Origin of the sequence: Alkalimonas sp. (assembly GCF_020831925.1) — a bacterium.
Taxonomy (GTDB): domain Bacteria; phylum Pseudomonadota; class Gammaproteobacteria; order Enterobacterales; family Alteromonadaceae; genus Alkalimonas.
Map to the genome: position 1 here is coordinate 1 of NZ_JAFIFQ010000012.1, position 57671 is coordinate 57671.

50 protein-coding genes and 1 tRNA gene (1 of these 51 running past the window's edge) are annotated in these 57671 nt (G+C 52.9%); 20 read left to right on the forward strand and 31 right to left on the reverse strand.

The genetic code is table 11. The features are described 5' to 3' along the window. On the reverse strand, positions 1 to 292 hold a 292-nt coding region (locus JJU14_RS05725; RefSeq protein WP_300976172.1), incomplete at its 3' end, for a S4 domain-containing protein. A 139-nt stretch (positions 293 to 431) separates the two neighbouring features. Here JJU14_RS05725 and JJU14_RS05730 point away from each other — a divergent pair. Beyond that, on the forward strand, positions 432 to 1073 hold the full coding sequence (locus tag JJU14_RS05730) for a hypothetical protein (protein ID WP_228611640.1): 642 nt from the start codon (positions 432 to 434) through the stop codon (positions 1071 to 1073). Positions 1074 to 1097: 24 nt separating this feature from the next. Here JJU14_RS05730 and cysQ read toward each other — a convergent pair whose 3' ends face one another. The 6 genes from cysQ to cysG are packed head-to-tail and all read right to left on the reverse strand — an operon-like array spanning position 1098 to position 8008. Next, the gene (cysQ, locus tag JJU14_RS05735) at positions 1098 to 1862 is read right to left on the reverse strand and encodes a 3'(2'),5'-bisphosphate nucleotidase CysQ (protein ID WP_228611641.1); all 765 of its coding nucleotides are present in this window, start codon (positions 1860 to 1862) and stop codon (positions 1098 to 1100) included. 13 nt (positions 1863 to 1875) lie between these two features. Then, positions 1876 to 2493 carry an adenylyl-sulfate kinase gene (gene cysC / locus JJU14_RS05740; protein ID WP_228611642.1) on the reverse strand — a complete coding sequence of 206 codons (618 nt, stop codon included), beginning with the start codon at positions 2491 to 2493 and terminating at the stop codon, positions 1876 to 1878. 18 nt (positions 2494 to 2511) lie between these two features. After that, positions 2512 to 4236, reverse strand: coding sequence for an SLC13 family permease (locus tag JJU14_RS05745; RefSeq protein WP_228611643.1), 1725 nt, complete (start codon positions 4234 to 4236; stop codon positions 2512 to 2514). Then, complete coding sequence (gene cysN, locus JJU14_RS05750; protein WP_228611644.1) at positions 4233 to 5696, reverse strand: sulfate adenylyltransferase subunit CysN; 1464 nt, start codon at positions 5694 to 5696, stop codon at positions 4233 to 4235. The genes JJU14_RS05745 and cysN overlap by 4 nt, the downstream gene beginning before the upstream one ends. Then, entirely contained in the window at positions 5696 to 6592 is an 897-nt protein-coding gene (gene cysD / locus JJU14_RS05755; RefSeq protein ID WP_228611645.1) for a sulfate adenylyltransferase subunit CysD, read from the reverse strand. Before cysD ends, cysN begins: the two co-directional genes overlap by 1 nt. 9 nt (positions 6593 to 6601) lie before the next feature. Continuing rightward, the gene (gene cysG, locus JJU14_RS05760; RefSeq protein ID WP_228611646.1) at positions 6602 to 8008 is read right to left on the reverse strand and encodes a siroheme synthase CysG; all 1407 of its coding nucleotides are present in this window, start codon (positions 8006 to 8008) and stop codon (positions 6602 to 6604) included. A 264-nt stretch (positions 8009 to 8272) separates the two neighbouring features. On the opposite strand from cysG, the gene JJU14_RS05765 reads away from it, so the two are divergent. Together JJU14_RS05765 and JJU14_RS05770 are read left to right on the forward strand one after the other, a co-directional pair. After that, on the forward strand, positions 8273 to 9562 hold the full coding sequence (locus tag JJU14_RS05765) for a DEAD/DEAH box helicase (protein WP_228611647.1): 1290 nt from the start codon (positions 8273 to 8275) through the stop codon (positions 9560 to 9562). 75 nt (positions 9563 to 9637) lie between these two features. After that, positions 9638 to 11221: a serine hydrolase gene (locus JJU14_RS05770; RefSeq protein WP_228611648.1), complete on the forward strand. Its 1584-nt coding sequence runs from the start codon at positions 9638 to 9640 to the stop codon at positions 11219 to 11221. Here the strand turns inward: JJU14_RS05770 and JJU14_RS05775 are convergent. The 4 genes from JJU14_RS05775 to ahpC form a co-directional block, all read right to left on the reverse strand. Then, positions 11218 to 11712 carry a GNAT family N-acetyltransferase gene (locus JJU14_RS05775; RefSeq protein WP_228611689.1) on the reverse strand — a complete coding sequence of 165 codons (495 nt, stop codon included), beginning with the start codon at positions 11710 to 11712 and terminating at the stop codon, positions 11218 to 11220. The genes JJU14_RS05770 and JJU14_RS05775 overlap by 4 nt on opposite strands. Further along, entirely contained in the window at positions 11709 to 11975 is a 267-nt protein-coding gene (locus tag JJU14_RS05780; protein WP_228611649.1) for a DUF1778 domain-containing protein, read from the reverse strand. The genes JJU14_RS05775 and JJU14_RS05780 overlap by 4 nt, the downstream gene beginning before the upstream one ends. A gap of 131 nt (positions 11976 to 12106) precedes the next feature. Then, entirely contained in the window at positions 12107 to 13651 is a 1545-nt protein-coding gene (gene ahpF, locus JJU14_RS05785) for an alkyl hydroperoxide reductase subunit F (protein WP_228611650.1), read from the reverse strand. A gap of 198 nt (positions 13652 to 13849) precedes the next feature. Then, a complete protein-coding gene (ahpC, locus tag JJU14_RS05790; protein WP_228594308.1) occupies positions 13850 to 14416 on the reverse strand; it encodes an alkyl hydroperoxide reductase subunit C in 567 nt (188 codons plus the stop codon). A 293-nt stretch (positions 14417 to 14709) separates the two neighbouring features. Between ahpC and JJU14_RS05795 the strand changes: the two genes are divergently transcribed. Together JJU14_RS05795 and JJU14_RS05800 are read left to right on the forward strand one after the other, a co-directional pair. Next, entirely contained in the window at positions 14710 to 15777 is a 1068-nt protein-coding gene (locus JJU14_RS05795) for a DUF2868 domain-containing protein (protein ID WP_228611651.1), read from the forward strand. Next, on the forward strand, positions 15774 to 17177 hold the full coding sequence (locus JJU14_RS05800) for a GTPase/DUF3482 domain-containing protein (RefSeq protein WP_228611652.1): 1404 nt from the start codon (positions 15774 to 15776) through the stop codon (positions 17175 to 17177). The genes JJU14_RS05795 and JJU14_RS05800 overlap by 4 nt, the downstream gene beginning before the upstream one ends. A gap of 5 nt (positions 17178 to 17182) precedes the next feature. Here the strand turns inward: JJU14_RS05800 and JJU14_RS05805 are convergent, their stop codons facing one another. From JJU14_RS05805 to JJU14_RS05820, 4 genes are all read right to left on the reverse strand, one after another. Next, the gene (locus JJU14_RS05805) at positions 17183 to 18439 is read right to left on the reverse strand and encodes a mechanosensitive ion channel family protein (protein ID WP_228611653.1); all 1257 of its coding nucleotides are present in this window, start codon (positions 18437 to 18439) and stop codon (positions 17183 to 17185) included. Positions 18440 to 18530: 91 nt separating this feature from the next. Continuing rightward, positions 18531 to 19268, reverse strand: coding sequence for a phosphoadenylyl-sulfate reductase (locus JJU14_RS05810; protein WP_228611654.1), 738 nt, complete (start codon positions 19266 to 19268; stop codon positions 18531 to 18533). Positions 19269 to 19279: 11 nt separating this feature from the next. Beyond that, the gene (cysI, locus tag JJU14_RS05815; RefSeq protein WP_228611655.1) at positions 19280 to 20998 is read right to left on the reverse strand and encodes an assimilatory sulfite reductase (NADPH) hemoprotein subunit; all 1719 of its coding nucleotides are present in this window, start codon (positions 20996 to 20998) and stop codon (positions 19280 to 19282) included. Then, entirely contained in the window at positions 20998 to 22812 is a 1815-nt protein-coding gene (locus JJU14_RS05820; protein ID WP_228611656.1) for an assimilatory sulfite reductase (NADPH) flavoprotein subunit, read from the reverse strand. The genes cysI and JJU14_RS05820 overlap by 1 nt, the downstream gene beginning before the upstream one ends. A gap of 44 nt (positions 22813 to 22856) precedes the next feature. On the opposite strand from JJU14_RS05820, the gene JJU14_RS05825 reads away from it, so the two are divergent. From JJU14_RS05825 to JJU14_RS05840, 4 genes are all read left to right on the forward strand, one after another. Continuing rightward, positions 22857 to 23057 carry a hypothetical protein gene (locus tag JJU14_RS05825; protein ID WP_228611657.1) on the forward strand — a complete coding sequence of 67 codons (201 nt, stop codon included), beginning with the start codon at positions 22857 to 22859 and terminating at the stop codon, positions 23055 to 23057. A 73-nt stretch (positions 23058 to 23130) separates the two neighbouring features. After that, positions 23131 to 23919 (forward strand): DUF2884 family protein, encoded by a 789-nt coding sequence (locus tag JJU14_RS05830; RefSeq protein WP_228611658.1) that lies wholly within the window; start codon positions 23131 to 23133, stop codon positions 23917 to 23919. Positions 23920 to 24061: 142 nt separating this feature from the next. Continuing rightward, positions 24062 to 25135 carry a M28 family peptidase gene (locus tag JJU14_RS05835; protein WP_228611659.1) on the forward strand — a complete coding sequence of 358 codons (1074 nt, stop codon included), beginning with the start codon at positions 24062 to 24064 and terminating at the stop codon, positions 25133 to 25135. 71 nt (positions 25136 to 25206) lie between these two features. Beyond that, positions 25207 to 25935, forward strand: a complete 729-nt coding sequence (locus tag JJU14_RS05840; protein WP_228611660.1) for a VC0807 family protein — start codon at positions 25207 to 25209, stop codon at positions 25933 to 25935. 4 nt (positions 25936 to 25939) lie between these two features. Here the strand turns inward: JJU14_RS05840 and JJU14_RS05845 are convergent, their stop codons facing one another. Then, the gene (locus JJU14_RS05845; protein ID WP_228611661.1) at positions 25940 to 27253 is read right to left on the reverse strand and encodes an MFS transporter; all 1314 of its coding nucleotides are present in this window, start codon (positions 27251 to 27253) and stop codon (positions 25940 to 25942) included. A gap of 154 nt (positions 27254 to 27407) precedes the next feature. Between JJU14_RS05845 and JJU14_RS05850 the strand changes: the two genes are divergently transcribed. From JJU14_RS05850 to JJU14_RS05860, 3 genes are all read left to right on the forward strand, one after another. Next, positions 27408 to 28229, forward strand: coding sequence for an ABC transporter permease subunit (locus JJU14_RS05850; RefSeq protein WP_228611662.1), 822 nt, complete (start codon positions 27408 to 27410; stop codon positions 28227 to 28229). Then, positions 28226 to 29131 carry an ABC transporter ATP-binding protein gene (locus JJU14_RS05855; RefSeq protein WP_228611663.1) on the forward strand — a complete coding sequence of 302 codons (906 nt, stop codon included), beginning with the start codon at positions 28226 to 28228 and terminating at the stop codon, positions 29129 to 29131. Before JJU14_RS05850 ends, JJU14_RS05855 begins: the two co-directional genes overlap by 4 nt. A gap of 226 nt (positions 29132 to 29357) precedes the next feature. Continuing rightward, entirely contained in the window at positions 29358 to 29981 is a 624-nt protein-coding gene (locus JJU14_RS05860) for a PEP-CTERM sorting domain-containing protein (protein ID WP_228611664.1), read from the forward strand. 58 nt (positions 29982 to 30039) lie between these two features. Here the strand turns inward: JJU14_RS05860 and JJU14_RS05865 are convergent, their stop codons facing one another. Both JJU14_RS05865 and JJU14_RS05870 read right to left on the reverse strand, forming a co-directional pair. Further along, positions 30040 to 31326: an amidohydrolase family protein gene (locus tag JJU14_RS05865; RefSeq protein ID WP_228611665.1), complete on the reverse strand. Its 1287-nt coding sequence runs from the start codon at positions 31324 to 31326 to the stop codon at positions 30040 to 30042. Between the two features lie 4 nt (positions 31327 to 31330). Beyond that, positions 31331 to 31618 (reverse strand): accessory factor UbiK family protein, encoded by a 288-nt coding sequence (locus JJU14_RS05870; RefSeq protein WP_228611666.1) that lies wholly within the window; start codon positions 31616 to 31618, stop codon positions 31331 to 31333. Between the two features lie 134 nt (positions 31619 to 31752). On the opposite strand from JJU14_RS05870, the gene rep reads away from it, so the two are divergent. Then, positions 31753 to 33771, forward strand: coding sequence for a DNA helicase Rep (gene rep / locus JJU14_RS05875; protein WP_228611667.1), 2019 nt, complete (start codon positions 31753 to 31755; stop codon positions 33769 to 33771). Between the two features lie 38 nt (positions 33772 to 33809). Here rep and JJU14_RS05880 read toward each other — a convergent pair whose 3' ends face one another. The 3 genes from JJU14_RS05880 to elbB form a co-directional block, all read right to left on the reverse strand. Beyond that, on the reverse strand, positions 33810 to 35714 hold the full coding sequence (locus JJU14_RS05880) for a diguanylate cyclase (protein WP_228611668.1): 1905 nt from the start codon (positions 35712 to 35714) through the stop codon (positions 33810 to 33812). A 206-nt stretch (positions 35715 to 35920) separates the two neighbouring features. After that, the gene (locus tag JJU14_RS05885; RefSeq protein WP_228611669.1) at positions 35921 to 36322 is read right to left on the reverse strand and encodes a c-type cytochrome; all 402 of its coding nucleotides are present in this window, start codon (positions 36320 to 36322) and stop codon (positions 35921 to 35923) included. A gap of 96 nt (positions 36323 to 36418) precedes the next feature. Then, complete coding sequence (elbB, locus tag JJU14_RS05890) at positions 36419 to 37069, reverse strand: isoprenoid biosynthesis glyoxalase ElbB (RefSeq protein WP_228611670.1); 651 nt, start codon at positions 37067 to 37069, stop codon at positions 36419 to 36421. A gap of 459 nt (positions 37070 to 37528) precedes the next feature. Here elbB and polA point away from each other — a divergent pair, with 459 nt between their 5' ends. Continuing rightward, the gene (polA, locus tag JJU14_RS05895) at positions 37529 to 40306 is read left to right on the forward strand and encodes a DNA polymerase I (protein WP_228611671.1); all 2778 of its coding nucleotides are present in this window, start codon (positions 37529 to 37531) and stop codon (positions 40304 to 40306) included. Positions 40307 to 40732: 426 nt separating this feature from the next. Here the strand turns inward: polA and yihA are convergent, their stop codons facing one another. Continuing rightward, the gene (gene yihA / locus JJU14_RS05900; protein WP_228611672.1) at positions 40733 to 41353 is read right to left on the reverse strand and encodes a ribosome biogenesis GTP-binding protein YihA/YsxC; all 621 of its coding nucleotides are present in this window, start codon (positions 41351 to 41353) and stop codon (positions 40733 to 40735) included. A gap of 260 nt (positions 41354 to 41613) precedes the next feature. Between yihA and JJU14_RS05905 the strand changes: the two genes are divergently transcribed. The 3 genes from JJU14_RS05905 to JJU14_RS05915 all read left to right on the forward strand — a co-directional run bounded on the left by JJU14_RS05905 (position 41614) and on the right by JJU14_RS05915 (position 43926). Then, the gene (locus tag JJU14_RS05905) at positions 41614 to 42240 is read left to right on the forward strand and encodes a c-type cytochrome (protein ID WP_091342994.1); all 627 of its coding nucleotides are present in this window, start codon (positions 41614 to 41616) and stop codon (positions 42238 to 42240) included. A gap of 658 nt (positions 42241 to 42898) precedes the next feature. Then, positions 42899 to 43465, forward strand: a complete 567-nt coding sequence (yihI, locus tag JJU14_RS05910; RefSeq protein ID WP_228611673.1) for a Der GTPase-activating protein YihI — start codon at positions 42899 to 42901, stop codon at positions 43463 to 43465. Further along, positions 43462 to 43926 (forward strand): DUF2489 domain-containing protein, encoded by a 465-nt coding sequence (locus JJU14_RS05915; RefSeq protein WP_228611674.1) that lies wholly within the window; start codon positions 43462 to 43464, stop codon positions 43924 to 43926. The genes yihI and JJU14_RS05915 overlap by 4 nt, the downstream gene beginning before the upstream one ends. Positions 43927 to 43970: 44 nt before the next feature. On the opposite strand, the gene JJU14_RS05920 is transcribed toward JJU14_RS05915, so the two are convergent. The 4 genes from JJU14_RS05920 to JJU14_RS05935 form a co-directional block, all read right to left on the reverse strand. Next, positions 43971 to 44879, reverse strand: a complete 909-nt coding sequence (locus JJU14_RS05920) for a hypothetical protein (RefSeq protein ID WP_228611675.1) — start codon at positions 44877 to 44879, stop codon at positions 43971 to 43973. A 193-nt stretch (positions 44880 to 45072) separates the two neighbouring features. Then, a complete protein-coding gene (locus JJU14_RS05925) occupies positions 45073 to 46353 on the reverse strand; it encodes an amidohydrolase family protein (RefSeq protein WP_228611676.1) in 1281 nt (426 codons plus the stop codon). A 155-nt stretch (positions 46354 to 46508) separates the two neighbouring features. After that, positions 46509 to 47045 carry a DUF1285 domain-containing protein gene (locus JJU14_RS05930; protein ID WP_228611677.1) on the reverse strand — a complete coding sequence of 179 codons (537 nt, stop codon included), beginning with the start codon at positions 47043 to 47045 and terminating at the stop codon, positions 46509 to 46511. A 69-nt stretch (positions 47046 to 47114) separates the two neighbouring features. Then, positions 47115 to 47190 (reverse strand) — tRNA-His (locus tag JJU14_RS05935). Between the two features lie 159 nt (positions 47191 to 47349). On the opposite strand from JJU14_RS05935, the gene JJU14_RS05940 reads away from it, so the two are divergent. The 3 genes from JJU14_RS05940 to JJU14_RS05950 all read left to right on the forward strand — a co-directional run bounded on the left by JJU14_RS05940 (position 47350) and on the right by JJU14_RS05950 (position 51433). After that, positions 47350 to 48177 (forward strand): mechanosensitive ion channel domain-containing protein, encoded by an 828-nt coding sequence (locus JJU14_RS05940; protein WP_228611678.1) that lies wholly within the window; start codon positions 47350 to 47352, stop codon positions 48175 to 48177. Next, a complete protein-coding gene (locus JJU14_RS05945) occupies positions 48177 to 48914 on the forward strand; it encodes a YdiY family protein (RefSeq protein ID WP_228611679.1) in 738 nt (245 codons plus the stop codon). Before JJU14_RS05940 ends, JJU14_RS05945 begins: the two co-directional genes overlap by 1 nt. Before the next feature lie 188 nt (positions 48915 to 49102). Then, positions 49103 to 51433: an EAL domain-containing protein gene (locus JJU14_RS05950; protein ID WP_228611680.1), complete on the forward strand. Its 2331-nt coding sequence runs from the start codon at positions 49103 to 49105 to the stop codon at positions 51431 to 51433. 2 nt (positions 51434 to 51435) lie between these two features. Here JJU14_RS05950 and JJU14_RS05955 read toward each other — a convergent pair whose 3' ends face one another. From JJU14_RS05955 to JJU14_RS05975, 5 genes are all read right to left on the reverse strand, one after another. After that, positions 51436 to 54459, reverse strand: coding sequence for a ligand-binding sensor domain-containing diguanylate cyclase (locus JJU14_RS05955; RefSeq protein ID WP_228611681.1), 3024 nt, complete (start codon positions 54457 to 54459; stop codon positions 51436 to 51438). After that, entirely contained in the window at positions 54440 to 55021 is a 582-nt protein-coding gene (ssb, locus tag JJU14_RS05960; protein ID WP_228611682.1) for a single-stranded DNA-binding protein, read from the reverse strand. Before ssb ends, JJU14_RS05955 begins: the two co-directional genes overlap by 20 nt. Before the next feature lie 165 nt (positions 55022 to 55186). Then, entirely contained in the window at positions 55187 to 56032 is an 846-nt protein-coding gene (locus JJU14_RS05965) for a THxN family PEP-CTERM protein (protein WP_228611683.1), read from the reverse strand. 145 nt (positions 56033 to 56177) lie between these two features. Continuing rightward, on the reverse strand, positions 56178 to 57587 hold the full coding sequence (locus JJU14_RS05970) for an MFS transporter (protein ID WP_228611690.1): 1410 nt from the start codon (positions 57585 to 57587) through the stop codon (positions 56178 to 56180). Between the two features lie 35 nt (positions 57588 to 57622). Continuing rightward, positions 57623 to 57671 carry the final stretch of an MFS transporter gene (locus JJU14_RS05975; RefSeq protein WP_228611684.1) on the reverse strand. The gene runs 1190 nt beyond the window's last position, so 49 of the gene's 1239 nt are visible here — the last part of the coding sequence; its start codon lies beyond the right edge, outside the window; the stop codon is at positions 57623 to 57625.

Genomic DNA, 57671 nt, shown 5'->3' on the forward strand with positions numbered 1-57671 from the left:
CCACCGGGTTGAGTTTATCCAGTGCCGGCTCATCCAGCAACATCATCACCGTTGGGTGCTCCGGATCATCGCTGGAACAAACATAACCAGCTGGCTTATGCAGCACCAGATAACGTAGGCCGGGCAAGCTTAGCTCATCGTCATCCAGTGCAACACGGTCTGCTGCCGCCAGTTGCACCGCCCCTTGCTTGCACAGCTCGCCATTGACCAGAACCCTACCCTGGCGAATGACTTTGGTGGCCTGTGAGCGGGTGAGGCCGGTGCAGTTGCTGATAAATTTATCCAGACGCATAGTCAGTTTGTTCTGTATGGCAAAAGAAGCCTAGTTTACTGAAGTGAGGCATACAAAGCAGCCGGAAAATGCTTGTTCAGGTTCAATTAAGCTCAAATCAGCCAGGCTAGAAGCTGATTATTCATCCGGAGGATGCAGCATGCGTTTCACCTTATTGGTATCAGCAGTGGCTACTGCTTTAAGTTTTTCATCGGTCGCCGGCGACTGGCCGGGACATCGTTTTGTTGAAGCCAGCTTTTTATCCTTTGAAGATAAGTTTGAAGGCGATCGCAATGATTTTAGTGGTTATGGCTTAAAAGGTTCCTTCTTAATTAACCAGCATTTGTTTATTGCCGGCCAGTACAGCCGGGTGGAAGATACGGTGCGCTTTTCTGATGGCTATGACAATTACCGGATCTACAACCGAGCCATAGGCCTTGGCGTGATTACTCCGGTGGCGCCAAATACAGTGTTGGATTTGGCGGGTTACTTCGGTAATTACCGGCTGGAAGATAAAATAGTCGAAGGCAATGTGATTTTCCTGGACCGGGATAAGTACGACTACCTGAAAGCCGAAGCAACGTTACGCAGCATGATCACGCCGCAAGTGGAGCTTTATGGCCGTTTAGGGTATGAATATCTGGACGAACCCAGATTGGTGGATAAAAACCAGTTTACCCAGGCCATTGGCTTGCACTACTTTTTAAGCCGCAACCTGTCTTTTCTGGCGGAGTTTGAGCGCGGTGATTTTCTTGGTGGCAGCTACACCCAGGGTCGCTTAGGCGCACGTTTCAGCTTTTAACGCCTGAAACGCGCGCTTTCACAGCTAAAGCGCCGATACCAGAAAGTTAGGGTTGAGCAGTTGCTCGCGCTGATAAGGGGCATCGCCAAGCCCCTCAAACTGCACGCTAGCGCCGGCTTCTTCGGCTACGATATGGCCGGCGCCGGTGTCCCATAGCATGGTGGGGCCAAAGCGCGGATAGACATGGGCGCTGCCTTCGGCCACCAGGCAAAACTTCAGTGAGCTGCCGACCGGCACCATCTCGAAGCTGGCAAACTGCTTCAGGTAATCGGCCAAATCCGGGCTTGGGTGGCTACGACTGCCGACTACCCGGATGGGCTCATCCGGCCTTGGCTGGCTCACATGAATCGAATACTGCTCCCCCTGGTATTGCACCAAAGCGCCTTCGCCTTTGAGCGCCGCCCAGGTTTTTTGCAGTACCGGTGCATGCACTACCCCAAGTACGGGTTTGCCCTGCTCAATCAGGGCAATATTGACCGTGAACTCGCCATTGCGCTTAATAAATTCCTTGGTACCATCCAACGGATCAACCAGCCAGAAACGCTGCCAATGCTGACGCTCTGGCCAGGGGGTGGCGGCCGCTTCTTCCGACAGCACCGGAATGTCCGGGGTCAGCTGTGCCAGCCGCTGGCTGATCACCTGCTGGGCGGCTAAATCCGCATCGGTTAGTGGTGAGTCGTCTTGCTTGGCCTGAATGCCCTGAGCTGACCTATCGCGCTGATAGACGTCTAAAATGGCTTCGCCCGCCTGTTCGGCCAGCTGGATAATTTGTTGCAGCAGTAGTTTCATTCACCCAATCCTATCAAACCGCAGTTGTTGGTGTTGGTTTGATCCAACCACGCTCTGCTAAGAGTTGCAACAGTTGGTTGATGCTGTCGGCCAAGGCGCTGGCCGAGGTGTCAATCACCAGATCCGGTGCTTCTGGTGGCTCGTAAGGGTCGGAGATGCCGGTAAAGTGGCTGATCTCCCCCTTACGGGCCTTTTGATACAGGCCTTTGACATCGCGCTGCTCGCACACTGCCAGCGGGGTGGCGATGTAAACTTCCAAAAAGGAATCCGCCGGGACCAGGCTGCGTACCAATTGGCGCTGACTGCGGTAAGGCGAGATAAAAGCACTGAGTACCAGCAGGCCGGCATCCACCATCAGACCGGATACTGCCCCGACCCGGCGCAGGTTTTCGGTGCGATCTTCGGCACTAAAGCCCAAATCGGCGCAAAGGCCGTGGCGCACATTGTCGCCGTCCAGCAAATAGGTGTGAAAACCGCGCGCGGCCAGCGCCTGCTCCAGCGCATTGGCCACGGTCGACTTGCCGGAGCCACTTAAGCCGGTAAACCAGATCACACCACTGCGGTGGCCAAAGAGTTCGGCACGTTGCTCACGGTTGGTGTGGTGTTGTTGCCATACGATATTGTCAGTCATGGGGTGTCCAATCCGGGGTTAAAACGAGTAAATGCGTGGCAGGCACAGCAGCACTACCGTACTGTACACCAGCGCCATCGGAATGCCGATACGGGCGTAATCTTTCAGCTGGTAGTTGCCGGCGCTGTACACCATCAGGTTGGTTTGATAACCAAAAGGCGAAATAAAGCTGGCCGAGGCGCCAAAAGCCACCGCCATAAAAAACGGCGTTGGGCTGACGCCAAGTTCCAGCGCCATGGCATAGGCAATGGGGAAGGTCAGCGCGGCAGCGGCATTGTTGGTGACCACTTCGGTAAAGAGCCAGGTGGCGATAAAAATGGCAATCAAAGCACCATAAGCACCGTAGCCTGCCACCAATTGATTCAGGCCAGCGGCTATCATGCCGGCGACGCCGGACTGGATCATCAGTTGGGACAGGCCAATGGCAGAGCCGACAATAATAAACAGCTCCAGCGGAAAGCGGCGCTTTAGCTCGTTCAGCTGGATCACTTTGGTGGCGATATAAAGCACCAGCAGCAGTGGCAGGCTTTTTACCAGCGGCACCAGATCCAGGATAGATAGCGTCAGGGTGGCGGCAAAACTGGCCAGCACCCAGTGACTGCGCTTTGCGGTGAGTGGTTGACTGATAGCCAGGCCATTGACGTAAATAAAATCCTGCCCCAATTCATTCTGGCCGGGAAAGTCTTTGCCGGTTGCCAGGATCAGCACATCACCGGCATGCAGCTCTAAATCACCTAAGCCACCATTTAAGCGTTCATGGCCGCGGCGCACCGCGATCACGGCCGCATCGTACTGCTCACGAAAGCGCAGCTGCTTTAAGGTTTTGCCCACCAGCTTGGAGCTGTAGCTGATCACCGCTTCCATCAGCTCGCCCTGATGCTCGGCTTCACCTGGCACCAGCTGCAGGCCTGGGAAGTTTTGCAGGCGCGAGACTGCCTGCAGGTCGCCGACAAAGCGCAGTTCATCGCCTGCCTGAATAAGCGTATCGGGCTTGACCGGGCACAGCAACTTATCACCGCGTTGAATTTCAGCCAGAAACAGCGCCTGCAATTCGCGTAGACCATTGTCACTGACGGTTTTACCAATAAGTTGGCTGTCGGCATCGACGTGGGCGCTTAAATAATAAGGGGCAGCGGCCTGCTCGGTTTTGCGGGTATCCGGCAGCCAGTGAGCACCTACCATCAGCACCACCAGGCCAGCCGCAAAAGCAATCAGGCCAAGCAGGGTGAAGTCAAAAAAGCCCAGACTGGCGTGGCCGGCTTCTTCGACAAAGCCATTGACAATCAGATTGGTCGAGGTGCCAATCAGCGTCAGCATGCCGCCTAAGATGGCGCTGTACGACAGTGGGATCAGCAACTTGGAAGCAGCAAAGTGCGGGTGCTGCCGTAGTGAGGCCATCAGGGTCGACACCACGGCGGTGTTGTTGACAAAGGAGGACAAGAAGCCGCTGGCCAAACTTAAGCGTGCCACCACCAGGCTGAGGTTGCTGCCCGAAAAGCTGCGGCTTAACCAGCTGACCAGTTGCGATTTTTCAATGGCCAGTGAAATCAACAAGAGTAACACTAGCGTGATCAGCGAGGGGTTGCTGAAATTGGTCAACGCTTTGTCCAGCTCCAGCCAGCCGACCAGATAGCTGGCCAGCAGGGCGCCGCCAAACCAAAAGGCTGGCGAGCGCTTGCTAAAGACCAGGCCGGCGACCAGCGCCAGCAACAGGGCAATGACCCCAAGCTGCTGCAGTGTCACTTGTTGGTCACACCATGCAGTGCATCGGTTAAGGCCGAAAGATCCGCCGCCTGCCAGTGCGGGAAGTGTTTGCGGATCAAGGCATTCAGCTCCAGCTCAAAGGCAGAGAAGTTGGCTGGCGCACTGACCTGCTCTTTCGCCAGTACCGTCTGGATTAAGCCGGCAGCCACCGTCGCATTGCTCAGCCGATCCACCAGAATAAAGTTGCCGGTGCCGGGATGTTCGCTGGCGGTATCCAGTGGCAGCACTTCGGTCAGCTCCAGCTCAACCAGCGCGATGTCATTCATCTGCACTGTTTCGGCGTCGATTTTTTGCAAGGTATTGATATTGACCTTGTGATCCAGTTTGCTGATGCTGACCGAGCTTTTGCGGCTGGCCAGTTTCAGATCGTACAGCCGGCCGGGCTGCAGTGGCAGTTCATTGAACCAGACCAGGTAGGCCAGTGCCCGGTTGCTCAGAGTCACGGTCTCTTCCACCGGCACCAGCCAGTCACCACGGCTGACATCGACTTCATCCTGCAGCGTAATAGTCACCGCCTCACCGGCTTCGGCTGCCGGCTGGCTGCCGGCAAAGGTCTCAATGCTGCGAATGGTGCTTTGCTGGCCGGAAGGGTAGACCTTGACGGTCTGACCGACCGCCAGCCGACCACCGGTGACGGTGCCGGCAAAACCACGGAAATTCAGATCCGGTCGAATGACATACTGCACCGGGAAGCGACTGTGCTGGCCGCTACGATCCGGTAGCGGCAATGTTTCCAACAAAGGCAGCAGCGGCTGGCCCTGGTACCAGGGCATGTTGGCGGACGGTGCCATGATATTTTCGCCTTTTAATGCGCTTAAAGGCACTACGTCCACTTTAGGTACCTGCAACTGACTGGTAATGGCCAGGATGTCTTTTTTGATGCGGCTGAACTCGGTTTCGGCATAACCAATCAGGTCCATCTTATTCACCGCCACCACAAAGTGCTTGATGCCGAGCAGGGCGCAGATAAAGCTGTGCCGCTTGGTTTGAGTCAGCACACCATGACGTGCGTCGACCAGCAAAATAGCGACATCGGCATTGGAGGCGCCGGTTGCCATATTGCGGGTGTACTGTTCATGGCCCGGCGTGTCGGCCAAGATAAATTTACGCAAGGTGGTGGAGAAATAGCGGTAGGCCACATCAATGGTAATGCCTTGTTCCCGCTCGGCCTGCAGGCCATCCACCAGCATGGCCAGCTCCAGCTCGCCTTCACTGTTGCGGCCTTTGTGATCGCGTTTCAGCGCATCCAGCTGATCATCATACAGCTGTTGGCTGTCGTGCAGCAGCCGGCCGATCAGGGTGCTTTTGCCATCATCGACGCTGCCACAGGTCAGTACCCGCAGCAGGCTTTTGTCCTGATGCTGCTGCAGATAACCACGAATACCCAGCTCGTTCAGCTGTTGCTCCAGGCTGGTGCTTTCCAGTACGGTGCTGCTCATCAAAAGTACCCCTCACGTTTTTTCAGTTCCATACCCGACTGATCCTGATCAATCACCCGTCCCTGCCGCTCGGACGTGCGGGCGCGCAGCATTTCTTCGACAATGCCTTCCAGTGTATCGGCGGTCGACTCGATGGCGCCGGTCAGTGGGTAACAGCCGAGGGTGCGAAAACGCACGGATTTTTGTTCGATCACCTCACCCGGCTCAATCGGCATGCGGTTGTCATCCACCATGATCAGGGTGCCATCGCGTTTGACCACCGGGCGCTCTTTCGCCAGATACAGCGGTACGATGTCGATTTTTTCCTGCAGGATATAAAGCCAGATATCCAGCTCGGTCCAGTTGGAGAGCGGGAACACCCGGATGCTTTCGCCTTCGTTGATGGCGCTGTTGTAGATATTCCACAGCTCAGGCCGCTGGTTTTTCGGGTCCCAGCGGTGGTGTTTATCGCGGAAGGAAAACACCCGCTCCTTGGCGCGGGATTTCTCTTCATCACGGCGGGCGCCACCAAAGGCGGCATCAAAACCATACTGGTTCAGCGCTTGTTTTAAGCCCTGAGTTTTCATAATGTCGGTGTGTTTGGCGCTGCCATGCACAAAGGGATTGATGCCCATCGCCAGTCCTTCCGGGTTTTTGTGCACCCGCAAGTCCAGTTGGTAGTCCTTGGCGATGCGGTCGCGAAATTCAATCATCTCGCGAAACTTCCAGTCGGTGTCGACATGCAGCAAAGGGAAAGGGATCTTGCCCGGTGCGAAGGCCTTGCGGGCCAGGTGCAGCAGCACCGACGAGTCCTTGCCAATCGAATACAGCATCACCGGTTTTTTAAACTCGGCGGCGACTTCGCGGAAAATATGGATGCTCTCGGCTTCCAGTTGTTGTAAATGCGATAAAGCCATCTGTTGCTCCTAGGCTGCCTGGCTGGCGCTTGGCTCAGCCACGAAAGTTTGAAACCAGTGTAAGTTCGGCGCCAGTGCCACCACTTCGCCAATAATAATCAAGGCCGGGCTTTGCAGCTGGTGGTCGGTAATCAGCTGTGGCAACTGCGCCAGAGTGCCGGTGATGCTGCGCTGCTCGGGCCGGGTGCCGTTTTCAATAATGGCGACCGGGGTATCGCTGCTGCGGCCATGAGCGATCAACTGCTGGCTTAAAGTACCACTATTGATCAGGCCCATATAAACCACCAGGGTTTGCCGTGCTTTGGCCAGCGATGGCCAGTCGGGCTCATCGCCATTGGCCCGGCAGTGGCCGGTGACCAGTTGCACGGTTTGGGCGTAATCGCGGTGCGTTAGCGGAATGCCGGCATAGGCCGCACAGCCAGCAGCGGCAGTTACACCTGGCACCACACTGTAGCGAATACCAGCTGCGACTAAGGCTTCGCATTCTTCGCCACCACGGCCATAAATAAAGGGGTCGCCACCTTTTAACCGGCAGACCCGTTTACCCTCTTGCGCCAGTCGCACAATCAGGGCATTGATTTCGTCTTGTGGCAGGCTATGAAAACCGGCCTGTTTGGCGACACTGATGCGTTCAGCATCGCGTCTGGCCAGTGCCAGCACATCCGCACTGACCAGACCATCGTGTACGATGACATCAGCCTGCTGCATGCACTGCATGGCTTTGATGGTTAACAGCTCCGGATCACCCGGGCCGGCACCGACCAACCAGACTTCGCCCTGATTCGGCACAAATTGCTGCAGTTGCTGTTGAAACAACTGTTCGGTATCTGCCGTTTTACCAGCCGCCAGCAATTGCTGGGCCGGGCCGGCAAACCAACGCTCCCAGAAGTCACGGCGCTCGGCAATGGATGGCAAGGCTGCTTTGACCTGGTCACGGCAGCGGGCTGCGAACTGGCCCAGCAAGCTAATCGACTGTGGCAGCAACTGCTCAATGCGTTCGCGCAAACGACGTGCCAACACCGGGGCATTTCCACCGGACGAAATCGCTACTACGATGGGACTGCGATCAACGATGGCCGGAAAAATAAAGTTGCCATGTTCTGGGTCATCGACGGCGTTGACCCAGATATTGGCGGCGTTGGCGGCCCGAAAGATCTCGGCATTGATCGCTGGCTTATCGGTGGCGGCAATAATCAGTTTGTAGTGATTGATCTTATGTTCACCAAACATGGCTTCGATGCACTGCAGTTGGTTTCCTGCCAGCGCCTGCACTTCCGGGCTGATCTTTTTGGCCAGCACCGTAACCTTGGCGCCGGCGGCGAGCAGCAACTGGATCTTGCGGTACGCGACCTGGCCGCCACCGACCACCAGCACGGGCTGTTGCTGCAATTGGGTAAAAATCGGTAAATAATCCATCGCTCACTCCAGCCCATGGCTGCGTTCATTGATGTCATCGCAGGTGATGGCATCGACTTAGCTTGCAGAATAGCCGTCTGTATGGCTTTAATAAAATAATGGATCGCGCTCAGATATAACCAAAAGGAATTAGTATCGCTTCATCTATGCTTTAAACATGAGCTTTAGCCAGCCATGGTATGGTTTCGATAGCGTTAGCATGCTATTTCAGGTATGCTGCCCGGCTGCCATTCTGGCGGTATTTTGCACAACAAGTGAGAATCTATGAGTTTTGCCTCCCTGGGCTTATCGGCCCCATTGCTTGCAGCCATTCAGGCTGAAGGCTACGACACCCCTTCCCCGATCCAGGCTCAGGCGATCCCCGCCGTACTGGCTGGTCGCGATTTAATGGCTGCGGCCCAGACGGGGACCGGCAAAACGGCGGGTTTTACCCTGCCTTTATTGCAGCGTCTGGCAGAGGGCAAGCCTGCCTCAGCCAATCAGGCGCGTGCTTTGATCCTGACCCCAACCCGCGAGCTGGCGGCTCAGGTCGGCGAGAGCGTGGTGCGTTATGGCAGTCGTTTGCCGCTGCGTTCGACCATTGTATTTGGTGGCGTAAAAATCAATCCGCAGATGCAAAAGCTGCGCAAGGGCGTCGATATTCTGATTGCCACCCCGGGCCGGTTGCTGGATTTGTACCAGCAAAATGCGGTGCGCTTTTCGGATTTGGAAATCCTGGTACTGGATGAAGCCGACCGCATGCTGGATATGGGCTTTATCCGCGATATCCGTAAAATTTTGACGTTGCTGCCAAAGCAGCGGCAAAATCTGCTGTTTTCGGCCACCTTTTCTGATGAGATCCGGGCGCTGGCTAAAACCATGGTCAATAACCCGCTGGAAGTCTCGGTTAGCCCGGCTAACAGTACCGCTGAGCGGGTTGAGCAACTGGTGTATCCGGTGGATAAAAACCGCAAAGCTCAGTTGCTGATTGATTTAATTGTTGATCAAAACTGGCAGCAGGTGCTGGTATTTACCAAAACCAAGCATGGCGCCAACAAACTAACCAAGCAGTTGGAAACCGTCGGCATTCAGGCGGCGGCTATTCATGGCAACAAAAGCCAGGGTGCCCGTACCAAGGCGTTGGCTGGCTTTAAAAGTGGTGAAGTGCGGGTCTTGGTTGCCACCGACATCGCTGCCCGCGGCCTGGATATTGATCAGTTGCCACAAGTGGTCAATTATGACTTGCCCAATGTACCGGAAGATTATGTGCATCGTATTGGCCGTACCGGCCGGGCTGGTGCCAGTGGTCACGCCGTCTCGTTGGTCTGTGCCGACGACACCAAATTGCTGCGCGATATTGAGCGGGTTATTCGCCAAGCCATACCTCGTCATCAGCAACCAGGTTATGAGCCGGTGCATACACTGCCAACAACCAACCTGTCGCAGCCTGCACACCGGCCGAAAAAGCCGAAGAAGCCGACCGAGCACCGCGATGGTCAGCGTGCCCAGGGCTCTGCCCAGGCCAAAGCTCGCAGCCAGCGCAGCCGCCCGGCCAGAGCGCCAAACGCGAACTAGCTGCGCTGACCGATTTGGCCTAAGCGGCCAGATCGGCTAGTATGCTGGCCTTGAATTGTCTATTTCGAGGCCTGCATGCATCCAACGCTCCCATCTTATCGCTTCGTTCGTCATTTAGTACTCACTGGTTTTGCGGCCCTGTTGCTGGCAGGCTGCGCGCTTGGCGATGCCAAGCCAGAGCCGCTGGCTGGCCTGGATCACTGGATTGAGCAAGGGCGTAAGGACTGGCAACTGCCTGGCCTGGCAGTGGCCGTGGTGCATCAGGACCAGCTGATTTATGCCCGGGGTTTTGGTCAGCTGGGCTTAAACTCAGAGCTGGCGGTCAATGAGCATACGCTGTTTGGCGTTGCGTCCACCTCCAAAGCGATGACAGCGACAGCACTGGGCCTGCTGGTGGATGAAGGCAAGCTCAGCTGGGACGATAAAGTCATCGATCACCTGCCGTATTTTCAACTGGCTGATGACTGGGTGACGCAGGAAGTGCGCATTCGTGATTTACTGACCCACCGCGTTGGTTTGGGCCGTATTACCGGCAACCGCATTCAGTTTATGCCGTCGGCCAGCCGTGAGCAGGTGATTCGGCAGATGCGCTATCACGACTTTGAACAGCCATTTCGCTCCGGTTTTGTTTACCACAATGTGATGTATTCGGTGGCTGGTGAAGTGGTGGCAGCGGTCAGTGGCCAAAGCTGGGATGATTTTGTGCGTGAGCGCTTGTTCCAGCCACTTGGCATGCAGCGCAGCAACACCTCCATTACTCAGTATGCACTGGATGATACCAATATCGCCATACCGCATCAGTACATAGAGGGCGCTGTTGTGGAAATAGCCCGGCGTAACTTCGACAACGTCGGTCCTTCGGCATCGGTGAATAGTAGTGTGTATGAGATGGCGCAGTGGCTGCGACTGAACCTGGGTGAGCCTGGCGTCTATCAGGACCAGCGATTGCTAAGTGAGGAGGTGATGGCGGAGATTTTCACGCCTCAGGTGGTGGTAAGCAGGGCCAACCGGCTTGAGCCAGTGCGGGCCTATGGCCTGGGCTGGTATCTGGAGGATTACCGCGGCTACGCCACCGCCAGCCATGGTGGCGCGACCGATGGTTTTAATACCTTGGTAACTTTGGTGCCTGAGCTGGAGCTGGGTATTATCGTGGTGGGCAATACCTTCGAAAATTTCCGCCCGGCGCTAACCCATACTATCATTGATCGTATTGCTGCTTTGCCGGAGTTCGATTGGCATGGTCATTATCTGGCGCAGTATCAGCAGAATTTTGCTGAAGCCAGCAGTGCCCGGCAGCAGATTGAACAACAACGTCAGCCGGATTTGGCTGCCAGCCTGAACACACAGCAGATCATTGGCCATTACCAACATCCGCTCTATGGCAGCGCCGACGTCTCCTTGGACGACAACGGCGACTTGCTGCTGCAGTTTTGGGACGATGGTGTCTCCTGGCTGACGCTGGAGCATTGGCAGAGTGATACTTACCGGGCGCATTGGCACAACAGAGCACAGCGCGAGAAATTTGTGCACTTCGCAAAAAATGACGATGGCAGCATCGAGCTCAGCGTGGAATGGACACTCAGGCCACAACTGTTGCAGGTCGGCATTTATCCGGCACCTTATAAGCGCACCGCTGTTTTTCAGCAATTACGGCATTAGGGCTTGAGATTAGCCAACCGCAGCATCAGCACCATGGGATCGACCGGGGAAACCTGAAAGCCATAGTGCAGGTAAAATGATTTGGCGCGCTCATGCAACGCATGCACCAGCAGGGCACGTACCCCAGTGTGCTGCGATACATGCAGTGACCGCTTTACGGCATCCTGCAGCAAGGCAGCTCCCAATTGCATGCCCTGTGCCCGCTGATCCACCGCCAGGCGGGCTAACACCATCACCGGGATAGGATCGGGCATATTACGGCGTACCGTGCTGCTGGCCGTCTGCAATGCGACAGCACCGGCTGCCATGGCGTAGTAGCCTAAAACAGCATCGGTCTTATCGGTCACAACAAAGGTACGGCTGGCCCCACGCAGTTGATTTGCCATCGCCCGGCGTTTTAGCCAGGTATCCAGCACGACTTCACCAGAGGAAAAGTGTTCAAGGCAGTGGTGCTGTGCAAGCGGCTGTGGAGCAGTGAGCTCCAGCATCAGGCGTTATCCCAGGGCGCTTTGAGCGCCAACAAGCGCTCCAGGCCGGGGTTTTGCTTCGGGGGGGCATCCAACAGCTCGACAAAGGCCTGGTATTTACCGGCATCCAACTGAAAATGCACCTGATCCAGCACCACATTCTGCGCCAGCTCACAGGCAGCTTCCAGCATAAAATCCGAGCGATTTTTACCCAGCAGGCTGGCCGCTTGATCGATCAGATCCCGCTGTTCGGGCAAGGCCCGTAAATTAATGGCTGCAGCACGCATGGCAACTCCAAAGCTATACAATTGATATACAAATCTTAGGCTGCTGTGTAGCTATTGTCAATACAAGCCATCATGGAGAGTGTAAAAAAACGGCAACCCGAAGGTTGCCGCAAAGGGGACGCGCTTTAAATTTAGTGACGGATCAGATAGTCAAAGGCACCGAGTGAGGCATTGGCGCCGCTACCCATGGCAATAACAATCTGCTTGTAAGGTACTGTGGTGGCATCGCCGGCGGCGAACACGCCTGGCAGCGAAGTCTGGCCGCGCTCATCAACGATGATCTCACCGCGTGGGCTTAGCTCTACCGCGCCGCGCAACCATTCGGTATTTGGCACCAGACCGATTTGCACGAAGATACCGGCTAACTCAATATGATGGCTGTCACCGGTGGTGCGATCGGTGTATTGAATGCCATTGACCTTGTTGCCATCACCGGTCACTTCGGTGGTTTGGGCTTCGGTAATGATGGTGATATTGCCCATGGAGTTGGCTTTTTTCACCAGCACCGCATCGGCGCGCAGCTCGGCGGCAAATTCCAGCACAGTGACATGCTCGACAATACCGGCCAGATCGATGGCGGCTTCGATACCGGAGTTACCACCGCCAATCACCGCAACTCGTTTGCCTTTAAACAGCGGGCCATCGCAGTGCGGGCAGTAAGCCACGCCTTTGCCACGGTATTCCTGCTCGCCAGGCACATTCATTTCGCGCCAGCGGGCACCCGGGGCCAGGATCAGGGTTTTGCTTTTCAGCACAGCACCATTGGCCAGCTCCAGCTCGACTTGCTCGCTTTTGCTTAGCTTAGTCGCACGCTGGTTGTTCATAATGTCGACCTCGTACTGGCGAACGTGGGCTTCCAGGGCATTCACCAGCTTAGGGCCCTCGGTGTATTGCACCGAGATAAAGTTTTCAATGCCGACGGTATCGGCCACCTGGCCACCAAAACGCTCGGCCAGCACGCCAGTACGCAGACCTTTACGGGCCGCATAGACCGCCGCAGAAGCACCGGCCGGGCCACCGCCGACGACCAGCACATCAAAGGACTCTTTTTGCTTCAATGCTTCAGCCTGGCGGGCTTCGGCATTGACATCAATTTTCTGGATAATCCGCTCCAGCGTAATGGCACCTTGCGAGAACTGCTCGCCATTTAAAAACACTGTGGGTACTGCCATCACATTGCGATCGGTCACTTCCTGCTGGAACAGGGCGCCGTCGATCATCACGCTGGTAATATTGGGGTTAATGGCTGCCATCATATTCAGCGCCTGCACCACTTCCGGGCAGGTCTGGCAGCTTAATGAAATGTAGGTTTCAAACTCAAAACGGCCGCTTAGCTGGCGGATTTGTTCAATCAGCTCGGCGTCAATTTTAATCGGGTGACCACCAGAGTGCAGCAACGCCAGCACCAAAGAGGTAAATTCGTGGCCCATCGGCACACCGGCAAAGGTAATAACAGTGCCTTTTTCGACAGAGCGAACCTGCATGGCAGGTGCACGGCTGGAGGCAGCGTCATCACGGCGCAGGCTGACCAAATCGGACAAGCTGGCAATCTCAGACGCCAGGGTATTTAATTCTTGAGCTTTGGCGCTATCGTCCAGAGATACGACCAGCTCTACCTGGGACTTCAGGTTCTGCAGATAGCTGCTTAATTGTTGTTTCAGGTTGGTATCTAACATTGAGTCTACTCCATCTCTTGACTGTGTTTAGCGCGTTGTTTCAGGCAAAGCCCGGATTTTAGGCAAAGCTTGAGTGTAGCCAGCATCCAAAAATGCTGGCTTGGTACCGTTTTTACAGTGCAGGGGGAGAAGCTGAAACCAGCTTCAGTCGTGAGGCGTGGTTTCAGCGTCCGCTGCCGGGCAACGGTGGTACGGCATTTAGATTTTGCCAACCAGGTCCAGTGATGGAGCCAGAGTAGCTTCACCTGGAGTCCATTTGGCCGGGCATACTTCGCCGTCGTGGTTTGCTACGTACTGAGCCGCTTGTACTTTACGGAACAGTTCAGCAGCGCTGCGGCCGATACCCAGGTCATGGATTTCAGCCACTTTGATTTCGCCTTCAGGGTTGATGACGAAAGTACCACGCAGCGCCAGGCCTTCTTCTTCGATCATCACACCGAAGTTGCGGGTGATAGCGCCAGTCGGGTCACCGATCATTGGGTATTCAATTTTCTTGATGGTCTCAGACGCATCGTGCCATGCTTTGTGGGTGAAGTGGGTGTCGGTAGACACAGAGAACACTTCTACGCCCAGGTCACGGAACTGCGGGTAGAAATCAGCCAGGTCGCCCAGCTCAGTTGGGCAAACGAAGGTGAAATCCGCCGGGTAGAAACACACAACAGACCACTTACCCAGTAAGTCCTGCTCGGTTACTTCGATAAATTTACCATTTTGAAAAGCAGTGGCTTTAAAAGGTTTGATCTTGGTATTGATAATTGAAGACATCGTCTTCCTCCATTTTCAGTTAATAACATTGGGTGTTTCGACGGGTGCTACTCTAACAAGTGGCACCGATTATTCAAAATGAATAAAACAAATAGCTTTAATCGATTATTTCGATGGTCGATCCGTTGCACCGCACCATGGCCAGCTGTGCTGATCAATTGGGGCATTTCAGGTAAATTCAACCGTTTATTACCATCTTGCCCGCAAAAACAGGCAGTAAAGAGTGTTCCTCTGATCTATCCTGACATAAGATAATGATCACACGATGAATCTATCATGCTGAGAATTCGATGATGCCACAGTCTGCCCCCGCTTCAATCGCTTTGCCCTGGTGGCGCTGGCCGCTGGCCTTGCTGCTCGGCATGCTGCTTGGGGCTGGTAGTCTGAATTACAGCGCCGATGGTCGTATCAATGCCTTGCTGGTCTGGCTGCTGTGGGCCGGGGTGCCATTGCTGGGTAGCCTGTTGGCTATGCTGTGGTTGCTGCGGCCTGGCCGACCCTGGTTGCTGCGTATTAGCGGGAAACCTTTGTACTGGCAGCCTGATCGGACGCAGCAATGGTGGCTGCTAAGCCAGCTAAACTGGCTGTGGTGCTGGTTTGGGCTTGGCATTGCGCTGGTGTTTCTGCTGCTGTTGTTGCTGTCTGATCTGGCCTTTGGCTGGAGCTCAACCTTGTTGCCGGATCAGCACTTACTTAGTCAGTGGCTGCAATGGCTGAGTTACCCCTGGCACAGCATCTGGCCAGCGGCGGTACCGGATGAGCAGTTGCTGGCACAAAGCCGCTTTGCCCGCATTGAACAGCAGCAACTGCTGCTGGCACAAACCAGCGGTTGGTGGCCATTTCTATTGATGAGCCTGCTTTGTTACAACCTGCTGCCGCGTGTGGTGCTGGCGCTGTTTTGCCAGTGGCAAAGCCGCCGTCAGCCTGCCGGCCTGCGGGTACAGCCTGCTGCCGGGCCTGCCGGCAACATTGCAGCCGGTGTCGCACCCGCCCTGGCTGAGCCAGAGCCAGCGCCTTTGCAGCAGCAGGGGCTGAGCGATTGGCAACAAGCCAGGCTGGTGCACTGGCAATTGCCATCGACCGATAGCGCCCTTGTCTTAGGCAGTGCCGATTGGCAACAGGATGACGAGGCCTGGCAGCGCCTGCTTGCTACCAAGCCAGCGCAGATCCTGTGGCGGGTAGCGGCCAGTCGCAGCCCGGTCGCTGAATTGTCGGACTGGATGGCGCAAGCACGCCGTCAGGGCATTGCCCAGGCCCTTTGGCCGCAAAGCGACAGCAGCACCGAGCCCAAGCGGCATCTGGCCAGCTGGCAGGCTTTTGCCCGCCAGCAGCAACTGGCCTGGATTAAGGAGACCGAATGAAGGCAATACCGCAGTTTTGCGTGGTTGGCCACCCCAATCAGGGCAAGTCTTCCATTGTCTCCACCCTGGTGGAAAACGATTCGGTGCGTATAGGCGTTGAGTCCGGCACCACCCGTCAGGCCGAACGCTTTGAGTTTGTGCTGGACGGCCGGGTTTTGCTGGCGCTCACCGATACGCCGGGCTTTCAGCGTGCTCGTCAGCTGCTGGCCTGGCTGCAGCAGATACCTGTAACGGCGGCCGAGCGCCCGGCCAGGGTGCGGGCTTTTTTGGCCGAGCCTGCGCACCGGCAGCAATTTCCGGATGAAGTGGCCTTGCTGGAGCCCATTATGGCTGGCAGCGGCATTTTATTTGTGACCGATGCAGCCAGTGCGGTCAGTGCCACCGATGAAGCCGAGATGGAGATTCTGCGTTGGACCGGCCAGCCCAGAATGGCCTTAATCAATCCTATTGCGAAAAGCCCGCATATTCAAAACTGGCAGGCCACTTTAAATCAGAGTTTTCAGTGGGTCCGGCTGTTTAACCCGATGACGGCCAGTCTGCCGGCACGCCAAGCGTTGTTTCAGGCCATGGCAGAGTTAACGCCGGACTGGACCGCGGCTTTGACCGAGTTAAACCGGCAGTTGCTGCAGCGTGAGCAGCAGCGTTTGGCGCAGGTGAGTGAGCAACTGGCCGACTACTGGTGCGCTCAGTTGAGCTTGCGTCAGCCGATGTCGGTGTTGCCCCCTTCTTTAGTGGCCAGCCCGGAGCTCTGGTTACAGCAACAGCTGGATCAGGTCGAAAATCAGTTATTCCGCCAGCTGGCAGGGCAATGGGGCCACGGCCAGGCTGAGCTGGAGCGTCAGCTGGACTGGCCGATAGAGCGCGATCGGTTGATGAATACCGAAACCTGGTATCTGTGGGGATTGCAGCAAAAAGAGCTGCTGCTGGTCACCGGTGCTGCTGGCATGGCGACCGGGGCTGTACTGGATCTTGGTTTAGGCGGCAGCTCATTGATGCTGGGGGCTTTATCGGGCGGGGTGATTGGCTCGGCCGCTGGCTGGTTGGCCAGCAAGCAGCTGCCGGGTAAGAAGCTGGGCTGGTTGCCGCTTAGTCAGCAGCGGCATTTTATCGGCCCGGTGAAACACCCGAATTTTCCATTGGTGGTGATGGCGCGGGCGCTGACCTTTGTGCAACTGCTTTGGCTCAGGCCACACGCCGAGCGCAGCCGGCTGGCACTGACCACTCAGGCCAGCGACTGGGACAAGCGGGCTCAGGTGCAATTGCTGCAATGGAGCAAGCAGCTGCAGCAGGGCAAATGGCAGCCGGCCCAGTCAGAGGCTTTGTGCGACTGGATCCGTAGCAGCTTGCAGCAAAAGCTTGCCGCTACGCTGCAGCAGGAGCAGCAACAAAGCCTGACTTAGTGTACCTATTCGGCTGCTGGCGTCAGGCCTTCAATACGCAGCTGGCGTAAATCCAGCCCACTGGGATGCTGGTACATCCGCAGGCCAAACTCCGGCAAAATAGCAAACAAATGGTCAAAAATATCCGACTGAATGCCCTCGTACTCCACCCAGACCACGGTATTGGTAAAACAGTACACTTCCAGCGGCAGCCCATCCGGCGTGGGTGGCATTTGCCGTACCATCTGGATCATGCCCTGATGCACCCTGGCATGGCTTTGCAGGTAGCGCTGCACATAGGCACGGAAAGTACCGAGGTTGGTGATGCGTCGGGTATTGACGGGCTCTTTGCCCTGTTCTTTGAGTGCTTCATTCCAGGCAGCAATTTCGCGGTCTTTTTCGGCCAGATAATCCCGTAGCAGGCGAAAACGGTCCAGGTGCTTGCGCTCTTCCGGGCTTAAAAAACGCACGCTTTGCTGATCAATCATCAGGCTGCGTTTAATACGACGGCCACCGGATTGCTGCATACCCCGCCAGTTCTTAAAGGGATCGGTCATAAAGCGGCGGGTCGGGATGGTAGTAATGGTGCGATCCCAGTTCTGGATTTTCACCGTATGCAGCGCGATATCAATCACATCGCCATCGGCGTTCAGCTGTGGCATCTCTACCCAATCACCGACCCGGATCACATCGTTCGAAGCTATCTGCACACTGGCCACCACCGATAAAATGGTATCCTGAAAAATCAGCAGCAGCACCGCCATCATGGCGCCCATGCCCGACAACAATATCAGCGGTGAGCGGTCAATCAGCATAGCCACCATCAGCACAAAGGCAATGGTGTAGACAATGATTTTAAGCAGCTGGATGTAGCCTTTTATCGGCTTGGTCCTTGAATCAGGGCGGCGCTCATACAGGGTGTTGATCATGGTCAGCACATTGCTCAGCGCCATGGCGATGGTCAGCACAATAAAAGCATTGCTGACATTGCGCACCACTTCAACCACCAGATGTGGCAGGCCTTCAATCAAACCTACCCCGGCCGCCAGCACCAAGGCTGGCACTACATTGGACAACCTGGCAATGATGCCAAAATCCTGCTGCATGGCATTTTGGGCAAAAGGGGTGGCATTAAAGGCTTTGGAGACCGCCCGCACCAGAATGTTCTTGGTGATCCAATTGGCCAGCCAGGACAATACCACCAGCACCAGCAGGCTGCTGGCCATAAACAGCTCAGGGGATAATTCACGCCAATGATGAAGTGTAGCTAGCCAGTCGGTCATATCCGTTCTTTACCAAGAGGAAGATGTCGCTAGTGTAACCGATTCTGAGGCATGAAAAAATGACGATGATGTGGCAGCAAGAAAGCGATGGCTAGATGCCATCGCCATCGATATGCAGGCCGCACTCGCGGCCAAAGCCGTTAAAGCGGGTGTCTTCTTCGCTCATACCGGGTTCGAACTTCACCGTGGAATGGGTATCACCCACCGAGATATAGCCTTGCTCCCACAGCGGGTGATAGCTAAGGCCATGCTCTTTTAAGTAATAAAACACGTCCTTATTGCTCCAGTCGATGATGGGCTGCACTTTGATCACACCACGGCTGATTTCCACCACCTGCTTATCGGCCCGGGTGCTGCTTTGGCTGCGGCGCAGGCCGGTAAACCAGCAGCCGACATTCAGCTCGCGCAGGGCGCGCTGCATCGGCTCGACTTTATTCAGCTGATTGTACTGCTTGATGCCCTCGGCACTTTGCCACAGCTGGCCATAACGGGCCTCCTGCCAGGCTGGCGAGAGCTGGGCGCGGTACACTTTCAGGTTTAATCCCAGCTGCTCGGTCAGCTGATCGATAAACTGATAGGTTTCCGGGAATAAATAGCCGGTATCGGTCAGCACCACCGGGATATCGGCTTGCTGCTGCGTCACCAGGTGCAGCATCACTGCCGCCTGAATGCCGAAGCTGGAGCTTAGCATGGGCTGCTGTGGCAAATGCGCCAGCGCCCAGCGCACCCGCTCTGCTGCACTAAGGGGCGTTAGCAGTGCATTGATTTCGGCCAGCCAGTCCTGCTGGGTGGCCTCATCCTGCGTCAGGATCTGTTGGAATTTGCTCATTCTGGCCTCGCTCAGGCATGAAAATCGGTTTTGGAGACTTTGACTTCTGCCACCACGCCAGCGCGAATAACAAAATCACCAAAGCACTCATCGGCCAGCCGCTCTTTGGCCCAACGGCCAATCAGCTGGTCCAGTGCCACCAGGATCTCGGCTTCGGCCACGTTATCCAGATACAACTTGGGCACCCGGCTACCGACACGGTCGCCACCCAGGTACAGGTTGTACTTGCCTGGTGCCCGACCAACCAGGCCCGCTTCGGCCAGCATGGCGCGGCCACAGCCATTGGGGCAGCCGGTGACCCGCAGCACAATGTGCTCATCAGCCAGCTGGTGTTTTTGCAGCAGCCCTTCCACCCTGGTGACCAGCTCAGGCAGATAGCGCTCGGCTTCAGCCATGGCCAGCGGGCAGGTTGGGAAAGACACACAGGCCATCGAATTTTTACGCTGCTCGCTGTGACCATCGTCAATCAGGCTAAACTTTCGGGCCAGCTGTTCAATCTGGGCTTTTTGTTCGCTGGGTACCCCGGCGACAATCAGGTTCTGATTGGCGGTCATACGGAAATCGCCCGAATGCACTTTGGCGATTTCGGCCAGGCCGGTTTTCAGCGGCCTGCCCGGAAAATCCAGTACCCGGCCATTTTCGATAAAGAGCGTCAGATGGTGTTTGCCATCGATGCCTTCGACCCAACCAATGCGATCGCCCCGGTTGGTAAAGGTATAGGGCCGTACCGGTTCGAACGGCACGCCCACGCGCTGTTCGACTTCGCGGCGGAAATTATCCAGCCCGATTCTGTCGATGGTGTACTTGGTTTTGGCGTTTTTGCGGTTGACCCGATCGCCGTAATCGCGCTGTACCGTCACCACATGCTCGGCCACTTGTAAGGTGTGCTCCAGTGGAATAAAGCCCAGTTCATCGGCCCGGCGCGGATAGGTCGAGGTATCGCCAAAGGTCATGGCCAGGCCACCACCCACCAGCACATTAAAGCCAACCAGCTGGCCGTTTTCGGCAATGGCAACGAAGTTCAGATCATTGGCATGCACGTCGATGTCGTTATCCGGCGGGATCACCACTGTGGTTTTGAATTTGCGCGGCAAATAGCTGTCACCCAGGATCGGTTCCTGCTCGGTGGTTTCGACCTTTTCGTCATCCAGCCAGATCTCGGCATAGGCGCGGGTTTTTGGCAGCAAATGCTCACTGATTTTCACCGCCCACTGATAGGCCTGCTGGTGCAGCTCGGACTGCACCGGGTTGGAGGTGCAGAGCACGTTGCGGTTAACATCGCCGGCGGTGGCAATCGAATCAATGCCGATAGTGTGCAGAAACTGATGCATCGGCTTGATATTGGGCTTTAACACGCCATGAAACTGAAAGGTCTGACGCGTGGTTAGCCGGATACTGCCGTACATGGTTTTTTCGGCGGCAAAGCGGTCGATGGCCAGCCATTGCTCCGGCGTGATGATGCCGCCAGGCATGCGGGCCCGCAGCATCACATTGTGCAGCGGTTCCAGCTTTTGGGCGGCCCGCTCGGCGCGGATATCGCGATCATCCTGCTGGTACATGCCGTGAAAACGGATCAGCATAAAGTTGTCGCCGTTAAAACCGCCGGTGATTTCATCCTGCAGATCGGCCGTGATGGTGCCGCGCAGGTGATCGCTTTCGGTTTTTAAACGCTCGTTATCAGACAACTTGCCCTGGGCAACAAAAGCCGGGTTGATGGGATACTGACTCATTAATACACATCCTTCTGATAACGTTTGGCTTGTTTCAAGGCATCTAAATACTGTTCGGCTTGCTCCGGGCTCTTGCCGCCGTGCTGCTGAATAATGGCCAGCAGTGCCTGGTGCACATCTTTGGCCATGCGGTTGCCATCGCCACAGATGTACAGATGAGCACCGCGTTCCAGCCAGGCAAACACCTCGGCCCCTTGCTTTTGCAGCTTGTGCTGCACGTAGATTTTTTCGGCCTGATCGCGGCTAAAGGCTACATCCAGCCGGGTTAGCAACCCTTGCTTCAGATAACGCTGCAGCTCGACCTGATAGAGGAAATCCTGGGTAAAGTGCGGGTTGCCAAAGAACAGCCAGTTGTCACCGCTGGCACCACGTTGCTCACGCTCCTGCAAAAAGGCACGGAACGGCGCTATGCCGGTGCCCGGACCAACCATGATAATGGGGGTATCGTCATTAACCGGCAGACGGAAGTTGTCGTTTTTCTCGACAAAGACCCGCACCGTATCGCCTTCGGCCAGCCGCTCGGCCAAAAAGCCGGACGCTCCGCCCAGATGTGGGCTGCCAAAGGCATCATAACGCACCACGCCGACGGTTAAATGCACTTCCTCGTCTACTTCGGCCTGGGAAGAAGCAATGGAATACAACCGGGGCTGTTGTTTGCGCAGCGCATCCACCAGCTGCTGAGCACTCAGCACGCCCGGGTAATCACGGATAATATCGATGATTTGCCGATCGGCCAGATAGTCACGCAGCGCGGCTTTATCGTCTGCCAGCGCCTGCAATGCAGCACTAGCTGTGGCTGCGGCGTACTTTTCAACAAAGGCCGGGTAGGATTGGGTCAGCTCCAGCTGTTCGGTGAGCGCCTCGGCCACACTCAGACGCTGCTCGCCGAGGCGCACCGGCGTGCTGGAGGCAATGGCTGCGCTGAATAAAATTTCCCGCACCAGCGCCGGATCGTTGTGGAAATACACGCCCAGTGCATCGCCCGGCTGGTAACTCAGATCCGAGCCCGCCAGTGAAATCTCGATATGGCGCACATCCTTGCTGGAATCACGGCCGGTAATTTTCTGATTGGCGTACAGCTCGGCGGCAAAAGGTTTTTGCTTGCTGTAGCTGCTGGCCGCTGCTGCGGTCTGGCCTGGCCAGGCGATGACCTGGGCACCGGCTGCCGGTGCCGGGCTGGCTTTGAATTCGGGCTCCAGCACCTCAATTAAGGCCTGATTCCAGCTGCTGGCCGCACTTTCGTAATCGACATCCAGATCCTGCCGGCCATGCAGTGGCGTGGCACCCAACTCGGCCAGGCGCTGATCAAAGTCCTGCGCCGTTTTGCAGAAAAACTCGTAACTGGTATCGCCGAGGCCCAGTACAGCGTATTTCAGTTCGGGCAACTGCGGCGCTTTCTTACTGAACAGGAACTTATAGAAAGCTTCGGCATTTTCCGGCGGCTCGCCCTCGCCATAGGTGGAGGTCACTATGGTCAGGAAGTGCTCTGTCTTCAGCTGATTGGCTTTGTAATCGGCCATATCCAGCAGATTAACGGCCCATTGTTTGGCTTTGGCCTGCGCGGCCAGTTGCTCGGCGACATGGCGGGCATTGCCGGTCTGGGAGCCATACAGGATGGTCAGGGTCGCTGCCGGGGCGGCACTGGCAGCGGCTTGCTGCGGCAAAGCGCCACCGGCCAGTTGGGCACTGGCGGCCAGATAGCCACTGACCCAGGCTTGCTGAATGGGATTAAGCTGGCTAACCAGCCCCTGCAACTGCTGCACCTGCTGTTCCGACAACGGGCTGGCCTGCGCGACAAGAGAAGACAAAAGCATAACGACACCTGTTCGATGATAAGGCCGCTAGCATAGCCGTCTATATGGATGCTCGTAAAAGAATAGATCTCTCTTTTTTATTCTTTTATGGAATTAAAAAGCAACCAGGTCGTTTTGCCAAAAGGACTATTTTTTGGTCAATTTCCTTATTTGCGCCAATGTTGCAGCTTGGCTTTGAACAAAAAATCAATAAAAACAATGCATTAAAGGTTGGTATTCGGATTGCAATTCGTGTTGCAGATTAAAGTGCTATGAAGCGTTGCAACGAAGGTGAAACGCATAGCAGCTAAGCAACACAATAAAAGAAGGAACAACACCATGAGCAGCATTTTACTAACCACCGTCCTGGCATTAAACATCAGCAGCGGCAATCTGCAGCATCAGCAATGCAATTTCCAACTGCAGCATGATCTGAGCATGACACCGCAGCAGCTGACCTTATCCTCCGGCGGCACCGAGCTGTGGCGCATCGATCAGCACGGACAATTCTGGCTGCAGCAACAAGCGCAGCCTACCACGCCAGCGCAACGTGCCCAGTTGATGCAGTACCGTGAAGGTGTTTATCAGCAAGGCCAAAGCACAGTTCGTATTGTGGTCGAAGCGATGGACCTGGCCTACAGTGCGGTGGACCAGGTACTGACCGAATTGACCGGTCGGCCATTGGCACAGCACAAGGCGATGCAGAGCGCCATGCAAAAAGTGGATGAGGCCAGAAGCCGGATTATTTCTGAGCAGGGCGATCACCTGGTGATCCGCGGCAGTCAGCTCGATGCCCTGGATGAAGCCTTTGGCCCCGAGTTTGAAGCGGCCATTGAAGAGGTGGTGAAAAGCTCAATGGGCAGTATTTTCTGGCAGCTGGGCAAAGCCTTTTTCAGCGGCGAAGGCAACTTCGAGCAGCGGATGGAAGCCTTTGGTGAACGCATGGAAAAATTCGGCGAAGAGCTGGAAGCCAGCATGAACCTGCAAGCCGCAGCTTTGGAGCAACGGGGCGATGCTTTATGTGAGCAAATTCAGCAACTGACTCTGCTGGAGCAAAGCCTGATCAGCGAACTGCCGCAACTGGCTCCTTATGCACTGTTTCAGCAAGATGCTCAGGCCATGCGTTAGTAACCCTTTCCCAACCACAGCCTTGGCGCCTTACTCCTGATGGATAAGGCGTCTTTTTTTATTTGGCTGTACGCATCTGCATGGCTGCTGTTCGCTAAGAAAAAAGGTAAGATATTCCCATTCTGATTGATGGGTGTTTGGCATGAAAATTGGTTTTAAGCCTATCCTGGTCACGCTGGGATTGCTGGCAGGACTGACATTTGCAGCGCAGCAATGGGGCTATCCCGCCTGGCAAAGCTGGTTAACGGAGCGCGAGGCTGCCCGGATTGAAGCATTAAAATCCATGCCGTTGCCTGCTGCTGAGCTGCCCGGCCGGCTGGATAAGGACCGCATGATGCAGGATCTCAGCTGGATGGCGCACCCGGAACGCGAAGGGCGGGAATCCGGCCAGGCTGGTGCGCTGGCTACCCGGCACTGGCTGGTACAGCAGTATCAGCAGATTGGCCTGCAGCCGGCCGGTGTGGATGGCTACCTGCACCAATACGAAGTGCAGGAGCACATTCAGTTCAGCGGTGTTTTTCGCCAGCGTCAGCGGCAAATCGAAGCTATCAGCAATGCGGCTAATGTGCTCGGCCGTTTGCCGGGTAAGCAAGCCGGGCTGCCTTACATTGCCATCAGTGCCCATTACGACCATTTAGGGGTGCGCAATGGCGACGTGTTTCATGGTGCCGATGACAATGCCTCGGGTGTGGCCGCCATGCTGGAGCTGGCACGCTATTTCGCGCTAAACCCCACCGAACACCCTTTGCTGTTTATGGCGCTGGATAGCGAAGAAAAAGGCTTGCAGGGGGCGGTGGCGTTGTTTCGTGATCAGGCGATACGGCCAGAGCAGCTGGCCTTTAATGTCAATCTGGATATGTTAAGCCGGGATAGCGAGCGCCAGCTGTTTGCGGTGGGCACTTACCAGCATCCCTGGTTGCATCCGCTGCTGGACCAAGTGCAGCAACAAAGCTCGGTGCGGCTGATGCGGGCGCACGACCGGCCCTGGTGGCGGGCTGGTCGCACCGAGAACTGGGTGAACAGCTCGGATCACGGTGTGTTCCATCGCCATGGTGTGCCTTTTATTTATTTTGGTGTGGCCGATCATCCGGATTACCACACACCAAGGGATACCAGTGATCGGGTTGATGTGACCTTTTATCATGCGGTCAGTGAAACCGTGCTGGACTTTATTAAACTGCTGGATCAGCAATTGGCTGCAAAGGCGCAGCACTAAAACGCAGCCATGGTGACAAGCTGACTGCTTTGCGTATACTAGGGCGCATTGAACCAAGTGAGAGTGAAGGTATGAGTGAGTCGCTAACCCCGACTAAGCCAGCCCGTAAGAAAGGCGGTTTTTTTAGCAACCTGGTGTTTAATATCATTATTCCGGTGGTGATTTTAAGCAAGTTCAGTGGCGAAGCGCACTTGGGGCCGATGTGGGCTCTGGTCGTCGCGCTGGCTTTTCCTGTGGTCTATGGCTGCTGGGACTTTGTCCGCAGCGACAAAGTCAATTTTTTCTCGGTACTGGGCGTCATCAGCGTGCTGTTAACCGGCGGTATTGGCTTGCTGCAGCTGGACCCTGCCTACATCGCCATCAAAGAAGCGGCAGTACCGGCAGTGCTTGGAATCGCCGTGATCTTTACCCACAACACCCGCTTTTCACTGGTACGCAAACTGCTGCTGAATGAAGATCTGATCCGCACCGACAAACTGGCCGCGGCGCTGGCTGCCAAACAGGCCACCGAGCAGTTTGAGCAAAAAGTTAAAATCAGCACCTACCTGCTGGCCAGCTCTTTCGCGCTGTCGGCGGTACTGAACTATGTGCTGGCCAAGTGGATCGTGGTAAGCCCGGCTGGCACCGAAGCCTTTAATGCGGAAATTGCCAAGATGACTGCCTGGAGCTTTCCGGTGATTGCCATTCCCTGCACCATCATCATGATGGGTGCTGTACTCTATCTGTTTAGCCAGATTGGCAAACTGACCGGCGAAGAGCTGGATCAGTTTTTGGTCGGGGCGCCGGAAAGCTCAACCTAATGTGTCAGGCAGCCGTGACTTCCTGTAGCCGCCAGGCGAACAGCACGCCAAAAGCGCTCATGGCAGCAAACAGCACCAGTACGGCAAACAGCGACCAACTGGCTACCAGAGCGCTGATCAGGCCGGTGAGTAATAACAAAGCACCGATCACGGTATTACTGACCGAGACATAGTCGGTGCGTTTGTTGCCTCCTGCCATATCCAGCAAATAGGTTTTGCGACCAATCCGCACACCGGCATGAGCAATACTCAGCAGCATAAACAGCAGCGGGTAAAACCAGAAGTTGGCAAACAAAGCCCACTCCAGCTGGCTGGCGATAGCTGCCAACAGGCAAAACACGGAGGCGAGAGCGGCTGCCAGCAAGAGTACTTTACGGCTGGACCAGTCGGCCAGCCAGCCCCAGATGCTGGAGCTCAGCAAACTGGCCAGGCTACTCGCCAGCAAAAAAGCCCCTAACAAAGCACCCGAACTGCTGTGTTGCTGTGCCAGCACAATCAGAAAGGGCGTGGCTAGCGCCGAGCTAAGCAGCAGCGCCCGTGTCAGCACAAAGTGGCGAAACAGCACATCGTCCCGCAGCAGCGCTAAGTTGGCAAAGGCTTGTTGCATGGCGTTGCCGCCGCCACTGGTTTCGCCGGGCTCTTCCTCAACCTGACTGAACAAGGTGGCCGCACCAAACCACAGCATGGCCGCGCCCAGCAGCAACAGCACATAGATCAGTACACCGGCCTCTTTGACGCTGCCAAGCAGCCAAAGCGATACGCCCGTGGTCAGCAAGCCGGATAAGGTACTGGCCAGGCCGGTCAGACGGCCGCGCCGTTGTTTGGGGATGGTTTTGCCCTGTACATCTTTCATGGCCACCGAATTCAGGCCACGCCCCAGGCTAAATACCACCAACAAGCCTAAAATGGCCAGTCCGGCGCTTAGCCCTTCCAGCCAGAGCACTACCAACACCATGCCAAACAAACTGAGCGCCTGGATAATGGCACCCAATACCAAAAAGGGTTTGCGCAGCGCATGCTGACGCACCCAGGCGCCAATCAGCAATTGCGGCAATAAGGAGCCGGACTCGCGAATTGGCACCAACCAGGCAATCAGTGCTGCCGGGGCGCCAACGGCGGTCATCAACCAGGTGAGTACGGTTTTGGGACTGGTCAGTAAATCACCCAGGCTGGTCAGAGTTTGGCTGATCAGAATTAAGAAAAAGTTGCGCGGTACTTCGGTGCAGGCCTGCCCGGAAATATCCTTGCAGGCACGGGCATCTTCCTCGTTCGCGATCAGGCTGTACAGCTTGTCCATTTTTTCCTGCGATGGGTTCACGACGCCTCCAGATAGTGATTTTGACGAAAAAAGTCGCCTTCAGACTTCGATAGCTTTAGTCTAACAGGCTAGCACATTGAATTTTAGTCATTTTTATTCTGGCACTGATATTGCTCAACGTATTTTTGTTTTCTATTTAAGCTAAGGAGTGTGTATGCATCTGCCCGTTTGGTCCCATATCTGGCTGCTTAGTCAGATAGAATGGCAGCGGCTGTTTCTTAGCCGACGCGGTTGGCTAACCCTGGCAGCATTTTGTCTGCTGTGGTTTTTGTTGCTGCGTTACCTGGTGATGCCACTGAGTCAGTGGATGCTGGATCCGGCTATTGTTGAAGGGGCTGAAATGGTAGCCGGTTGGGTGGATGTGCGGCAATTGCTGCTGTGGCCACGACCTGAGCTGAGTTTATTTTGGTTGCTGGCTTTGCTGCTGACACCGGCCGCCGCAGTGCTCTTTAGCGCCGGCCAGATTTGCCGTGACCGCAGCCGCGGCACCTTGCGCTTTTACAGCTTGCGGGTGGGCCGGGATAGCATCTTGCTGGGGCGTTTTTTTGGTCAGTTGCTGGTGCAAGGCACTTTATTGCTATTGGCGCTGCTGGCTTGCTTGCTGCTGGCGTTTTGGCAGGGCGCGTCTTTAAGTGGCAATTTGCTAAGTGCCATGCTGTTTTGCTGGTTGTTTGTCATGCTCAGCCTGTTGCCTTTTACCGCCCTGATGAGCCTGATGTCGGTTTGGCTAAACTCCAGCCGGGCTGCGGTGAGCATGGCCGTCTTGCTGCTGACGTTACTGCCCTTATTGCTGGGGATACTGGCTTATTACTGGCCACAAGCCTTGCCGGCTTTTGCCTGGCTGCCCGGGGCTCAAATCCCGGCATTGATCAACAGTTCACCCTGGCAGCCCTGGGCAGAGCTTGGTTTACCTGTAGGTCAGGCAGCACTGTTGCTGACCTTATCCCTGCTAAGTTTTCGGCGGAGGGCATTATGACAACAGTGATTGCCTGTAGTGGCTTAAGCAAAAGCTTTGGGCAGAAAGCAGTGCTAAAGCAACTGGATTTTAAGATTGAGACCGGAGCTCCGGTTGCCCTGGTCGGTGCCAATGGAGCTGGCAAAACTACCTTGCTTAGCCTGCTGTGTGGCTACCTAACGCCGGATCAGGGACAGATTCAGATCTTAGGACAGAAACCTGGTAGCGTTAAACTCAAAGGCCGGCTTGGTGCCTTGCCACAGGATGCGCAGTTCGACCCGGACTTTAGTTTGGCCCGCCAGTTGCAGTGGCTGGCGCGTTTGCAGGGCATGACAGCATCCAAGGCCAACACAGAAACCGAGCGGGTACTGGCGTTGGTGGATTTAACTGCTGAAGCTGGCCTGAAAGTCGCCCAGCTAAGCCATGGCATGCGCAAACGGCTGGCTATTGCCCAGGCGCTGCTGGGTGAGCCTGAACTGGTAGTGCTGGATGAGCCGACCGCAGGGTTGGATCCTCTGCATGCCAAAGCATTGCGGGATTGCATCCAGCAACACAGTACGCATTGTACCTTTGTGATTAGCTCGCACAATCTGTTTGAGCTGGAGCAGCTGTGTGGCACTGTGTTGATGTTGGAGCAAGGTCGGATCCGCCAGCAAGCCACCCAGATCAGTGAAACCGGTGTGCTGCGTTTGCAACTGTGTCAGGAAAACGGTCAGCAGCTGCTGCCTTTGCTGCAGCAAGTGCCTGGCTTTGTAAAGTCACAGCTGCTGAGCAAGCTGCAACTGGAACTGCAGTACGATGCTGTGCGGGCGGCCGATTTTGATGTCCGGCTGCTGCAGTTGCTGCATCAGCAGAGCATTGACTATCGGCAGTTAAGCCGTGGACCGTCGTTGGAGCAACAGTTGTTTCAATCAGGCGGCTAGGCCAACAAGCTGAAAAGTGTCGGTTTTTTTGTCATAGATTGGATCGCTCTAACTCGGCTAGCAGTTAGAATGATAGCATATAAAAAATAAACGCTGATAAAACAACTGCTAATGTTATTTGTTTGGGGTTTCGGCACATTTTTTGCATTCCATAACCTGTCAATGAACACAAAACTCCAAAAACGGGTCCGTTGTTTGGCTTTGTATTGTTTTAAGGATGAATGAAATGAAAACATCGTTGTTTACAGGGGCGATTGCCCTGATGGCTGGTTTGGTTTTTTCTGCGCAGGCTGCTTTGATTGGTACTATCACTCATGATTACGGGATAGACAAGCACACCCCTTCGCACTTGGCTTATGGTGGCGCTTGTGGTGCCTTGCATGCCGACCATTTTCAGGTGAGCGTAGCTGGTTGTAGCACTGGCAGTTCATTTCATGATGGTTTTGATTTCAGCCACCTTGCTTTTGAAGATATTACCTCGTTTGAGCTGACTCTGAACTACGGGCTACAAAATGGTACTTGGGTCGTAAGGCCTGGAGCTGATCGGTTTACAGCAAGTACTCAGGTTAACTGGATGAATGCTTTATGGTCAGATCGTCGTTTAGCTACAGGAACTCATGAGGTTACCTTTACTTTTACCAATTCATTGGATGTCTTTGACGAGATCGTTAGTTCTGGCAGCTTCTATCTTTGGTTCTCACGCTACTCTGGTGCAAATTCGTTTAATTTAAATAGTGCTACCTTGAGTGTCTTTGGTACACCAGCTGAAAGCAGTACACCTGTTCCGGCTCCTGCAACCTTAGCTTTATTGGGGTTGGGTTTGCTTGGTCTGCGCCTGCGCCGACGTTAAACTTAAGTCACTCCTGTTTTTTGCAAAAAAGGCCTGCTGCAACAGGCCTTTTTGCTATTTAGTTGACTTGTTTTCCACCCTTCACCACCACCGGAATGGCTTCCAGCAAGCGGATATTTTCTAAGGGGTTGCCTTCTACCGCCACCAGATCCGCATAAGCACCCGGCTGCAGCTGGCCCACATTCAACTGGCCTTGCTCATTGCGCCAATCCAGCAAGGTAGCAGCATGCAAGGTCGCACTCTGAATAGCCTGCAGCGGCGTCATGCCCCACTCCACCATGTAGGCAAACTGGCGGCCATTCTGGCCATGGGTATAAACGCCAGCATCGGTACCATAGGCCATATTGACACCGGCTGCGACCGCACGGCGAAAGTTTTCACGTTGCAACTGACCCACCTGACGCTCTTTTGCCAACGACTCCGGCAAAATACCAGCCGCTTCGCCTTCGCTTAAAATGTAATCGCTGACATAAATGTCCATTACAAGAAAAGTACCGCGCTCAGCGGCCATCGCCAGCACTTCGTCATTTAAAAAACTGGCGTGCTCGATGGAGTCGACGCCGGCTTCGATGGCACGAAGCATGCCATGCAACCCATGGGCATGGGCGGCCACTTTGGCGCCTCGATCATGCGCTTCTGCCACCAGAGCCTGCATCTCTGCCAGACTAAACTGACTGGCATTGACATCGGTGTTGCGTGACAGCACGCCACCGGTGGCGGTGAACTTAATCAGATTGGCGCCGTACTTCATGTTTTCCCGCACCCGGGTCCGCACTTCATCCGGGCTGTTGGCAACACCAAAACTGGTAGAGGCGTAGGTATGGGGCAGCAGGTTATTGTCACAGTGGCCACCGGTAATGCAAATGGAGTGGCCAGCAACCCGCATCCTGGGGCCAGGAACTTCTCCTTCCTCAATGGCATCACGTAAATCGACATCGGCAAAACCGCGGGCTCCAACATTACGCACCGTAGTAAAACCGGCTTGCAGGGTGACTTCGGCAGCAGTCACACCGAAAATGGCCTGACGCGCAGGTGTGGTATTTAGCCGGCGAAAACCATGCTGTTGTGGATTAGAAGTCAGGTGCACATGCATATCAATCAAGCCCGGCAGCACGGTATAACCGGATAAATCCAGCGTAGGGATGGCGCGCTGCTCGGCGGACAACTGGCGCACCGGCAGAATATTCACAATGCGTTGGTCCGCTACCAGAATGGCTTGATTGCTTTTTAGCTCACCGCTTTGCACATCCAGCAATTGGCCGGCCAGGATCAGCTGATCGGCAGCGGGTGCTATGGAGCTGACCAGCAAGAGCAGCAGGGCAGATAGGGGCAGAGAGGTTTTCATTGGATTATTCCTGATCAGAGCTGGGTGGCGCAGCTTTCGATGCTGTTGGCTGCTGAGCGGCAAGAATGGCTTGCACCTGCAGTTCCAACGCCTCGAGTTTTTCCCGGGTCCGAGCCAGCACCTGACGCTGCACGTCGAACTCTTCCCGGCTAATGACATCCAGATCGGCCAGCTTTTGTTGCAACACTACTTTGATTTTACTTTCAATGTCATCGGCTGCTTGCCGCACTCTGGCTGGGATTACGGCGCCAATTTGTTTAGCCAGTTCTTCAACTTTTTTTGGATCGATCATAAAGGGCACCTTTGCCTGGGGGGTTGTATCCGTTGAAACTCAGTATAACAAAGCTTGCGCTGCTCTTTTAGTTGATTTTCCGGTAAACTTGCTGGCCAATCCCCGCAGCCAGAATGGAGCTTTGCCGGTAGCCGATGAAATTAAACCCTCAGCAAAATGAAGCGGTGCATTATATCTCAGGCCCTTGTCTGGTGCTGGCTGGTGCAGGCAGCGGTAAAACCAGGGTAATCATCAACAAAATTGCTTATCTGATTGAGCAATGCGAGCTGCCGGCCCGACATATCGCCGCGGTGACTTTTACCAACAAAGCCGCCCGCGAAATGAAAGAGCGCATCAGTTTGCAGTTACCAAAGCCGGCTTGCCGTGGGCTTACCATCTCCACCTTTCATACCCTTGGCCTGAGCATTTTGAAAAAAGAATATCGGGCGCTTGGTTACAAGGCCAGTTTCAGTTTGTTTGATGATCAGGATTCGATGGCTCTGCTTAAGGAGCTGACCGAAGCAGACTACCTGGGTGATAAAGATTTACTGAAACAACTGCAAAGCAAAATTTCCAATTGGAAAAATGATTTGATGTTGCCGGAGCTGGCCCTGCAGCAGGCAACACAGCCTGAAGAGCTGTTGCAGGCGCAGTATTACCAGCGCTACAACCAGCTCCTAAAAGCCTACAATGCGTTTGATTTTGATGATTTAATTCTGTTACCTACTTTGCTGCTGCAGCATCAGAGCGAGGTGCGCGAGCGCTGGCAGCAAAAAATCCGTTACTTATTGGTGGATGAATACCAGGATACCAATACCAGCCAGTATCAGTTGGTGAAACTACTGGTAGGCGAACGGCAGCGTTTTACTGTGGTCGGTGATGATGATCAGTCGATTTACTCCTGGCGCGGTGCCAGGCCGCAGAACCTGGCCTTGTTGCAGCAGGACTTTCCTCACCTGAAGCTGATTAAGCTGGAACAGAACTACCGCTCATCGGAGCGTATTTTAAAAGCAGCCAACATTCTGATTGCCAATAATCCACATGTGTTTGATAAGCAGCTATTCAGTGAGATTGGCTATGGTATGCCGCTCAAAGTTCTGCCGTGCAAACACGAAGAAGATGAAGCTGAGAAAGTTGTGGCAGAGATTATCTCGCATCGTTTTACCAACCGCACCCATTACAAGGATTATGCGCTGCTGTATCGCAGCAATCATCAGGCACGGATTTTTGAAAAAGCGCTGATGAACAACCGTATTCCTTACCGTATTTCAGGCGGTACTTCATTTTTCTCGCGGGCCGAAATCAAAGATGTGATGGCGTATCTGCGGCTCTTGGTGAATCAGGATGATGACAACGCGCTGTTACGCATCATCAATGTTCCCCGGCGCGAGATAGGTGCCGCCACGCTGGAAAAACTGGGTACTCTGGCGCATGAACAGCAGGTCAGTCTGTTTGCAAGTTGCTTTTTACCCGAGTTGTCGCAGCGGTTACCAGCGCGTGGCTATCAGGCGGTGCAACACTTTGCCAATTGGATTTTGGCGTTAACCGAGCAGGTGAAACGCGCTGAACCGTCCGATGCCATTCGTGACTTAATCCGACAAAGCCATTACGAAGCCTGGTTGTTCGAAAGCAGCAACAGCCCGAAAGCAGCGGAAATGGCGATGAAAAACGTCAACGAGTTGTTTCGCTGGATTGTTGAGATGCTGGAAGGCAAAGACGATGAAGAGCCGATGACCTTGCCAGAGGTGGTCAGCCGCTTGACGCTGCGTGATATGATGGAGCGGCAGGAGCAAGATGAGCAGTCCGATCAGGTGCAATTGCTGACCCTGCATGCCTCCAAGGGGCTTGAGTTTCCCTATGTGTTTATGGTTGGTATGGAAGAAGGGATTTTGCCGCACCAGGGCAGCATTGATGCAGACAACATTGAAGAAGAGCGGCGGCTTGCTTATGTAGGTATTACCCGGGCACAGCGTGAGTTGTTCTTCACTTACGCCAAAGAAAGGCGGCAGTATGGCGAGGTGATCCGGCCTGAACCAAGCCGCTTTTTGTATGAGTTGCCACAAGATGATTTAGACTGGCAGCATAGCGCTGTGCCAAAAACTGCCGAGCAACGTCAACAAAGTGGCAAAGCCAATATTGATCGGTTACGACAACTTTTAAAAAAGCCGGACTAGCATCTTGTCAAATAGCAGTGTGGGCTTTTCGAAGGGTGCTAACTGGCCTTAGCCGTTTTTTTTTGCGTTACGGCACTGGTTGATTCAGGTTGCGGCTTTGGGTCGGGGGCGACCAACATGTCGGCATTAAAAATCACAAAGCGGTTGCTACCAAGCGACTTGGCTTGATACATGGCAGCATCGGCGTCCCGTAACATTTCATCCGGGCTTTGGTAGTCGTTGTGATAAAGCGCAATGCCAATGCTGGCTCCGGATAGAACCTGATGTTGCTCAATGAACACGGGTTGTCGAACTGCTTCGATGATGCGGTCTGCAACATCTTCCACATCCAACTGTTGCTGAATATCAGTCAGCATCACGACAAACTCATCGCCCCCCAAACGCGCGACCAGATCATGCTCGCGAATAGCCTGCTGCAAGCGTTTACTGGTTTCCATCAGATAATGATCACCTACGGCATGTCCCAGGTTGTCGTTGATGGCTTTGAAACGATCCAAGTCAATAAACAACAAGGCCAGTTTTCCATCAGTCTGCCGTTTGCGCTGTCGGAACTGCTGTTGCAGCAATTGCAGGAAACGAGGTCGGTTCGATAAACCGGTTAAAGCATCATGGTTTGCTTCATGGAACAGCTTTTCTTCGATTTTCTTACGTTCTTCCACCTGCAAACGCAGAAATAAATTGGTCTGGCGAAGCTCTCGGGTGCGCTCAAATACTTTCCGCTCCAGCTCTTCTTGCTGTTTGCGTTGTTGTTCAGTTGCTAACTTGCGCTGGATGGCTACGGCTATATGGCGCGAGACAAAACGAAGAACTTTCAGTTCCTGTTCGCTGTAATCGTACTGATAGTCATAAGCCTGCAAGGCAATGACACCAATCACTTCATCTTCCAGAATCAGAGGGGCACCTAGCCAGCTGGTGGAGTGGCGGGTGGTGCGCAATGAGCTGACCATACCACGGGTAATTTCGCCCTGTTGATTCAGCTTAACGGCGGCGGCGCCATCAATCAGTGCGGCTTCACCACGGCGGATTATGTATTCAGTAAAGCCTTTACCAAGCGGCCGCTTGGGCGCCGCCGGCGTGTATTGATCACGGTAAAATGGAAAGCTAAGGGTGTCGTCGCTACGATCAAGCAAGGCAATGTAACAATTTTCTGCGTACATCAATTCCGATAGCACCTGATGGATGTCGCGGTAAAAGCTTTGCATATTGCGACTACAGGCCGACAACTCGGAAATGCGGTACAAAGAGCTTTGCAGTTTCTCAGCCGCTATGCGCTCTTTGATTTCTTTTTGCAGTTCTTGATTCGTTAATTGCAACTGTCGGGTGCGCTCTCGAACCGTTTGTTCCAGTAATTCACGACTTCGTACCCGATCAATGGCGGTGACCGTATGACTGCCAAGGTGGCAAAAAACATCCAAGGCTTGTTCGCTGTATTGTTTGTCTGGGTCATAGCTTTGGATGGCCATCACGCCGATCACCTGTTGGCCGCGTTTTAGCGGAATGCCCATCCAGTGCGTTGGCATACTGCCTTGTGCCTGAATGTCGCCACTTGCGATCAGCTGCTCAAACAAAGCTTGGTTGCATAACAGGGGCATGCCAGTACGAAATACATAACCCGTCAGGCCACTCGCGAAAGCGTCGGAGGGAACCTGCAGAATGACCTGTTGATCTTTTTCGTCCGAAAAATATTCAAGTGTGAACTGATTGGAGTTATGTTCATGCAAGACTACGTAAAAGTTTTTAGCGTGCAACAATTCTGCCACCATCTGATGGATGGCGGGATAGAATTCTTTCATATCCGCAACGGTACTGGCCAGTTCCGACAGGCGCAATAAAGCACCTTGGATGGTGAACGCTTGTCGGTAACGGTCGGCCATTTGCTGCAGCCGTTGCTGCTTGGTTTCTGCACGTTGCAGCGCACGCCTTGGGTTCGTTAAATCCTTCAACTCAGTCTCTTATAATAGTTATGGGCTTGGTGCACGAAACAATTTTATTATGCACAAAGTTTCCGCAGAGTGGAATCTTCGACCAAGGAAAAGCGTCGCTTATTTATATTATTTTAATATAAAAAATACTAAAAAGTTTGAAGGTGGTTATTAAAGAGAGGAGTGCCAGCCCTAGCTGTTGTGGGCTGGCATCGGTATAGCCGTTTTTAAAGATCTTTGATCATGAAGCGAATCGCTTCTGCAATTTCATCTTCTGAGCAGTTCATGCAGGTACCCATTGCTGGCATATTGCCAAAGCCATCAATGGAGTGACGCAACATCACATCAAAGCCCTGATCCATCCGAGCTTGCCAGGCGGCAGTATCGCCAGGCTTGGGAGCATCAAGCGCACCGGTACCATGACAGGCAAAACATGCGGTCTGATAGACCTGTTCACCACTTCGAGGACCAGTATCTGCAACTGCCTGGGCTGGGGCTTGGCCATCCAGATAAACCTGGCCAACCGGAGCGATGCGCTTACGCAGTTCTTCGTCTGCAGCAGAACTTGTGGCCAGGCCAGTGAACAGCAAAGCACATGCAGCCGTTGCTACAAGGTGGATTTTTCTCATCGTTGTGGGTCCTGTTTCAATTTTGTACAAATCTTGCGCCATTATAACGAGCCAGTTGACATTGTGGAAGCCCCGTAAACTCGGTAATGTCAGAGCTCAAGCTAGTTTAAGTACCGCAGCAATGAGCTTATCGATCCCTTCGCTGGCTTCTGTCACCGACTGTGCCAGCATATAGGCTGGTGTGGAGACAACTTTGGCCTGGTGATCGATCACAATATCGCGCACCTGACACTGCACATGCTGAGCGCCCATCTGTTCAATGGCCGCAGCGGTATCGGCATCAGTGCCTATGGTCAGGCTGACCGGTGCTGAATAAATCAGTGGGATCATGGCTGGAGCTATGCAAATAAAGCCAACCGGCTTGCCCGCATCAGCAAATGCCTGAATGCATTGCTTTAGCTCCGGTAATACCGCTGCACCATGTCCTTTGAAAGCAAAGTCGGACAAGTTTTTGGCAGCACCAAAACCACCAGGTAATACCACCGCATCAAATGCCACTGGGTTTAACTCCGATAAAGGATGAATGGCGCCTCTGGCAATGCGAGCCGCTTCGATCAGCACATTGCGCTGCTCGGCCATCTCTTCGCCGGTAAGGTGATTCACCACATGATGCTGGCTGATATCCGGAGCAAAACATTGGTAACTGGCATGGTGCCGTTCAAGGTGCAACAAAGTGAGCACTGACTCGTGGATTTCTGCACCATCATAGACACCGCAGCCACTTAAAATAACAGCAACTTTTTTCATCTCTGACTCCTCTGAACCATGATATCTGTTGGCTTATAGCAAAGCATTCTTAAACCGATTTTTTTAAGCTAAAATTTTTTAAAAAAATGGCTGGCCTCGCACTCTTTCTGTGATAGTCTACACAACCGCTGACGTTGCGTCTGCCGGTTTTTTTCTGTTCGCAGCCAGAGCAGCAGAAAAACTTTCCACACGATGGAATAAAAATAATAATAAGGGCTTCAGCAGTTTCCCCCTTTATTTTACACAATGAATTTCAATAAGTTAGCTTACACGAGGTCGTCTTGTGTTGGCCCTTTAGTTTGCGTTGAATTTATTTTTTGCACAAAGTTATCCACAGCTTGCCTGGATTGAGTGGTTGGGTTTCCACTTCCCCGTGATCCCGGCTAGGTCGTTCGGACGGCCTGTAGTATCATTCCTGCTTCAGTATGAAAACCACTTGGTAAAAGTACAGGATGCACTATGGCTTCACACCCGGATACTCCACTTGTTTTAGTTGATGGTTCATCGTATTTATTTCGCGCCTACCATGCTCCGCCTCACCTGACTAATTCCAAAGGAGAAGCAACGGGTGCTATTTACGGTGTAGTCAATATGCTTAAAAGCTTGCTCAAGCGCTACCAGCCCGAGCAGATGGCAGTTGTGTTTGATGCCAAGGGGCCTACTTTCCGCAATGAGCTCTATGCTGAATACAAAGCCCACCGGCCGCCAATGCCGGATGATTTGCGTAGCCAGATAGTGCCATTGCATCAAATCATCCGTGCTATGGGCTTGCCGCTGCTGTGCGTGTCTGGCGTGGAAGCGGATGATGTGATTGGCACTTTAGCCCGTGCGGCCAGCGCGTCCGGGCGGGAAACGGTGATCTCGACGGGCGATAAGGATATGGCACAACTGGTCGATCAGCACGTCACCCTAATCAACACCATGACCGATACCGTGCTGGATCCGGCCGGAGTAGAAGCTAAGTTTGGCGTGCCTCCGGAGCTGATTATTGATTATCTGGCCCTGGTTGGTGATAAGTCAGACAATATTCCTGGTTTGCCTGGTGTCGGTGATAAAACTGCCACTGCTATGTTGCAGGGTATTGGTGGGGTTTCCGCTTTGCTGGCTCAATCGGAGAAGTTGGCTGAACTCGGTTTCCGTGGTGCCAAAACTATGGCCGAGAAGTTATTAGCGCACCAAGCTCAGGTAGAGTTGTCGTATCAGCTGGCAACCATTAAAACCGATGTCGAATTACCCTATCAACTCGCTGATTTAGCCATACAGCCAGTGGATACCACCGCTTTAGCGGAACTGTATAAAGCCTGTGAGTTTAATCGCTGGTTAAAAGAATTGCTTAGCACAGAGACTGAGTCAGCTGAAACTAGGGTAGATGCCGCTGCATTGGAGCAGGAAGATCAGCAAGGGCAAATCGTGGCAGCAAGCCTGGACCAATCGGGCTATCAGACAGTGCTCAGTGAACAAGCCTTTGAGCAGCTCATGAATGAGCTAGATCGCAGTCAGCTGACTGCTTTGGATACCGAAACCACCAGCCTGGATTATATGGAAGCACAGCTGGTAGGTTTATCTTTTGCAACCGAGCCTGGCAAAGCCTGGTATGTGCCGCTGGCGCACGATTATCTGGACGCGCCTGCCCAATTGGACAAAACGTGGGTGCTGGCCCGTTTGAAACCGTGGTTGGAAGATGCCAGCAAAGCCAAAGTTGGTCAGAATCTGAAATACGACCAGAGTGTACTGGCGCGCTATGACATTGCCTTGCGAGGTATTGCCTTTGATACCATGCTGGAATCCTATGTGCTGAACAGTGTGGGCTCCCGCCACGATATGGACAATCTGGCGCTGAAGTATCTGGGCCACAATACCATTAGCTTTACCGACATAGCCGGCAAAGGAGTCAAACAACTCACGTTTAATCAGATCGAGCTGGAGCAAGCCAGCCGTTACGCGGCCGAAGATGCCGATGTAACACTGCGTCTGCACCAGACCTTATGGCCCCAGCTGCAGCAAACCTCAACCCTGGTTAGGGTGTTGCAGGACATTGAAATGCCGCTGGTTCCAATTTTATCAGCGATGGAACGGCATGGTGTTTTGATCGATGCCAGCTTGCTGAAGCAGCAGAGCCAACAATTGGGTAGCCGCCTGGCTGAGTTGGAGCAACAGGCGCATCAGCTGGCAGGGCAGGAATTTAACCTGGCTTCACCCAAACAGCTGCAACAGATTTTGTTTGAGCAGCAGCAGTTGCCGGTATTAAAGAAAACCCCGAAAGGGACACCATCAACCGCCGAAGAAGTGCTGCAGGAGCTTGCGCATGATTACGAGTTGCCGCGCTTGTTGATGGAGCACCGCATGCTGAGTAAGCTGAAATCCACGTACACCGATAAGCTGCCAAAGATGATTAAATCTTCGGGACGGGTGCATACGTCTTACCATCAAGCGGTCGCAGCGACCGGCCGGCTCAGCTCAACTGAGCCAAACTTACAGAATATTCCGATTCGTAGCGAAGAAGGCCGTCGCATCCGTCATGCCTTTATTGCGCCTAAGGGTAAGAAGATCCTGGCCATCGATTACTCGCAGATTGAACTGCGCATCATGGCACATTTATCCGGTGATAAGGCGCTGCTGGATGCTTTTGCGGCTGGGCTTGATATCCATAAAGCGACAGCAGCCGAGGTGTTTGCGGTGCCTTTGGCTGAAGTGACATCCGAGCAACGCCGCCGTGCCAAGGCGGTGAACTTTGGCCTGATTTATGGCATGTCGGCGTTTGGCCTGGCACGCCAATTGGATATCGGACGCCAGGAAGCGCAGCAATACGTCGATCGCTATTTTGAGCGCTTCCCGGGGGTGTTGGCTTATATGGAACGGACCCGAAAGCAGGCGCATGAGCAGGGGTTTGTTGAAACCATTTTTGGACGTCGGTTGTATCTGCCGGAAATCAATGCCCGCAATATGGCCCGGAAAAAAGCAGCTGAGCGGGCAGCCATCAATGCGCCGATGCAGGGAACGGCTGCCGATATCATTAAACGGGCGATGATCGATGTCGCTAGCTACCTAAAGCAACACTGCGAGTTGCAGGCGGTGATGATTATGCAAGTACACGATGAATTGGTGTTTGAAGTGGCCAACGAGCAAATCGAAACCGCTGCACGTGAGCTGGCTGCTGTAATGGAGCAAGCCGCTAGTCTGGACGTGCCTTTGTTGGCTGAAGCGGGCTTTGGTGATAACTGGCAGCAAGCGCACTAACTTGCGCCTACTTCAACTTGCCACCAACTGGTAATTTTATTACCAATTGGTGGCTGTAAATCACTAAACAAGATTTTTTGTAGTTTTTTTACCAAATTCGCTTGATTTTTTAGCAGTGCACGCTAGTATAGAAAATGTAGGGTACAGAGGTAAGATGTTCTATCTTTCAGTGTCAGAACTTCGTTCTAACCGGAAAGTAGGCTTACTATTAGCCGCCCCACTGCTTGCAGTGGGGCGTTTTTTTTGTTTTTGGCGGTATTTGATCACGGCAAATTTTTTGGTGATTTTTAGAGTAAATACTTCAAACCTGTATTTTTTTGTAGTATCATTACACAGTCTCAAAGATTGAGACACCCTGTTGATTTGAACTAATAGCTTCTCCCCGTTTGCTATACCGGCCTCCACTGTGAGGCCGTTTTTTTAGGCTCAGTCCTGAGCTTGATCCGGACAAAACCATTGGGTCAGCGCTTGTTCCAGTTCGGGTAAGCCCTGCTTGCTTAATGAACTAAAAACCTGTACCTGCACATCACCCATAAAAGCCAGCGCGGCTTCCGTGACTTCCAATAAGGCTTTTTTACGTGGCCCGGGGTTTAATTTGTCGGCTTTGGTCAGCAATAAACGCACCGGCAGTTCGCTGGCCACAGCCCAGTGAATCAAATCCTGATCCAAATCTTTTAGTGGGTGGCGAATATCCATCAGTACAATCAGACCTTTCAGGCTATTGCGTTTTTGCAGATATTCACTGAGTGAGCGCTGCCATTTCTCTTTTACTGCCAGCGGCACTTTGGCAAAACCATAACCGGGCAAGTCAATCAGCCGTTGCTGCTCATTCAGTTGAAATACATTGATCAGCTGAGTGCGGCCAGGTGTCTTACTGGTGCGGGCAAGGCTTTTTTGGCGTGTCAGGGCATTAAGGGCGCTGGACTTACCGGCATTGGAGCGGCCTGCAAAGGCGACTTCAATGCCCTCATCCGATGGCAACGCCCGAATATCCGGCGCGCTGGTCAGGAAGGTGGCTTGTTGATAATTGATGGTCGGGGTGCTCACAGCAAACTCCAGTCAGTTTAAATCAAGCCTGAGCAAAGGTTTTCACCACAGATTAGAGTGGGCTAGACAAATCGTGCTCAGGCTGTTTTTTGGGTTCCAATGCCTCATTGTAACGGATCGGATGGATCGGAAGAAGCAAATGCTGTATAGATGGGATTTTATATTAGACAGAATCGTGTAAAATAAGCAGCTGAAACAACTTAGCAATAACTATGGTGCCACCCAGCTGGCGACTAAATGCGGACAGAGACGGAAACAACATGAAAAGACTTGTACTGCCACTTACGCTGTTATTCAGCATGATAGGGGCGGCCCATGCATTTGATGGCGATGCGGCGGCCGGTAAGGAAAAAGCAACCACTTGTGTTGCCTGTCATGGCACCGATGGCAACAGCCCTATGGATATCTATCCGAAAATTGCCGGTCAGCATGCCGAGTATTTATACAAGCAGTTGCAGGATTACAAGCTGGCCATGCAAACTGGTGGTGAACGGGGCCGCAGCAATGCGATCATGTTCGGTATGGTAGCAGGTCTGTCTGATCAGGATATGCGTGACCTGTCCGCTTACTTTGCCTCGCAAAGCATGTCGGCCGGTACGACCCCGGAACATGCGTTGGAGCGTGGTCAGCAACTTTACCGAGGTGGCGATGCTGAACGTGGTATTCCAGCCTGTATTGCTTGCCATGGTCCGCGAGGCGCCGGTACCAGTTTGTCAGGCTTTCCGCGCATCTCTTTCCAGCATGCGCCTTACCTGATCGAAACCTTAAAAGAGTTTCGTAGCGGTGCCCGTGCCAATGATATGAATGGTATGATGCGGGATATCGCCCGTAAAATGACAGATGAAGATATTGAAATGGTGTCCTTGTATCTTGGTGGTTTGCACTAAGCCTGGTATCTGTTTGCTACTAAAAACCAGCCAACCGGCTGGTTTTTTTGTCTTTCTAGCGCAATGATTGTGAGATATATCTCACAATCGCCGTAAGAGATTTGCCATTGGCCTGCAAGGCGCTAGATGGGTTGGTTGCATGGTTATGCAGCTAATAGCCTGATTTAATAGCGGTTAATGAATGGCCTTCCAAATACAGTGGATTTTTTTCCAACAAGGGGTTGTTATCTGCTGAAATTGGCGTACATTAACACTTCGTTACATTAAGTAACGCGTCGAAAAAATGGAACTGATGGCACGGAAAGCTCAGTAAGTGCGACGACGAATACAACATCGCTGCGATGTTCGTGCGCTATCCATGGATGACACAGAAAGTATCAGGATGATCACTAACAAAAAAAGCTGCATAGGGATATTACATAACAATACCAGGGACCATTCGGACGCGCTGTCCAATTAGGTCATTATGACTGCAGCAGATGAAAGAAGTGTCCACTTTAGACACCTGGCAGAGGCGATAAGGCAACTTATCGCCTTTTCTTTATTCATAATTCTTCGCACCACTATCCTTGCATCCCCTGAGGATGTGTTAAAATAAAGCCCATCAATCAGCGGCTTTAGCAGCGTTCTGCCAAAAGCGCTTACCAGGTAGCAAAACATGACACGTCAAAAGAAGACTCGCAATAGTGGCGATAATGGCCCACGCTTTTTACCTGCTGCAGAAGTTCGTAAGCAGCGCGAGCGTAAAGAAGAAAGCAAAAAGTCTGGTGCTGGCGGCAAGCCGGGCCAACGCAATTCACAGTTACTGCGTAAAGCAGCAGAGCCTTCAGGCAACAGTGGTAACAAGGACCCTCGCCTGGGCAGTAAAAAGCCAGTGCCGCTATTGCCAGAGGATGTTGCAGATGCACAACCGCTGTTAAAGCCGATCCAACCGAAAGCGTCGGTTGCTAAGGTAGTTACGGCTGCGACCTTAACACCAGAGCAAGAGCTGGCAAAACTGGAGCAAGACTCGTATTTGCAACAGCTGCTAGAGCGGGTAGAGCGCGAAGAGGTACTCACAGGCAAAGATGCCAAGTACTTTAACCGAATGACCGAGCGCTACGAACAACTATTGCAGCAACTGGGACTGGCCGAGGATGAGGAGCCGCTTGATCCCTTGGCTGAGTTTGAACGTACCGACTGGCGTGCCCAGTTGTTATCCGATGATGATGAGGAAAATGGATGAGTTGGTTGTGGTGGAGTCTGTTGTTGGCTGGAGCAGCCATTATTGCCGGTTTGGCGTTTTATGCCGGACGCTTGTTGTTGCTGGTCAAGGTGCAAAACCAACAGCAAGCACAGGCCAAGCATAAGAAAAACCAATATCTGATTGATAGCATTGTGTTGATTAGTCGGGCCATGCAATCCGAGCAATGCGAATTATCAGAAGGCGCTTTGCGGGTTTGGGTTCTGCTGGATCACCTGGAACTTGCTGACAAAGCCGATCCGGTGACTGAGTATCCTGGGATCTGCCAGATGTATGAAGTAGTCAAGGATATGCCAACCCATAAAGCCCGTAAGCAACACGAAAAAGCGCATATTCGTCAGTTGGATAAGATCCGTGAAAAAGCCGAAGTGGACTTAAAGGATTTCATTCTGGCTGATGTCGAGAAACTGCTGGCGCAGTATCGGGCTCTTGCGTCTAACTAAACAAGGCTTTACCAACAGAGTAGTAAAGCCTTGATTTAATGTGTTTACTGGCGACGGCGACGCAGTCGGGTTAATGCCAATAGACCCAGTACCATCGAGCCAAAAGTTGCCGGTGCAGTCACCGGAGTAGGTTCCTGATTGGCGGTGCGGAAATTGCTTTCATTTAACATGGCACCAGCAAAGGTAAAAGGATCGCCAAAATAGTAATAGCCACCGCATTGCCAATCCTGGCAGCTGGCAGATGCCGGACGCCCGCCTACATAGGCACTTACCTGATAACTCAGCTCGAAACTTTCACCTGCCGCCAACTGGCCGAGGTTAAGCTGAAAGCTTTGTGCATCCCAGCGATATGCTTGTGCCAGCCAGCTATCATCCAGCAGTGTTTGCTCCAAAGTTGCAGCAAGAACGGTCCCTTCAGTGGTGAGAGATAAGCCGTCTGCAGTGCTATGAAGCCATGCCTGGCTAGTCCAGATGCTTTGACCGTTTACTAGGATAGTGGCTTGATAGGATGCTTCCACAGAGTGACTGGGATGGGGGTTATCCTCTGGCAGCAAGGCGCCAAAAAGTGCCAGCATACCTTGCTCAATGGTAAAGTTGAAATGATAGGACTGATCCATGCCTGTCTGATTCTGAAATATCAGGTTTTGCACTAGACTGCTCTCTACTCCAAACCACGCACCATTATGCAGGGCATCCCCTTGCAGGAAGAATTTTCCGGTGTCATTGCCCTCTGAACGTGCCGTAGCTGAAGTGGGGGTTTCATACAGATTCATGATTTCGGCTATCGCTTGACTATCAGTGGTGCCGCTGTTTGAATCCCAATCAGCAATTTCACCATGAAAATGCACAGATGCATCGGTAGAAATATCAAAGTTGATAATATTTGCGATGGCTGGGGTACTACCGACGGCGGTAAGAATGGTCATTGATAAGATGTATTTGTTAAATTTCATGCGCTACTCCCTTTAAAGTCCGCGGGATTATGCAACATGTATGCCGCATTAATATCTTTTTAAAATCATATTTTTACAGTTGCGCGTCCTCTGATGTGTAATATATGTTGACGGTAGTTTGCTTGTTTTGTGAGCATATGCTTCAAGGGTGGCCTTTCACCCCACCAGCACGCTATGCTGGTGGGGCTGTAAGCTATTGCTTGTAAATAACACCATCCTTCATCACAAAGCTGACTTGCCCCATCAGCTCGATATTTTCAAGTGGATTTCCAGGTACTGCCACCAAGTCGGCTTTTTTACCTGCAGTAACGGTACCCAGTTCATCGCTCAGGCCAAGTAACTGGGCGCCGTGGTAAGTGGCGGAGCGAATGGCTTCAATGGCCGGCATGCCTGCTTCCGTCATGTAAACAAATTCTTTCCAGTTGTCGCCGTGTGGGCCAACCCCGGCATCGGTACCAAAGGCAATTTTAACGCCGGCTTGCCATGCCCTGGCAAAGGTATCCTGGATTAAGGGACCAATCTCTAGCGCTTTGGGGCGCACCAGCTCAGGGAAGAAACCCGGCATTACCGCCATATCAGCGACAAACTTACCGGCACTGATGGTTGGTACATAGTATGTACCGTGTTGTTTCATCAAAGCCATGGTGGCATCGTCCATGTAAGTACCATGCTCAATCGAGTCCACACCGGCTCGTATGGCTCGCTCCATGCCTTCTTTACCATGCGCATGCGCCGCCACCTTAAAGCCGTAATCACGTGCTGTTGCGACCACGGCCTTAATTTCTTCTTCAGTAAATTGAGCATTCATACCACTGGCCGCCACACTTAGGACGCCACCTGTGGCAGTAATTTTGATTAAGTCAGAGCCTTCTTTGTAGCGTTGACGCACAGCTTTACGTGCTTCTTCGGGGCTATTTATCACGCCTTCGACTGGCCCGGGATCGCCCATGCGACGAAAGGAAATGCCATTGGTTGGATCGGCATGACCACCGGTGGTGGCAAGCGACTTACCTGCAGCGAAGATACGGGGCCCTTGCACATAACCATTGGCGATGGCGTTTTTTAATGCCACGCTTACATGATGACTGTCACCAAGCTCTCGTACTGTGGTAAAGCCGGATAACAGCGTTTTATTGGCAAATGTGGCTCCGCGCAAGGCGTAATCAGCTTCATTCATCCGAAAACCTTCGGCATAGGAGGTGGCGCTGATCTGAGTTGAGAAGTGCGTATGCATGTCCATCAAGCCGGGCATCACCGTATGCTGGCGCAAATCTATCAGGGTATCAGTCGCAGCTGGCGACAGAAATCCTGCTTCAACGCGCTGAATGATGCCATTTTCAATAACAATGGTCTGGTTATTCAGGATCCGGTTATCTTCCGCAGTGATAAGCTTACCGGCATGAATGAAGGTTGCTGCCTGGACTGAGTTACAGGCAAGTAACACACCAGCCGCTAGTAGAGTTGGACGTAACATGGTGACTCCAGAATGACTTATAAGGACAACTCTTAATCTGGCAGTATTTTTACTCACAGCAAGATGAATGCGACAAATAGCGGCATTTGACTGTTTAAGTCGGTGTTTTTGTTACAGTATCACTTATGTTGGCAGGGTTCAGCTTTTAAAATGACTCACAGCTCTCCGAGTAAAAATCGATAGTCGGCACTTTGCAGCCACAGCTGGTTGGGATTAGCTTGCTTGCATTGCTGAGCCTGTTCTATCCATTGGTAATAGACATTGCGACTCAACCTTGCTTCTAAACCACGCCATAACCCTATGTAGGGCACCTGTTGCTCTTGATATGCCTGCAATTGGATAGGATGTTGATGGCTAATAATGAGCTGATCACCCAGATTGGTAATCGCAATCAGTGCCAGGCCGGCAGAGGTTTCTTGCCAATGCCAGCTGTGGATAAGAAAAGGCACATCTTCGACCTGAATACGTACTTTTTCCACCGGCGTTTTCAGGAAGTACTCCTGACCCTCTTTGACCAGTACGGAAGCGAATAACTTAACCAGAGGCAAGCGGCCAATCGGACTATTCTGATACAGCCACTGACCATCCTGGGCAATGCGTAGCGCCATATCTCCACAAAAGGGAGGATTCCAGCTTTCCAGTGGCGCTTGCTGTTGCTCCAGTTGTTGCTGCAAGGCTTGCAAACTTAGCATTAAAAAAACCGTCTTGCTCTTAGAGTGTCAAGCTTAGCGTAAATTGGGCTGGAAATAAAAGAAGAGAAGTGGGGTGACTGATGGGGCTCGAACCCACGACAACCGGAATCACAATCCGGGGCTCTACCAACTGAGCTACAGTCACCACTTTGTGTGGCCGGTATTTTAGCGAAAATAACGCCGGGTACCAAATTTTTTTTCCTGCATAGGAAAAATATCCATGGATCAGGTACATTGCAATTTGAGCTGATAAAGCTTGTGCTATTATTCTGCGGTAATTAACAAAAACCTGCTGGAGACGTTTATGGATGAAGTAACGAATTTTGTCACGGAAAATCAGGAGGTGGTGTACCACCATCTGATTAGCATTGTGTTTGCTTTGGTGATCTTTGTGATTGGTCGATGGATTGCCAAAGGCATAACCGGTGTTATGGAGCGGGCCTTACTTGGACGCTCAATCGATAAGGCTGTGGTCAGCTTCCTCGGAAGCATTGTTTATACCCTGATTATGATTGCCGTCTTGTTGATGGCACTGTCGCATATCGGCGTGCAAACCACTTCCTTCATTGCTATTTTGGGTGCTGCCGGTTTGGCGGTTGGCCTGGCGTTGCAAGGCTCCCTGGCAAACTTTGCGTCCGGTGTTTTGATCATCATTTTCCGTCCCTTCAAAGCAGGGCACTTTATTGATGCTGGTGGTGTGATGGGGACTGTGGATAAGATAGAGATTTTTCAGACCATACTAAAAACACCTGATAACAAAAAAGTGCTTATCCCCAATGCGCAAATTACGGGTGGCGCCATCACTAACTTCTCTGCTGAGCCAACCCGTCGGGTGGATTTAGTGATTGGCATCAGTTACGATTCGGATTTACGCAAAGCCAAGCAGATTCTGGCGGATATCCTGGCAGCTGATGAGCGAGTCTTAGCTGAGCCTGCTCCGGTTATCGCGATTGGTGAGCTGGCGGATTCTTCGGTCAACATTCTGGTTCGGCCCTGGGTTAATGCAGCCGATTATTGGGGTGTTTACTGGGACACTTTGGAAAAGGTGAAATTGACCTTTGATGAGCAGGGCATAGGGATTCCGTTTCCGCAAATGGATGTGCACCTTCATTCCAACAAGCAGGAGAACTAATGAAGTATTCGATGACTGCAGCTGCCATGATGTTGGTGGTTGCAGGTTTTCATAGTCAGGCAGAAGAACTGGGGTGGACATCGTCTGCTGAGCTTGGAGCCATTACCACTTCGGGCAATACCGAAGGGACTTCCATTACCGGCCGGCTGAATTCGCTGCAACGGTTGGAGCGTTTTGACAACGAGTATCTCTTTAGCGCCTTTTTTAAAGAAGACAAAAGGCGATTGGCCGATGGTAGCTCCGAACGCGAGCGTACGGCAGAGCGCTTTAGTGCTTCTGTGAAGAGCGCGTTTAAGCTGGAAACTGAGCATGACACCTTGTTCGCGCTGGCTCGGCATACGGACGATAAGTTCGGTGCTTATCGGAAATATTCTACACTTGCAGTCGGTTATGGTACGCGCTTGCTGGACTTAGCGGATCACAGCCTGAACGTCGAGATTGGTCCGGGTTATTCCCGTGGCAGAACCTCGCTGGGTGAAACGGAAAGCGGTTTTCTGGCTCGGGCAGGTGCTATTTATCGTTGGCAAATCAGTGAGAATGCCAAGTTCCGCCAAGACCTGACCGTTGAGTATGGTGATGACAATACCAGAACCAGTGCGGAAACCTCGCTAACGGCACGTATCAATGGCCGTATGCAAATGAAAGCAGCTTTTACTGTGCAAAATGACACCGATGTGCCGGTGGATAAAAAGCGTACCGATACGCAAACCTCACTGACTTTAGTCTATTCATTCTGAATGATTGCCGGCCCGCAAGGGCTGGCATACTTTTTTTGCTTCATCTGCCCCTTTGCTAAATATAGTCTATGCTTAACTGGCTGATTTGTATCAGAAGCTAGGTGTATACCCTGGTCATCTCAGGATGCTGAAGCCTGCATCTTGAGATGACCAGGGTACCATCGGCATGGAAAAAGGAAGCGTGAAGCATGCAATGGTCTACCAATGGAAGTCAGGTAAACGGTACTGGCCAACTCAGCCAGCGGCCTTGGTTTGGCGCTTTGCTCTATCTCGCTTTTGGTGTGTTTTGGATTAGCAGCAGTGACTATTTGCTTGGCGTTATTGTCTCGGATCCAGAATTATACAGTCAGTATCAGACCTATAAAGGCTGGCTCTATGTCGGCTTTACTGCGCTTCTGGCCTGGTTGTTGCTGAAGCAGCGGCAATCTGCAGAAAACCAATCGGCCCAGGTCAGGCAGTTGTTTGAGCAAACGTTTGAGCTGGCCAATGTTGGGATTGCACACGTTAGCCTGTCTGGGCAGTGGCTTAGGACCAATGATCGCTTGCAGCAAATGTTGGGTTATAGCCAGTTGGAATTACAGGCAATGACATTCCAACAGATCAGCCATCCAGAAGACTTATCCAAGGATATCACCCAGCTAGAGCAGTTAAAAACCGGCGTACGACGTGAGTACAGCATGGAAAAGCGTTATCGTCATAAAGACGGTCGCTATATCTGGTGCCGACTGGGGGTGCGAAAAGTGGATAACCCGGCCTTTGGCCAACCTTTTTATATTTCAATTATTGAAGACATTGATGATTTAAAAAGCATTGAGAACGAGCTGCGGGCTGCTAACTTAAAGTTTCAGGCCTTGCTGGATAGTGAGGCCGCTATTTCTATACAGGGCTATGAGGTGGACGGTACCACCATTTACTGGAACCGTGCCAGTGAGCGCATCTATGGTTATACGCCTAAAGAGGCCTTGGGTAAAAATCTGCTGGATTTGATTATTCCGGCCACGATGGCAAATGATGTCAAAGCGGCCATTGATCACATGATGACAACGGGGCGACCCATTCCCTCAGCGGAGCTAATGCTGAAGCGAAAGGATGGTAGTCTGGTGACGGTGTTTTCTTCACATGCCTTTGTACAATTGCCAGACAAGCCGCCGCAGATGTATTGCATCGATATTGATCTGACGGAACAAAAGAAACACGAGCAGCAGGTCGCCTATCTTGCACACCATGATGCGCTGACCGATTTGCCGAACAGAGCGTCCTTTGTTCGCCAGTTAACGCAGACCATTGAGCGGGCGGAGCGGCGGACCCAGCTGATTGCCGTGATTATTTTGGATGTGGATCATTTTAAGAATATCAATGACAGCTATGGCCACAGTATTGGTGATGAGCTGTTGCAACAACTCACCCAACAATTGAAAGCTGTGTTGCGACCTGCTGACTACCTGGCTCGGTTGGGTGGGGATGAATATGCGGTGCAGATTGATGATATAGCTCAGCCTGAAGATGCTGCCCGGGTAGCCAATAAGTTGCTGCAATGCATTCACCGTATCTGGACCTTAAGCAATGGTATGGAGGTAAAGTTAAGCGCCAGTGCAGGTATTAGTTTGTATCCGCTGCATGAGCAAAGTGCAGAAGCCTTGCTCCAAGGCGCGGATGCCGCCTTGTATAAGGCAAAGAGTGAAGGGCGCAATAATAGTGCTTACTATACTGACGGCTTAACACAAAGTGCCAGAGAGCGGCTTATGCTGGAATCCCGTCTAAGAGCTGCGATCTTAGAGCAGCAGCTGGAACTCTATTACCAGCCGCAGGTGCAACTTGCAACAGGACAAATTGTTGGCGCTGAGGCGCTAATCCGTTGGCAAGATCCGGTTGAAGGGCTGATTGGGCCAAACCGCTTTATTCCTATCGCTGAGCAGACGGGGTTGATTCATGACATTGGCCTTTGGGTGATTCAGCAAAGCTGCCGGCAAGGAGTGCTTTGGCAGCAACTTGGGCTAGGTAATTTGCGCATTGCTGTGAATGTTTCTGCTCACCAGTTTCAACGTGAGGGTTTGGCGCAGCATATCGCTGATACCCTGCTTAGCACAGGCTTTGAAGCTTCGTTACTGGAGCTGGAAATGACCGAAAGTGCTTTGATCACTCAGCATGCTGATGCAATCGGTTTACTGCAGCAGTTAAAGCAACTAGGCATCCGTCTGGCGATTGACGATTTTGGTACCGGTTACTCTTCGTTGGCGTATCTGAAAGCCTTGCCGCTGGATGTACTAAAGATTGATAAGAGCTTTATTGATCAATTGCCAGAGCATCAGCAAGATGCTGAAATTTGCAAAGCCATTATCACTTTGGCGCACACCCTGGGCTTTGAAGTGTTGGCTGAAGGCGTTGAGCATCAGGCACAGCATGATTTTCTTAAACAGATTGGTTGCGATGAGTTTCAGGGCTATCTATTTTCCAGGCCTTTGCCGGCAGATGATTTTGCTGCTTTGGTATTGCAAGGGTTGAAACAGCAAGAGTGCTGACGTTAGATTTTGTTCTGTGCGTGACTGACGCAGACCTGATTACGGCCTTTTGCTTTGGCCTGATACAGGGCTTTATCGGCCAGGCCAAGTAAACGATCGGCCTTCGTACTATCCTGGCACTCGGCGACACCGATGCTGACAGTGATACGAAGGTCACTAGCAATATCGGAAAAATCAAGCTGGCTGATCTGGCTGCGTAAACGCTCACACAGCTGGAGAACTTCAGGTAAACCGGTTTCAGGCAACAGCAAGGCAAACTCTTCACCACCCCAACGTGATACGGTATCTGTGTTTCGGCACTGTTGCTGCAAGCTGCGGCCAACCCGAATGAGTACTTCATCACCGACCGAGTGCGACCAGCGATCATTGACCTGTTTAAAGAAGTCGATATCGATCAGTGCCAGGCATAACGGGTGCTGGTGTCGTTTGGCGCGATTAAATTCTTGCAGCAGTACTTCGTCAAAAACCCGGCGATTGGCTAAGCCTGTCAAAGGATCTTGCCTTGCTTGTTTGGCGAAGGCTTCTGATTGCAGTCGAAGCTGCTCAAGCAAGCCGGACTTTTCAGTGTTGGTCTGCTCCAGGTGGTCCGCTTTTAATTGCAATTGAGCCGTTTTCTCCGCGACCTGGCGCTTTAACTCGAGGGCAGCCAGCTCCAGCCGACGCAGGCGCATTCGAAACAGCAACAGCAAAGCAAGTGATAGCAACGCCAACATCAACAGCCAGAATCCAGGTCGCTGCCATAGATGGGGCGCAATATGGAAACTAAAAGAAGCGGATGTTTCACTCCAGGCTCCACCCGGGTAAGCAGCAATCACTTCAAAGGTGTAATGACCAGGAGCCAGATTGGTCAACTCGGCATAAGGTTGTTGCTCGCGCTCAACCCAGTCGTTGTCAAAGCCAATCAAACGGGTGCGGTACTGAATATGTTGAGGCAAAACGAACCCAAGGCCAGCATAGTGTAACTCAATTCGCTGGGTGCCTGCGGCAAGTTTTAGGGGGCCAACCAGCTGCTGCAGCTCGCCATCTACCCGGATCTGTTCGATCACCACAGGGGGTATAAAAGATGAAAAGCTGCTGAGTCGCTCAGGATGAGAAAATACTACGCCACCGGCGGTTGCTACCCAGATTGAGCCATCCGGGTGCAGGGCTGCGGCAGGATTTGATCCACCATTGGCCTGGGCGCTTAGCATGCCATCGCCTTCGGAGAAATGCTCGAAGGGTAGGCGAGACTTTTGGTTGTTCAGCACAGCTAGGGCATCCTGCAGTGAGAACTGCAGAATGCCGCGGTTACTGGTGAGCCACAGGTTGTTTTGCTTATCGGCGACCACCTGGAAATATTTATCAAATGGCAGCCCGGCGCCACGGCCGATGATGCTAAGAGCTCCACTATTCAGATCATAGCGAACTAAGCCCCGGTCTGTTGCCATCCATAAAAACTGCTGTTGTGGCAGCTCGAGGAAACCAAAAGCAAACTCCGCACCATCCTGACTGAATAAGTTCAGTGTATGGATGTCACCATCCTGCCAGAAAGCGACGCCGGTTCCGGTCCCAATCCAGATGCGACCATCACTGCTTTGATACAGTGCCATAATGTAATTGCCGGGTAGGCCTGATTCCATATCCAGCCGTTCCATTTGGCCCTGATACCAACGGTTTAATCCTCGCGAAGTGCCAATCCAAAGACTGCCATCTGCTGCGGGCAGGATGGAGCGCACCTCATTGGTCCAAAGTCCGTCGTTTCGATCAAACAAACGACTGCTGCCATCAGGTGCAATGGCTAGCAGCCCGTAGGCATAGCTGCCAAACCAGAGTTGACCAGCCTGATCTTCTGCCATACTAAGGATGGATTCGCGTAAAAAAGGCTCTGGGTGGTCAAAAGGGACTGCCAATTGATTGCGAATCTGGGCAACACCGCGGCTGGTGCCTGCCAGCACCGAGCCGTCCGCCAGTGGCAGCACGGCCCGAACAAAATTATCGGCAAGACCATGTTGTGTGGTAATCGAGGTAAATGGGGCATTGCGTAGACGGAATAAACCGCCATTGGTGCCTACCCACAAGCTGCCCTCATTATCTTTGCGCAATGCAAGGATCCGGTTGGCTGGTTTGTTGCTGTCAGTGCCCAAGGCTTCCAACCCAGCGGGATTGTAACGAAATAAGCCATCACTCAGGGTACCAATCCACAGCGTATCACCTTCGACCAACAAGGCCGATGCAGCCATGGTGAGTTCAGGATGTAATGGCTGAAATCCTTGTTGCTCATTACCAATAAAGACACCCTGCTCTGTTGCAACGATGGTTTGCTCTTGAGCATCGAGTGCAATGCTAAATGCCGGGCCGGGCGGTAAGCCATCGGCTGTTTGGAAATGCCTGACATGATTATCCCGAACAAGGAAAAGCCCTTCGGATGAACCCACCCACACTCTGCCCTGCGGGCCCTCCGCCAGGCTATACATGGCTTCATAGTTCAAACCACTGCTGCCGCTAATCCGGTATCGCTGACCATCGGGTTCTTGGCGCCAGAGACCAGCACTTTCGGTTGCTATCCACAAACGTTGTTGCTGATCTTGCAACACTGCCCGAACTAAAGCGCCAGCAACAGGCAGGGGGGTCCATTGATTGTTTTGGTAGCGAACGAGGCCGCCTCGTGAGCCCCCTGCGATAAGTGTATTAGCGCTGGTTGCGTGCAAAGCAAAAATACCTGAGTCAGGCAAGCCGGTGCTGGCGCTGCGGTCAAACAGTGTAAAGCTGCGACCATTAAAACGGGCGATCCCTTCCCAGGTGGCAAACCATAAATAGCCATCATCGGTCTGCTCGATGCTGTTGATGGTATTGTGTGGCAGACCATCACGGGTGGTCCATTGCTCAAGGAAAAAGTGTTGCAGTGAATCGCTTTGGGGAACCGCAACGAGCGGTAAGCTTAAAAGGTAGCAGAGGGCACCAAGGATGATGCCCAGCTTACGGCACAGGGTCCCAAACAGGAGGTGGGGACCCTGAATAACAATGGGATCAGAACGGAATATCATCATCAAAGTCGATAGGCGGTTCCATTGGTGGACGTTGTTGCTGATTCGGTGGACGCTGAGCCGGCTGACTTTGCTGGTAACTGCTTTGGGGGTTCTGCTGGTAGCCACCGGCAGGTGCTTGCTGCTGAAAGTTGCTTTGTTGTGGCGCCACTGCTTGCTGTGGAGCTCGTGATTGGGCAGGTGCCTGCTGTTGGCCCTGATAACCACCGCTCATACCCTGTCCTTCATTGCGTCCATCCAGCATTTGCATCTCACTGGCGACGATTTCGGTGGTATAGCGTTCAATGTTGTCTTTATCGGTCCATTTACGGGTTTTCAGCTTGCCTTCCAAATAGACTTTTGAGCCTTTGCGCAGGTACTCACCGGCAATTTCAGCTAAGCGCTGATAGATCACCACGCGGTGCCATTCGGTTTGTTCTTTCATCTCACCGGTGTTTTTGTCTTTCCAGCTTTCTGAGGTTGCAATGCTTAGATTGGCGACTGCTCCGCCTTGTGGCATATATCGCACTTCCGGGTCAGTGCCCAGGTTTCCTACCAAGATGACTTTATTTACCCCACGTGCCATGAATTTATTCTCCTCGCTGGTCACTGATCCTGACCATTTTACAGTCAAGCCTTATCGCGTTTGTTCTCAGAGTATACCATGGTGTAAGGGCATTCAAGCTGGAAAAAACCAATAAAAAAGAGGCTGACGATGACAGCCTCTTTTAAGGTAGTTACACGGTAAGAATTAGCTTTGCTTTCTGCGACGGGCATAAGCACCCATGCCCACTAAAGACAAACCAAATAGGGCTAACGTACCTGGCGTAGGGATGGGCTCGAAGGTAATACTTGCCTGAGTGAAAACCCGACTTTGGCCAGGATTGCCCTCTTGAGTCCAAATGCGGGTCCATGTCAGACCGTCAATTTCGATCTCTTCAACCACGGCGCCAGGACCAGCGACAAATTGGAACGAAATATTGTATTTGTAATCACCCACAATAAAGCTGTCTGAAGCTGTTAGTGGGAAGGTGAGGTAATAATCCGGGCATACCGGGTTCAAGATGCTTCCGGGGGTGCCTGGAGGGCAAGGTGTTGCGTTGACGGTTTCTTCAAAAAGCAAGGGTACCTCTGCACCTAGTGAATATTCACCGCTTAGCAGCTCGAAAAAGCCATACAAGCCAACGCTGGTCATCCAGCCGCCGTCTGCATTAAGCACATTGTTGGTATGGATGAATTCATCAATGGTAAACCAAGTACCATCTGTGGTGATGGAGCCATTTTGATGATTGACCGCCAGACTGCTTTGTTCACCCGTTGTATTGCTGGAGTGCGGGGTTCCCCAAGAGACTTGGTTGTATGTCTGAAAGCCGCCAGGAGAACTCAATGTATCTGGGTCACTCAGAGTCAAAGCACAGGTTGCAGGACCACCAGCATTACAAGTCCCGAAGCTGCCGCCTCCTTGAACAGAACCAAAATAGAAACCGCCGCTGGTTTGGAAATCAAAACTAGCGATTGGAGCGGCAAAGGCTTGAGCTGACAACAAGCAGGCTGCGCCTGCCAACAGTCCTAGAGTTGTTTTAGATTGTGTCTTCATCGTTGTCTTCCTTTTCCTGATTGGGCTTTTTGCCCAGGCAAGGAAGAGATTTGCATAGAAAATGCCAGTTTTTTTATGACACTAATTCAGGTGGTTATAAATTAGCCAGTTTTAACGATGGCCGTCTATGTAAACAAAACTGACATTAGCGAGCCTGCAGTGTCTGCAGTTGCTGGTAATCAAAACTGCCGGCTTGTACTTTCAAATAGCAGCGCTGTTCCTGAGGCACCAGGGTTGCTTCCAGCACACCGGGTAGCCGGGTCAGTTGCAACAACAGCGCCTCTGCTTCACGGCTGGTTTTATTGCTCAGATCAATGCTGAGTCGCTCTGCTTTGGCTGGTACGGACATACCAACGGTTAAGCCGATCCAGCCGATGGTAAGCAGGCTGCTTAGCACAAAGACCGCTGGCAGGCCAAACGTGCTGGCCACCAGACCACCGGCCAGGCCACCTAAAAAAGCACCGAAAAACTGTGCGCTGGAATACAGTCCCATGGCGGTACCTTTTTGGCCAGCTGGTGCCTGGCGAGACAACAAGGCTGGTAAACTGGCCTCAAGATAATTAAAGCCGGTAAAAAACAGCAGCAAGGCCGCAGCCAGCAGTGGCAGTTGCGCCGGGCCCAGCCAGAACAGCAGAGTAGCGCTGAATAACAGCACCAGTGCCAGCCGGAAAAAAGCAATCTCTTGTTGTTTGCGGACACTGATGATGATCATCGGCACCATCAGTACAAAGGAACCAAACAACACCGGCAAATAGAGCTGCCAGTGCGCTTCACTGGCAAAATCCAGTGCCAGCAACTGCTGGGGTAAGGCAATAAAGAGGGCGGTAAGCAGAAAGTGCAGCAGCATAATGCCCAGATTCAACCGCAGCAGTTGGGGCGAGCGCACCAGCTTGCCAAGCAAAGCCGGTACCGCCAGGGTTTCCCGCTGCGGTGCCTGATTGATGGCTTTGGGGGTTCGCAGCACCAGTCCCATTGCCAGTAAGGCCATCGCCGCGGTGAACCAGAACACACCACTCAAACCAGCACGAGCGGCGATCATCGGCCCCAGCACCATAGCCGCGGCAAACGACAGGCCTATGCTCATGCCAATAATGGCCATTACCTTGGGTCGCTGTTCTTCGCGGGTCAGATCGGCAGCCAGTGCCAATACGGCACCAGCAATGGCACCTGCCCCCTGCAGCACCCGGCCAAAGGTCACCATATAAACGGACTCGGCCAGCGCCGCCACCACGGAACCCAGCGCAAACAAAGCAAGACCAAGCAGCATCACCTGATGACGGCCAATTTTATCGGATAACCAACCCATCGGGATTTGCAGCAGCGCCTGGGTAAAGCCATAAGCACCAATGGCCAGGCCAATCCACAGCGGGGAAAAGCCAGCCAGTTCGGTGCCATAAATGGCAAATACCGGCAGCAACATAAACAGGCCAAGCATCCGGCTGGAAAAAATCAACGCCAGCGCTGCAGCGGCTTTTTTCTCGGCAGAGGTTAACTGATGCGATGTCGGTTGCATAAGCCTTTGAGTGGTTGTGACAGCAGCGCCGGAGTATACCACAGCCAGCACAAAGCGTGCATCGGTCCTGATGGTGATTAGGCAGAAGCTGGCACAGGCCCCTGCCGGTGCCAGCGATGAAGCAGC

Coding starts and splice junctions, on each gene's coding strand:
- JJU14_RS05730 (WP_228611640.1), top strand. CDS start 432: ATGCGTTTCACCTTATTGGTATCAGCAGTGGCTACTGCTTTAAGTTTT.
- cysQ (WP_228611641.1), bottom strand. CDS start 1,862: ATGAAACTACTGCTGCAACAAATTATCCAGCTGGCCGAACAGGCGGGC.
- cysC (WP_228611642.1), bottom strand. CDS start 2,493: ATGACTGACAATATCGTATGGCAACAACACCACACCAACCGTGAGCAA.
- cysN (WP_228611644.1), bottom strand. CDS start 5,696: ATGAGCAGCACCGTACTGGAAAGCACCAGCCTGGAGCAACAGCTGAAC.
- cysD (WP_228611645.1), bottom strand. CDS start 6,592: ATGGCTTTATCGCATTTACAACAACTGGAAGCCGAGAGCATCCATATT.
- cysG (WP_228611646.1), bottom strand. CDS start 8,008: ATGGATTATTTACCGATTTTTACCCAATTGCAGCAACAGCCCGTGCTG.
- JJU14_RS05765 (WP_228611647.1), top strand. CDS start 8,273: ATGAGTTTTGCCTCCCTGGGCTTATCGGCCCCATTGCTTGCAGCCATT.
- JJU14_RS05770 (WP_228611648.1), top strand. CDS start 9,638: ATGCATCCAACGCTCCCATCTTATCGCTTCGTTCGTCATTTAGTACTC.
- JJU14_RS05780 (WP_228611649.1), bottom strand. CDS start 11,975: ATGCGTGCTGCAGCCATTAATTTACGGGCCTTGCCCGAACAGCGGGAT.
- ahpF (WP_228611650.1), bottom strand. CDS start 13,651: ATGTTAGATACCAACCTGAAACAACAATTAAGCAGCTATCTGCAGAAC.
- ahpC (WP_228594308.1), bottom strand. CDS start 14,416: ATGTCTTCAATTATCAATACCAAGATCAAACCTTTTAAAGCCACTGCT.
- JJU14_RS05795 (WP_228611651.1), top strand. CDS start 14,710: ATGCCACAGTCTGCCCCCGCTTCAATCGCTTTGCCCTGGTGGCGCTGG.
- JJU14_RS05800 (WP_228611652.1), top strand. CDS start 15,774: ATGAAGGCAATACCGCAGTTTTGCGTGGTTGGCCACCCCAATCAGGGC.
- JJU14_RS05805 (WP_228611653.1), bottom strand. CDS start 18,439: ATGACCGACTGGCTAGCTACACTTCATCATTGGCGTGAATTATCCCCT.
- JJU14_RS05810 (WP_228611654.1), bottom strand. CDS start 19,268: ATGAGCAAATTCCAACAGATCCTGACGCAGGATGAGGCCACCCAGCAG.
- cysI (WP_228611655.1), bottom strand. CDS start 20,998: ATGAGTCAGTATCCCATCAACCCGGCTTTTGTTGCCCAGGGCAAGTTG.
- JJU14_RS05820 (WP_228611656.1), bottom strand. CDS start 22,812: ATGCTTTTGTCTTCTCTTGTCGCGCAGGCCAGCCCGTTGTCGGAACAG.
- JJU14_RS05825 (WP_228611657.1), top strand. CDS start 22,857: ATGGATGCTCGTAAAAGAATAGATCTCTCTTTTTTATTCTTTTATGGA.
- JJU14_RS05830 (WP_228611658.1), top strand. CDS start 23,131: ATGAGCAGCATTTTACTAACCACCGTCCTGGCATTAAACATCAGCAGC.
- JJU14_RS05835 (WP_228611659.1), top strand. CDS start 24,062: ATGAAAATTGGTTTTAAGCCTATCCTGGTCACGCTGGGATTGCTGGCA.
- JJU14_RS05840 (WP_228611660.1), top strand. CDS start 25,207: ATGAGTGAGTCGCTAACCCCGACTAAGCCAGCCCGTAAGAAAGGCGGT.
- JJU14_RS05850 (WP_228611662.1), top strand. CDS start 27,408: ATGCATCTGCCCGTTTGGTCCCATATCTGGCTGCTTAGTCAGATAGAA.
- JJU14_RS05855 (WP_228611663.1), top strand. CDS start 28,226: ATGACAACAGTGATTGCCTGTAGTGGCTTAAGCAAAAGCTTTGGGCAG.
- JJU14_RS05860 (WP_228611664.1), top strand. CDS start 29,358: ATGAAAACATCGTTGTTTACAGGGGCGATTGCCCTGATGGCTGGTTTG.
- JJU14_RS05865 (WP_228611665.1), bottom strand. CDS start 31,326: ATGAAAACCTCTCTGCCCCTATCTGCCCTGCTGCTCTTGCTGGTCAGC.
- JJU14_RS05870 (WP_228611666.1), bottom strand. CDS start 31,618: ATGATCGATCCAAAAAAAGTTGAAGAACTGGCTAAACAAATTGGCGCC.
- rep (WP_228611667.1), top strand. CDS start 31,753: ATGAAATTAAACCCTCAGCAAAATGAAGCGGTGCATTATATCTCAGGC.
- JJU14_RS05885 (WP_228611669.1), bottom strand. CDS start 36,322: ATGAGAAAAATCCACCTTGTAGCAACGGCTGCATGTGCTTTGCTGTTC.
- elbB (WP_228611670.1), bottom strand. CDS start 37,069: ATGAAAAAAGTTGCTGTTATTTTAAGTGGCTGCGGTGTCTATGATGGT.
- polA (WP_228611671.1), top strand. CDS start 37,529: ATGGCTTCACACCCGGATACTCCACTTGTTTTAGTTGATGGTTCATCG.
- JJU14_RS05905 (WP_091342994.1), top strand. CDS start 41,614: ATGAAAAGACTTGTACTGCCACTTACGCTGTTATTCAGCATGATAGGG.
- yihI (WP_228611673.1), top strand. CDS start 42,899: ATGACACGTCAAAAGAAGACTCGCAATAGTGGCGATAATGGCCCACGC.
- JJU14_RS05915 (WP_228611674.1), top strand. CDS start 43,462: ATGAGTTGGTTGTGGTGGAGTCTGTTGTTGGCTGGAGCAGCCATTATT.
- JJU14_RS05920 (WP_228611675.1), bottom strand. CDS start 44,879: ATGAAATTTAACAAATACATCTTATCAATGACCATTCTTACCGCCGTC.
- JJU14_RS05925 (WP_228611676.1), bottom strand. CDS start 46,353: ATGTTACGTCCAACTCTACTAGCGGCTGGTGTGTTACTTGCCTGTAAC.
- JJU14_RS05930 (WP_228611677.1), bottom strand. CDS start 47,045: ATGCTAAGTTTGCAAGCCTTGCAGCAACAACTGGAGCAACAGCAAGCG.
- JJU14_RS05940 (WP_228611678.1), top strand. CDS start 47,350: ATGGATGAAGTAACGAATTTTGTCACGGAAAATCAGGAGGTGGTGTAC.
- JJU14_RS05945 (WP_228611679.1), top strand. CDS start 48,177: ATGAAGTATTCGATGACTGCAGCTGCCATGATGTTGGTGGTTGCAGGT.
- JJU14_RS05950 (WP_228611680.1), top strand. CDS start 49,103: ATGCAATGGTCTACCAATGGAAGTCAGGTAAACGGTACTGGCCAACTC.
- JJU14_RS05955 (WP_228611681.1), bottom strand. CDS start 54,459: ATGATGATATTCCGTTCTGATCCCATTGTTATTCAGGGTCCCCACCTC.
- ssb (WP_228611682.1), bottom strand. CDS start 55,021: ATGGCACGTGGGGTAAATAAAGTCATCTTGGTAGGAAACCTGGGCACT.
- JJU14_RS05965 (WP_228611683.1), bottom strand. CDS start 56,032: ATGAAGACACAATCTAAAACAACTCTAGGACTGTTGGCAGGCGCAGCC.